This is a genomic window from Vibrio spartinae (assembly GCF_024347135.1).
Lineage (GTDB): Bacteria > Pseudomonadota > Gammaproteobacteria > Enterobacterales > Vibrionaceae > Vibrio > Vibrio spartinae.
Genome location: NZ_AP024907.1, coordinates 1,496,417 through 1,554,087 on the forward strand (window position 1 = coordinate 1,496,417; position 57,671 = coordinate 1,554,087).

Here is a 57,671-nt window from a genome sequence, read left to right on the forward strand (position 1 = left end):
TGTTTTTTGACGTCAGCCTCCGATCACCGAGCGTATGGTGTAAGATGACTATGACGATTTACGAACACGTAAATACCATTCGGATAACAATCTGACTTGTTTCTCGGTATAGCCTTTTTCCATCATCCGCGCGACGAAATCATCATGTTTTCTCTGTTCTTCAGAGGATGTTTTCGTATTGAAAGAAATAACCGGTAAGAGCTCCTCTGTATTGGAGAACATTTTTTTCTCAATGACAGTGCGTAGTTTTTCATAACTGGTCCATACAGGATTTTTACCACTGTTATTCGCTCTGGCACGTAAAACAAAGTTAACGATTTCATTCCGGAAATCTTTTGGATTACTGATACCGGCAGTTTTTTCTATTTTTTCCAGCTCACTATTGAGAGCGGAGCGATCAAACAGTTGACCGGTTTCCGGATCGCGATATTCCTGATCCTGAATCCAAAAGTCAGCATAAGTGACATAACGGTCAAAAATGTTTTGGCCATATTCAGAATAAGACTCCAGATAAGCGGTCTGGATCTCTTTGCCGATGAACTCAACGTATCTTGGTACCAGATAACCTTTGAGATACTCGAGATACCGTTCGGCAGTATCTTGAGGGAACTGCTCCCGCTCTATCTGCTGTTCGATGACATAAAACAGATGCACTGGGTTGGCCGCAACTTCTGTCTGATCAAAGTTGAACACCCGGGAAAGTATCTTGAAGGCAAAACGAGTGGATAATCCGTTCATCCCTTCATCAACCCCGGCATAGTCTCGATACTCCTGATAGCTCTTCGCTTTGGGGTCGGTATCTTTGAGTGTCTCGCCATCGTATACCCGCATTTTGGAGAAAATGGACGAGTTTTCCGGTACTTTGAGGCGAGATAAAACACTAAATTGTGCCAGTGTTTCTAAGGTGCTCGGTGAGCATGGCGCAAGAGAAAGTTCGCTGTGATCCAATAGTTTTTGATAGATTTTGACTTCTTCCGATACGCGTAAGCAGTAAGGCACTTTGACGATATAAACCCGGTCAAGGAATGCTTCGTTGTTTTTATTGTTCCGGAATGCTTGCCATTCTGACTCATTCGAGTGAGCGAGGATCATGCCTTCAAATGGCAAGGCGGATAAACCTTCCGTGCCGTTATAGTTGCCTTCCTGAGTCGCTGTCAGCAGGGGATGCAGCACTTTAATTGGTGCTTTAAACATCTCGACAAATTCCATCAAGCCCTGATTGGAGCGGCAAAGTGCGCCAGAATAGCTATACGCATCCGGATCATCTTGAGAGAAATGTTCCAGTTTACGAATATCAACCTTACCAACTAATGAAGAAATGTCTTGGTTGTTTTCATCTCCCGGTTCGGTTTTTGCAATAGCAACTTGATCCAGTATTGATGGGCGTAATTTGACGACTTTGAATTTAGTGATATCTCCTCCAAATTCATGCAGTCGTTTGGCTGCCCATGGGGACATAATGCTCCGGAGATAGCGTTGATCAATACCGTATTCGGTTTTGAGTAGTTCACCGTCTTCACTGATATCGAACAGGCTGAATGGATGATCATTCACCGGACTACGTTGCCCGTTTGCACTGAGTACATAGATGGGCATCTGTTGCATTAATGATTTTAGTTTTTCTGCAAGTGATGATTTACCCCCCCCGACAGGGCCGAGTAAATAGAGAATTTGTTTCCGTTCTTCAAGCCCTTGAGCAGCATGTTTCAGATAAGAAACGATCTGCTCAATAGATTCTTCCATCCCGTAAAAGTCTTTAAAGGTATCATAACGAGAAATCACCCGATTCGAGAAAATACGGCTCAAACGGGGATCTTTTGATGTATCGATAACTTTAGGCTCACCAATGGCTAATAGTAGACGCTCGGCAGCGTTGGCATAGGCACTTTTATCTTCTTTACATAATTGTAAGAAGTCTTGTAGTGATATCTCTTCTTCCTTCGCTGCTTCATAACGCGCTTGAAAATGGTCGAATATACTCATAGCTCATTCCCTCTAAAATGTCTTGACGACATGTCAACGCTTCAACACAAATCGCACACTCCTTAAGACTAGTCGCTAATTAGCAATTCTGCTTAAAAAATATGCGTTTAATCAAAAAAATTGGCCTGCGTCATACTGGGTGTTTAAATGATTTGTTAAATGAATGTTTTATCAATTTAACAAAAAATTGCGCACGGTGGAGGGCATCGAATGGCCTCGATAGAAAGGAGATGGTTTTCGTTTGAGTGATGAATTCGATTGATCGAGTTTTCGGGCGATCCCTAGGTTATCGCCCGGATTTGCATGATGAGTTAAGCGTTAAAAATCTGCTGAAATTCAGAGACAGAGAGGTGATATTGACGGGGACACGACTGCCATTTCGCTGCCATACGACGGTATTTATCCAGCATGGGCACCTGACTGTTAAACTGGTGCTCACCCTGTTCAAAGTGGGTATATAACCCTTCGGAGTTGACTAAAAAGCGAACATAGTGAACCAATTGCGTTTCTGTTGATAAATCAAAGCCTAAAAATAGCAGGCGTCTTGAATCAATCTTGTCTTGATCTCCTTCAGTCAACTGCTTATAGGACTCTTGCATCGCATGGTACATTTCCATGATATTGATGATTTCACTGCATTCATTCTCTGGCAAACAGCCGAATTCTTTATCCAGCTCCCGGATGTGCAATTCATAACCACGTTCAATAATTGTTCTGAAACGCTTATATTTTTCAGCATTTTCTGGGTCAAGCTGTGTCATCAATAAATATTGATTGGATAGGATAAGGCGTTGAGCATTGGTCATTTCCATATCAAATTCCTACTCGAATGATAAAAAATTGTTATCAGTAGAGTAACGTGAATTGTGTGCCTGAAACATGATCTCAATACAGATTTTATTGGATTTGTATGATTTGATTACCGAAATGTTGCATTTCTGAACATCTCGGTAAGTTTGGTTTTTCGTGGTTAATATTTCACATTGGCATGATATTGACTCAAAATTGAAACGATATTATCCATCGTCTCTTTTGACGGGGGCTGAACACCATCAAGGGGGTAGTCTATGCCCATGGCTTCCCATTTATGCGCCCCGAGTTTGTGATAGGGGAGAAGCTCTATTTTCTCAATATTATCCATGTCTTGAATAAATTGACCTAACTGATGAGCAGCATCTTCATCGTCAGTATATCCGGGCACAATCACATAGCGAATCCATGTTGTCTGACCGATTTTATGCAGGTAGCGGGCGAAGTCTAACGTTCGGTGATTGGATACACCGATGAGCTTTTGGTGAATCTCATCCTGCATGTGTTTGATATCCAGCATCACTAAATCGGTGACGTCAAGCAGTTCATCAATGACGGGTGTATGTTTGCGGACATAGCCATTGGTATCAAGGCAGGTATGCATTCCTTCTGCTTTGGCAGCCCTGAAAAAATCTCTGACAAATTCAGGTTGTAGAACTGCTTCCCCACCAGAACAGGTTACACCACCACCCGATGCATTCATAAAATGGCGGTAAGATTTGGCTTCTTGAATGATATCTTCGACAGAAATCAGTTTTCCTGCATGAACGTCCCAAGTATCTCTGTTATGGCAATACATGCAGCGCATCAAACACCCTTGCATGAACACAATGAAACGAATACCCGGGCCATCAACGGTGCCACATGTCTCAAAAGAATGGATACGACCTAGAGTTGACATGATGATTTCTCTTTGGAGGATTTACCCGTCATTTTATTACATTTCCATGCAATGATATAGATCTAAGTCACCAGACCATGCTGAATGCCTGCGTTTTTTGAGCACTGATTTTTGAATGAGTCAGACTCAAAAATCATGTTGTTTTGAATCCTTTTAATTCTGATTCTCATACCAGAAGAGTTGCGCGAATGGCGGCCTCTACAGCCCAAACGCTTAGCCTATTTTTCTGTATAAAGTTGTAGTAATTTTGTGACGCGTGTAATAAATTTGTTGATGACAAAAGGATTGATATTGGTCCAAAAAATTTGCTTTTTAAAACTCTGACTTGAGTGAAGGATATTGTGGTCATGGATGTACTGAAATTATCGCAAAAGCGGAAGATTGCTATTTTTATTGTTGTTTTATGTTTTGGTTTTTTAGCGATGGGGGGATTTATTGCACGGAAGTTATCAATGATGACATCTCAGTATGATCTGAGTGGGGGGATTTCTCAGGGGACAACCAAGTTATATGCCTCTCAGACAAAATTATTGTCTCTGGCTGCAGAAAGGAATGCGCTCCAGATCAAAGATGTTGCTCGCGTGACTGAATTACTGACAGAATTGAGTCACGATATCGATAAGGACGTGATTTTTCTTAAAAATGCCGGTTTTGAGCGTGAAGGTAAGATGCTCTTTGAAGCCATGAGCCGATTTGAAAACGCGATGCATCCTTGGCTGAAAACTAAATCTGAATTGGGTTTTAACTTCAGTGAGGGGAAAGAGGGTGAATTGACGGAGCTCGCAGCGCAGATCGAGGCAAAGATTGAAGAGACCGGGATGGTGACGATTCGTTCTGATTTTCGGGCGATGATCAAAGCTCAGCAAAATTATCTATTGTCACCCAATGATAAAAATCTCAAGTTATTCAACCGTGCGATGGCGACCTTTATCAACACCTCTAAACTTTACGCAGCGCTGTCGAGCTATCAATCGGAAGTTGACCGATTTAAACAGACCTTTGCACGGGTTGGTGAATTGTCTCAGCAAGTAGAAAATTATGAACTGGAACTCTCGGCATCAGAACAAGCCGTTCAGCAACTAATTCAGAATGCTTCAGAGCAATTAAAAACAGTCAGTCGTGATTATCAGCAGACCGCTCATCGGGAGGCGACACAAACATTATGGTCGGTGATGGCAGCTTGTGCAGCGCTTGCTGCGATTACCATTGCCATCTTTATTACCCTGAGATTATCTCTGACGCGCGCGCTGACGCAGACAAAAACCTTTCTGGATGCGTTGTCTCAAGGTGATTTATCAAAGCGGTTACCGATCTCGGCCAATCCTGAGGATGAGTTTAATCAACTGGCTATCGCTTTGAATGATAGTTGTGAACATCTAGGAGTGTTGGTGAATCAGGTACAGAAAAACAGTCAAGCACTGTCTGGTGACGCGGCTGATCTCAATGATGGTTTAGACCAGCTCATGTCCTCCCAGACCCAGATCGTCCGTCAAACTGATTTGCTTGCTTCTGCGACGGAGCAAGTCAGTGTTACGACTCAGGAAGTTAGTAACTCACTTGAGTTTGTGGCGGATGTGAGCCAAGCATCAACCACAGCAGCACTGTCAGGGGGCGAAATTATTGAGACGGCTATTCAGTCCATTCAGGATGTCGGCAATATTTTGAATTCAGCGGCCGGGCATATTCAGCAGCTTGAGTCGGCTTCAGAGAAAGTTGATGCCGTGATGGACATTATCAATGGGATTGCTGAACAGACCAATTTACTGGCTTTAAATGCTGCGATTGAAGCTGCCCGGGCTGGTGAACAGGGACGGGGTTTTGCTGTTGTTGCTGATGAAGTCCGCAACCTCGCTGTCAAAACTGTCGATGCTGTATCTGAGATAACCGAAACCATTGAGACGATGAAACGTGAAAGTGCAGAAGTGATTCAGTATATCTCTGAGTCTGAAGGTTCAATGAAACGTGGGCAAGAGCAGGGACAGGAAGCGATACAGGCGCTTTCTCATATCACTGAAAAAACCAGTGAAGCCGCCAATCAGACAGTCATGATTTTTGAATCAATTAAAGAATTAGCGGTCACCAGTCACTCGATGGCCGATAACATGGTACAGATTTCATCTTCGATGAAAAACTTAGAAGAGAATAATCAACGGCTCAGAAAAACCAGCAAGGTTGTGGCTCAGCGTTCAACTCATCTTTCTGAGGATTGTCAGCGTTTTGCGGTATAAGTTCAGTGTTTATTATTGAGTTTTCACATTAACTGAGATTGATAAAAAAGAAACCTCCGGCAAAACCGGAGGTTTCTCATATGCGCCTATAAGGCTCTCCTACCAGCAGCGCCCTAGCAGGCGTATATGATCTGACATTTGTATTCGACTATTTCTTGCCGCCCGTCAACGAGCTTCCTAGATATGGGAGCGATAGCTGCTCTCTCATTTTGTCCTCATACAACTGTAATCTTAGCGGTAAGCTTTACGGGCCCCCAACCTAGCTGAGGGTTTTCTTTGCACAATAAAAAAGCTCCCCGAAGGGAGCTTTTTTTATCAGGACTCGATTTTAATCAGGTCTCAATGCTTAAAGCGTTTCAGTGAAAGTACGTGCAATCACATCAGCTTGTTGTTCTGCTGTCAGAGAATTAAAGCGAACAGCATAACCTGATACACGGATGGTCAGCTGTGGGTACTTCTCAGGGTGTTTCACAGCGTCTTCCAGTGTTTCACGGTTCAAGACGTTGACGTTCAAGTGTTGACCACCTTCAAGGCCTGTATCGTGGTGGAAGTAACCATCCATTAGACCGGCAAGGTTAGAACGTTGCGCATCGGTATCTTTACCAAGTGCATTTGGCACGATAGAGAAGGTATAAGAGATACCGTCTTTTGCGTGAGCAAATGGCAGTTTACCGACGGAAGTCAGTGATGCGACCGCGCCTTTTTCATCACGACCATGCATTGGGTTTGCACCCGGTGCAAATGGTGCACCAGCACGACGTCCATCAGGTGTGTTCCCGGTTTTCTTACCATACACAACGTTTGATGTAATGGTCAGAATTGACTGTGTAGGAACAGCATCACGGTAAGTTTTCAGTGAACGGATTTTGTTCATGAAGACTTCAACCAATTGACATGCAATGTCATCAACACGTGGGTCATTGTTACCAAATTTAGGATAGTCACCTTCGATCTTGAAGTCGGTCGCAATACCATCTTCATCACGGATAGGTGTAACTTTCGCATATTTGATAGCTGACAGAGAATCGGCTGCAACAGACAGACCCGCAATACCACAAGCCATGGTGCGTTTGACATTCAGGTCATGCAATGCCATCAGAGAAGCTTCGTAGCTGTATTTGTCATGCATGAAGTGAATCGCATTCAGAGCGGTGACATAATTTTTTGCCAGCCAATCCATGAAGTGATCCATTTTTTCCCACAACTCATCATAGTCCAGAACTTCAGAGGTGATTCTTTCTAGTTTTGGACCAACTTGAATTTTCAGTTTTTCGTCAATACCACCGTTAATGGTATAGAGCATAGTTTTTGCCAGGTTGGCACGAGCACCGAAGAACTGCATTTGTTTACCAACAACCATTGGTGACACACAACATGCAATTGCATAATCATCAGACTCAAAGTCAGGGCGCATCAAATCATCATTTTCATATTGGATTGATGATGTGTCGATAGAGACTTTCGCACAGAAACGTTTGAAGCCTTCTGGTAGCTGTTCTGACCAAAGTACAGTAATGTTTGGCTCTGGTGATGGGCCCATTGTGTACAGGCTGTTCAGGAAGCGGAAGTTGGTCCGAGTGACCAGAGTCCGTCCGTCAAGTCCCATACCACCGATAGACTCTGTTGCCCAGATTGGGTCGCCAGAGAATAATTCATCATATTCAGGCGTACGTAAGTAACGAACCATACGCAGTTTCATGACGAAGTGGTCAATCATTTCTTGAGCACTTTCTTCAGTCAATTTACCAGCGGCAATATCACGCTCTAGGAAAATATCGAGGAACGTTGATGTACGACCCAGAGACATCGCAGCGCCGTTTTGAGATTTTACAGCAGCCAGATAACCGAAGTAAGTCCATTGAATTGCTTCTTGAGCTGTTTCAGCAGGGCGTGAGATATCACAGCCATATTTAGCCGCCATTTCTTTGATTTGGCCAAGAGCTCGGTGTTGTTCCACAATTTCTTCACGTAACTGCATTGTCATATGCAGATCTTCACCCGATTCAAATTTCTCTTGTAGAGAAGTGAACTGAGCGAATTTATCTTTCATCAGGAAGTCAATACCGTACAGTGCAATACGACGGTAGTCACCAATAATACGACCACGACCATAAGCATCTGGCAAACCAGTTAAGACACCTGATTTACGGCATTTAATAATTTCAGGTGTATAGATATCGAATACACCTTGGTTGTGTGTTTTACGGTACTCGGTAAAGATTTTTTTCACTTGAGGGTCAAGTTCACGGCCATAAGCCTGGCATGAACCTTCAACCATACGGATACCACCGTTTGGAATGATGGCACGTTTTAATGGTGCATCAGTTTGCAAACCAACGATTGTTTCTAAATCTTTATTGATGTATCCCGCATCGTGTGCAGTGATGGTAGAAATAACGGAAGTGTCAAAATCAACAGGAGCGTGAGTTGAGTTTTCTTGTTTGATACCTTTCATGACTGCGGCCCATAGAGAATTGGTCGCTTCGGTACCTTCAGAAACTAGGAAAGATTCGTCACCTTCATAAGGTGTGTAGTTCTTTTGAATAAAGTCACGAACGTTAACTTCGTTTTGCCAATCGCCTGCGACAAAACCTTCCCAAGTTTTAGCAAATTGCTCTGCCATGATATACCTACCTTTATATAGTAGAGAAAAACACGTACTGATTTAGCTGTTGAGCCAGCTTGTCTTTTTTGTTGAAAAAGGCATCAGTACACTCTTCGAATAACAATATGATTGAACACCTGAATGTATACATCAGTCTGACCAATCATATTGCGACTCTTACCACGAACCTCATCGTATGGATCGTAGCTTAGGATAAAAAAAACATACAAACCTTAAACTAAATCAATAAAACTTAAAAAATAGGAATAAATTTTGGGGTCATATTGACTTGCACAATCGATTAATGTTTCAGAATAGACGGTGCAAAATCCGTCTTCTCAGTATAGATGCTATTAGTAAAAGTCCCAGTCCTACGGGGGCGACCATAATCCGATACTATTTTGGCGATGTTTAGTTCCTTAGACCTGTGCAACATTGATTCTATCCCACCAATTTTATTTTATCGGTAGGTTGTGATAATGAGATGAAGAATTGGTTCATGGATCCAAAACAAAAGGCCTCACAAATGAGGCCGGTCAGGTCAGTCGGTAGCATGATGCCTGCGGTAGGGTTACTGAAGATTAAATGTGCTCCAGATTGGCGCATGGTCTGACGGTTTTTCAATCCCTCTCAATTCATAATCGATCCCTGCTTCCTGACATTGTTGAGAGAGCGCTGCTGTGGCGAGGATGACATCAATTCTGAGCCCTCGATTATCATCAAATCCGCGTGAGCGATAATCAAACCATGAATATTGTTCTGTTGCATCAGGGTGGCGATAGCGGAAGGTATCAACCAATCCCCAGTTGAGCAGTGTTGCAAACCATTCCCGCTCTTCGGGTTGGAACGAACATTTGCCGGTTTTTAGCCAGCGTTTTCGGTTCACCTCCCCGATACCGATATCCAAATCGATCGGACTAATGTTGACATCTCCCATGACCACAAGGTGATCATCCGGCTGGTGATTCGCAGACAGATAACCCATCAGATCCTGATAGAATTGGCGTTTGTAGGGGAATTTCGTTTCGTGAGTAATATTTTCCCCCTGAGGGAAATAACCATTGAGAACGGTAAACGGTTTACCACTCGGCGTTTGGAATGTCGCCATGATCATGCGTTTTTGATGCTCAGGGGTATCGCCGGGGAATCCATATTGTACGGAGACGGGTGTTTGCTTGCAGAGTAAAGCAACGCCATAGTGTGCTTTTTGACCATAATAGAAAACCTGATATCCCATGCTTTCCAGATCAGCCAGCGGAAAGACTTCATCGTGAACTTTTGTCTCCTGAAGTCCGATAATATCAGGCTGGTGCTTGTCGATAAGAGCCTGCAACTGATGAAGACGAGCTCTGAGTCCATTGATATTAAAACTAACCAATTTCATGATAAATATCCTTGAATTCTATTGAACAAGCAATGTTAACAGTCTGTTGTTTATCTGCAACTGTTCGCTATCTGCAAACTTTGCGCGGAGAGTCTGAATGAAATCACCAAGCATTCAGCAATGTTATACTTCGGTTGCAGGATTTAATTTGTTTTTGAGGTCGGCTGCCACCATCTGGATCGCTTCCAGAGCAACGACTGGGTCGATGGCATTGGATTCAAGCAGGTAAATCAAATCGACTGCAAGCTGTACGGGTTCAGGTGCCTGTTCTAAAGGGGGGTGTTGGTCATTCATTTGAAGCCTTTTCTCTCTCTGGCGGTAATTTTATTCTCAATGCGATTTTTGGATTGTTGGCAGCGGATCAGACGTTGTTCCAGTGTCAGAATGGCCTGCTGACAAGACTTTTTCTCTGCCAGACTCATGGGGTTGATTTCAAGCTGCTGTTCTTTCTCAAAGATCATTTCCTGCAAACGCCTTTCCCAGTCCTGATGTTGCGCTAATTCTTGATAAAGAGAACTGATTGATGTTTGACGAGGCAAACCATGACTCTCTTTTTTCCTCAACTCAGCGGTAGCAAGCTCTCTCTTAATTGCATTCAACTGATTCAGGAGCCGTTCTGTCAGGTAAGTGGCTTGGGTTGTTGTCAGACGTTGATGTTCCTGACTCTGCACAATTTCATGATATGTATTTTTAAGTTCGGTAATACAAGGTACCAGCAAAAGAGACTTGCAGCGGAACAGCTGTGGGTCAAACAGCGGATTATGTTGTTCTCCACGCTGTTCATCGAGTTTGATGGCTTGCTGTTCTAAAGAAAAAATCAAGTCATGTAAACGAGACAGATCAATCATAATGTATCAAACCATGCATGATATCCCAGCCGAATTGCGAGGATACTGACGACCAGAATAAAAACCGGCCGAATCAATGATGTTCCGAAACGAATCGCGGAATGGGCACCGACATAAGCACCAATCATCAGACAGACCCCCATGGTCAGCCCAAGTACCCAATTAATATGACCTAAAATTGCAAATGTCACCAGCGATGTCACGTTACTGGTTAAGTTCATGGCTTTGGCGAGACCGGAGGCAAATAAAATATTGAGTCGGTAAAGTGCCATCGAAGAGACTACCCAGAATGCACCGACGCCGGGGCCTGCGATGCCATCATAGAAACCGAGACTTAAGCCCTGTGGGATCTGCTTGAGTTTACTCTGTGGCGGTATATTTGGATCCGTATGTAACTTACCGTGCTGCGGGTGATAAAAAATCGTATACAGAGCTGTCGCCAGAATAATGATGGGGAGCACTTTATCCAGTAATGCGGTGCTGATGAAATCAACGATGAGTGTCCCGATAATGGCACCGACGAATGTTGAAACGAAAACATGTTTCCAGGCTGCGGGGTGAAACATTTTTTTGCGGTAATAGGTAAAGGCTGCTGTTGATGTTGCGAAAGTTGCGGCGACCTTATTGGTCCCTAAGGCCACATGAGGCGGAAGCCCGAGAGATAATAACGCCGGGACGGTTAACATACCCCCACCACCGGCAATGCCATCAATAAACCCGGCGACAAAAGCAACAACTGCCAAGACAATTAAAAGCGTCGGCTCCAGAAAATCCATTAATTTGATTGGCCTTCTTATTTTCTCATCAACGTTTTACGACTCGATGATGCGTTTAAACGGAGGGAGAGCATCCAGTAATGCTTTACCGTACTTTTTGGTAACAACACGGCGATCAAGGATGACAACTCTACCAGAATCTTCCTCGTTACGCAGTAGTCTTCCCACACATTGAATTAATTTTCGGCTAGCCTCCGGGACGGTGATTTGCATGAAAGGGTTCCCGCCTTTGGAAAGGATGTATTCCGCATGAGCTTGCTCAATCGGTGATGTCGGGACTGAGAACGGGATTTTGGTAATAATGACGTTTTCCAGCAGTCGACCGGGTAAGTCTAACCCCTCTGAAAAGCTGCCGGTGCCAAAAATGATCGACGTTCCCTGATGTTCTACGGTAAAGCGGTGCGTTTTTAGAATTTCTGTTCGTGATTTCTTACCTTGAATTTGGAGCAGCCAGCCACGCTTTTTAAAGTCGGATTTGAGTGCTTCAGTCACCTGATTCATTTGCCAGTAGGAGGAAAACAGGACCAGTGTCGCTTGTTTTTCACGAATCAACGTGGGTAACTGTTCAATCAGTGCCAGAGTATAATGGGGGGACTGGGGTTCCTGATGAACCTGCGGAATATATAATTCTCCCTGACTCGGGTAGTCAAACGGTGACGCCAGTGCAATGAACTGGGTTCCCTCATCCGGCTGGGCACTGATGCCGCTCTGATGACAAAAGAAAGCAAATGAATTTAAGGCTCGCAAGGTTGCAGAGACCATAATCGCGCCATAACAGCGGCTCCAGAACTGTTGATCCAGCTTCCAACCGATTTCTATCGGGGAGACATGGATCGTGTAATCTCCGGGGAGAGATTCTGATGCCGTGATCCAACGCGCCATCGGTGCGCCATAGTCTCTCGGTGGCTCGGCCATTAAGGTCCATACTTGCGCCATACTGTCCAGACGTTGCAAGGATATCCCTAACTCGGCTAAGGCAGGGCTCGCGATGCGATTACTGATTTGACCTTCCTGAAGTCGTTCGGTGAGTAAATCTGCGACTTTAGCCGTTGCCTGACAGATTTTGATTGATGCCTGTTTTAAGGCTTTGGACTCTGCAAATAACCATTCCGGGAGTTCGCCATGCTCAAAGCGGAGTACACCATCCTGACATTGTTCTGGTGTGAACTGTCGGGCCAGTTGAGATAATGCGGGAATTAAAATTTGAATCGCACTGGCAATTTCATCTTTAAAGCGCGATGCTCGGCTTTCATCCGTCAGTTGTACCCACTGTGCTAATGACTGATGAAATTTTTCCAGCCAAGACGCAGTGTTTTTCAAAGTGGATGATGCCGCTGCATGATCGCGGGCAACCTGCGGTAAATGGTGAGCTTCGTCAAAAATGTAAATGCTATTTTCCGGCTCCGGAAGAATAATACCGCCTCCCAAATCCGCATCGGCCATCACCAGACTATGATTGGCAATAATGACATCGGCTTGTTCTAAGGTTGCGCGTGCTTTTTGAAACGGACAATGATGATGAATAGCAAACGTCGGATTGCAACTATGCTTGTCGCTGACGATTTGTAGCCACATCGAGTCTTCAATCGGGGTTGGCCAACTATCCCGATCACCATCCCATTTGCCTGTAGACCACTGTGAATAGAGTTCTTTATAGAGAGAAATATCTTGCTCTGTCGGTGGACTTTCAAACAGCGCAACTTGCCCTGACGACGTTTCCGGTTCACAAATCGCAGCCAGTTTTTCTGCACAGCAGTAACGCTGTCGGCCTTTGGCGATTCGAAACTGAAAATCTAAATCGGTCAGACGACGATAAAGGGGCAGGTCTTTATGGAGTAATTGCTCCTGTAATGCCACGGTTGCTGTCGCAATAATCAGTTTTTTATTGTTCAGCACGGCAACCGGTACCGCGCCCATCAGATAAGAAAGTGATTTGCCAATCCCTGTCCCCGCTTCAGCAACCAATAGCCGATTTTTTGCATGGTAGGTACCGCATAATGTTTTGGTAATTTCAGCAACCAGGTAATTTTGTCCGCGCCGGGGCGTAAAATTTTCCATCTGAGCCTGCAGGTTTTGGTAACTCTGACGGATCGATTTTTGAATTCTGGGTGTAATCATAATGTAACCTGATGGGCTCGGGCGGACATACTAACACATACAGAAAACAGGAGAAGTTCCTTTAGATATGATTGTTTTGTTCTAAATAGGGATCTTGTTCACAAAAAATTTGCATCGTTAGGAACTTAAAATAAATTCAGAACCTGAAAAATATAAAGCCTTTAAGTTCATTAGAAATTTTTATAAATGACCAAAATTTATGTTTTTTTGGTTGATTTGTGGTTTTTTATGCTGATTTTTTGGTAAAAAATAGAATCGACCTTAATTTATAAAAACGGTTACAAAGCATGCACCATTGAGAATAATATTACTTAATTAACTGTTTTATAAAGATTTATTTAATTTTATTTTGTTGCTTTAGAATATTTGACACTTAAGCTATTCTTTTGCAATCTAATCTCGTAATTGAAATGGCGGTGACGAGGGCTTGATGTTTGAGTCACCATCAAAAAACAAAAGGAATCCAAATAAGGAATTCCTAATCTAAGAAAAGGCAGTGGATTAATTATGAAAAAGACTCTAATCGCTCTTGCGGTTCTGGCAGCAGGTTCTGCTAGCGCGGCTGAAATCTACAACCAAGATGGTGTTGCAGTAACAGTGTCTGGTGCAGGTGAAGTTCAATTATATCAAACATACGAAGCTGATGGTACTGACGTATCAACCAAGCTACGTATTGATGACATGCAGTTGAACACTCACGGTACAATCGAAGTAGCTGAAGGTCTGAATGCAATTGTTGGCTTGGACTTCACTTTCGAAGATAACGACTCTGGCGCAAAAGGAACTGTTAAAACTGACGGTTCTTATGTTGGTTTTGCCTATGCTGATTACGGTACAATCACTTATGGTCGTCAATATCTGATTGCTGATGATTCTGGTATCGGTGCAGATTTTGAAGTCGGTAAGGGGCAGTACGGTCAGAATGAAACTAGTGCAACTGATGTGATCAAGTATGTTTACGACAATGGCACTTTCTACTTCGGTCTATCTCATGATCTTGATGAGTCTCAGACGAATAGTGCAACATCTGGTGTTGCTAATAACCCAACAGATGAAACATCTACAGATGGCCGTGTCGGTTTCCGTATGAACGGTTTTGATGCTCGCCTTTATGTCTATTCCGGCGATGATGTTAATGTTGACTCAGCAAATAAAGATAAGACTGTTGGTGGCGTTGCTTACAAGGACGGTGATTCTATCGTTGGTAACGAAGATTCATACAACTTAGAAGTTGTTTACTCAGCTGATATGTATGAAGTTGGCGCATCATATGGTAACCGTGATGTCGATTCTGGCTCTTCGAAGTATATGGACATAGATATTTTCGAAATCTACGGCTCATATACTATGGACAATACCACTTTCTCTTTAGGTTATGTTCATAACGATGATGATGCATCCAATGTAGATGGCGATAACATCTATGGTGTTGTTGTTTACAAAATGAATGCTAACGTCCGTACTTATGCGGAAATTGGCTTCTACGACGACAGCACTTCTACTGACTACGATCCAGCTTACACACTGGGTATGGAAGTTAAATTCTAATCATTGTTGATTCGAATACTTGCTAGTAAAAACCGTCTCAATTGAGGCGGTTTTTTCATAGATGATAGGTAATTATGTCGAGCTAATCATCATTCGGTTTATCGCCCGTATTCATCTGGTGACCGATACATTAGAATGTATTTTTCAGAGTTCAGTGAAAGGAAACAATCAACCATGTTGTTATGGAAAAAACTACTGGGGCCGGTTGCCCTGATGAGTCTCTCAATGCTTGGTTTTTCGGTGCAGAGTTATGCTGCAACCATTTCCAGCCAAAGTGATGTTGAAATTCTTGCGTTAGATGGGGTCGAAGTGAATGATGAGAATTTCGCTAACCCAGAGATGCTGGAAGTGCCGGCTGGCCACCATCAGGTGGTGTTCCGCTATTATGGTGATGTCAGAAAAGGGCAGCGTGATGTGATTTATTCGACAGCCCCGGATGTGTTTGCTATTGATCTTAAGCAAGATGACAGCATTAAGATTTTAGCCCCGCATCTGAACAGTTATACGCAGGCCGAAAGTTATTTCCGTCGTGGTGCAGAATGGCAGATTCAGGATCAGCATGGCGATGTAAAATCGGTGCGTTATGAAGCGTTGACTGGCCATGGTATTATGCCATTTAATAATATTGAGGGAGCGGTGGCGAGACATAATGCCGAGCAAGGCAATGAGTTTGCGCCTCAGGTGCAACAATCCGTCGCGACACCCAATATTGCCGCACAAAAAATTATGCCCCCAAAAGGGGATGATACACTGATTCAGACCATTCAATTGCTGTATAACAATGCATCGCCTGCCCAAAAGCAGAAAATTAAGGCGTGGGTTGCCGGGCAGTAATCACTCACAATCGGATTGATTGACATAAAAAACCACCGTATTTGCGGTGGTTTCCTTTATAAGGTCTGTTAGAGGTTATGAGGTTATTCGTTTTCAGCAAATTCGCCGTCGATGTAATACCATCGGCCGTTTTCCCGGATAAACCGAGAACGCTCTTGCAGTGAGTAAGGCTCACCATTTTGCTCAAAATAAGCCTTAAAACTGACAAATCCTTCATCTGCATGATGACCATTTTCTGCTTCAAGCACCACGAGTTTGGTCCACTGGGTTTGAGTCCCTTGCTCAATCTCTTGGCGATCATTTTCCGCCTGACAGCTCGGGTGGTAGGTTGCCACAATAAAGTCAACGAATCCGAGTGTATAAGCACTATAACGTGCTCGCATCAGCTGAGCAGGAAATTTAGCCGTATCGGGAGAACGATGTATCGGTTGACAGCAGTTTTTATAGTGGCGCTGAGAGCCACACGGACATTTTTTCATGGTGTTATCAATTGAGACTAAGTTGGGTGAATTAGTGATTCAAATCACGGGTTATTAAATAGATCAATGTGATCACTTGTCAGTTTATCAATATGAGTCGTCTCATGTTGAAACCGGCTGATGGAGAAGGCGGTAACTCGCATCCTGATAGTATTCAAGCACCGATATTTCGTGATCCCAATCCCCTAACACAATGCGTGTTTTTTCAGTCCCATCAATATGAAAATGGTGAATGTTGGGGCGATGTGTATGACCGTGAATCATCATGTCAACTTGATATTCAGCCATCACGCGTTCCACTTCTGCTTGAGTGACATCCATGATTTCAATTGTTTTTGACTGCTTATCCATGCGGGCATCCTGCTTCACTTTGCTCACGATTCGTTGCTTGAATGGAAAAGGCAATCGGTAATAAATCCATTGCAACCAAGGCTGATGAACTTTCTTTCTAAACTGGAGATAACGGGTATCCTCCAGACATAATGTGTCACCATGCATGATGACAATAGGCTTTCCATAGAGCTCAATTCGGGTTTTCTCGGCAAGCAATTGGACACCGGTTTCCCGGGCAAAGCGTTTTCCAAGCAAAAAATCCCGGTTTCCCTGAACGAAATAACAAGGCGTTCCTGAAGCGGTCAGATTTTTGAATGTCGCTTTGATGGTTTGTGCAAAAGTGTCGGGGTCATCATCGCCAATCCAAAAATCAAATAAGTCGCCAAGAATATAGAGTGCATCTGCTTGCGGTGCTCGATGTTGCATCAAGTGTTGAAAAGCAGCGGTTAAGTCTGGGCGGGTTGGGGTCAAATGGAGATCAGAAATAAAAAGTGTATGCATAAATTCGCTTGTCGGGCAAAGTGATTGGTGCAGAATATCAGTCTCTGCACCAATCAGATCAGTGATTGATTACGCTTCGATAGTTGTTCCGGTAATCAGAACTTCTTCCAGAGGAACATCTTGATGCATACCGTATGAACCAGTATCCACGCCTTTAATTTGATCGACAACATCCATACCATCAACGACTTCAGCGAATACACAGTATCCCCATCCGTCGAGACTTTCTGAGCGGAAATCAAGGAAAGTGTTGTCATTCACGTTAATGAAGAATTGAGAACTCGCTGAATGGGGTTCCATCGTTCTGGCCATGGCGAGTGTACCGACTTTATTACTCTGCCCATTGTTGGCTTCATTTTTAATCGGAGCTTTGGTTGCTTTCTCTTTCATGCCTGAAGCCATACCACCGCCCTGAATCATGAAATTGCCAATCACACGGTGGAACAGGGTATTGTCATAGAAATTTTCACGACAATATTGTAGAAAATTGGCACAGGTTTCAGGAGCTTTGTCCTCATGAAGTTTAATTTTAATATCGCCGAAGTTTGTATGCAGGGTGATCATCACGATTACCTTTTCTATTTTTGTACAAGAAGCCGTGATTCTAACTTAGTTTTGGTGACATTCAAATGTTCTTAAAAGAATAGGATGACCTATAGACAAGAGCATTGTTATAATCGGATTATTCAGTAAATTACCACAACTTAGATAGAGATCATGTTACAAATATATAACACACTTACCAGACAAAAAGAGCAATTCAAGCCCATCACCGCCGGAAAAATTGGCATGTATGTCTGTGGCGTCACTATATATGATCTCTGTCATATTGGTCACGGAAGGACGTTTGTGTCCTTTGATGTCGTTGCCCGCTATTTACGCTATTTGGGATATGATTTGACCTTGGTCAGAAATATTACCGACATCGATGACAAAATTATTCATCGTGCTGCGGAAAATGACGAGTCATGCGATGTGCTGACGGAACGTTTGATTCAGGATATGTATGCCGATTTCGATGCATTGAATATACTCCGCCCGGATGTTGAGCCGCGTGCCACCGCGTATATCGAGGAAATCATCGCGCTGGTACAACGACTGATTGATAGAGGCTTTGCCTATATCGCAGAGAATGGCGATGTGATGTTTGAGGTGAGTCGTTTCGATGACTATGGCAAGCTTTCCCGACAAGATTTGGAACAGCTTCAGGCCGGGGCCCGGGTTGATGTCGAATTGGCGAAGCGTAGCCCGCTTGATTTCGTATTATGGAAAATGTCTAAGCCGGGTGAACCCAAGTGGCAATCACCATGGGGAGAGGGGCGCCCGGGCTGGCATATTGAGTGTTCAGCGATGAATTCTTCAATCTTAGGCACACATTTTGATATCCATGGTGGCGGTTCTGATTTGCAATTCCCACATCATGAAAATGAAATTGCTCAGTCCTGCTGTGCGTATGACACCGCGTATGTGAATACATGGATGCATAGCGGGATGGTCATGGTGGATAAAGAGAAAATGTCTAAATCACTGGGGAATTTTTTTACCATCCGAGATGTACTGTCTCACTATGATCCAGAAACGGTGCGCTATTTTCTGATGTCTGGTCATTATCGCAGTCAACTGAATTACAGTGAAGAGAACCTCAATCAGGCGCGGGCAGCTTTGGAGCGCCTTTATACAGCGTTACGAGGAATGGACTTCAGCGTAGAAGCGTCTGGCGGAGAGGCGTTCGTGGCTCGTTTTGAAGCTGCCATGAACGATGACTTCAATACACCGGAAGCTTATTCGGTATTGTTTGATATGACGCGAGAGATTAATCGACTCAAACAAGAAGATCAGTTACAGCAAGCCAGTCAACTTGCAGTTCGTATGCGGGATTTAGCCAGCGTGATCGGGATTTTGTCTCAAGAGCCGGAGAGCTTCTTGCAAGGCGAGAGTGGCTCAGAAGAGGAAGTGGCAGAAATCGAGTCACTGATAAAAATGCGTAATGATGCGCGAGCTGCGAAAGACTGGGCGAATGCTGATCTCGCCCGGGACAGGCTAACGGCAATAGGCATCATTCTCGAAGACGGGTCTGGTGGTACAACTTGGCGGCGTAAATAATTGCGGCACGGTTTCGAAAGGGCTTATGACATGAATAAGCCCTTTTTGTTCATCCGATTGAAGGCAATAAAATAGATATGTCGATCATTTTAGGAATTGATCCGGGTTCACGGGTGACGGGTTACGGTGTCATTCGCCAGCAGGGAAGGATACTGACTTACCTTGGCAGTGGTTGTATTAAAACGACAGAAAAAGCATTACCGGGACGGTTGAAACAAATATATGCCGGAGTTTCAGAAGTGATAATGCAATTTCAACCGGATGACTTCGCAATCGAGCAGGTTTTTATGGCGAAGAACGCGGATTCAGCATTGAAACTCGGGCAAGCCCGGGGATGTGCGATTGTTGCGGCTGTGAATGCTGATCTGCCAGTTTATGAATATGCCGCACGTTTAATCAAGCAGGCTGTTGTCGGAACAGGCGGCGCAGATAAAATACAGGTTCAGCACATGGTTCAGCAAATGTTGAAGTTACCATCTAAACCGCAAGCCGATGCTGCCGATGCGCTTGGTGTTGCTATCTGCCACGCGAACACCAATAAAACATTGATTGCACTTGCAGGGCAGGCGAGAGGCGCCCGGGGAGGGCGATATCGGTGAAATTCGCTACCACCGAATACTGGCTATTTATCCAGTTATTGATTATGATCAATCAGACTCAACACATAGATGAAAAGGAAAAATCGTGATTGGACGTCTTAGAGGCATTCTGCTGGAAAAGCAGCCACCAGAAGTGTTAATTGAAGTTGGTGGGGTTGGCTACGAAGTTCAGATGCCCATGAGTTGCTTTTATGAATTACCCGAAGTAGCACAAGAAGCTGTCATCTATACACATTTTGTGGTTCGGGAAGATGCTCAACTTTTATATGGATTCAACAGCAAAGCGGAACGTGCATTGTTCCGGGCAGTGATCAAAGCGAACGGTGTTGGTCCAAAACTTGGCTTAGCAATTCTATCCGGAATGACAGCCAGTCAATTTGTTGAATGTGTCAAACGTGAAGATGTTTCGATGCTGGTTAAATTACCGGGCGTCGGTAAAAAAACTGCAGAACGTTTAGTGGTTGAAATGAAAGATCGTCTCGCATCTTTCCCGACTTCTGAAATTGATGCGTTTGAATTAGTTCAAGACTCCGCACCAATTCGTCCACAAAATACAGCCAGCCATGCAGAAGAGGAAGCCGTGAGCGCACTGTTAACGCTTGGCTATAAACCTCAGCAAGCTTCGAAAGTTGTCGCTCAGATTGCCCAACCGGGTATGAGTAGTGAAACGCTGATTAAAGAAGCATTGAGAACGATGGTATGATTGAAGCGGATCGTTTTGTAACACCGGTGAGCACACCGTTTAAAGATGATGAATTGATTGATCGTGCGATACGGCCGAAGCTTTTGGCCGATTATCAGGGGCAAGATCATGTGCGCAACCAGATGGAAATTTTTATTGAGGCTGCTCAACGTCGTCAGGAAGCTTTAGATCATCTCCTCATCTTTGGTCCGCCCGGTCTGGGGAAAACCACCTTAGCCAATATTGTCGCCAATGAAATGGGTGTGAATATCAGAACCACATCAGGGCCTGTGTTAGAAAAAGCTGGCGATTTGGCAGCTTTGCTAACGAATCTTGAAGAGAATGATGTGCTGTTTATTGATGAGATTCATCGTCTGAGCCCTGTGGTTGAAGAAGTGCTTTATCCGGCTATGGAAGATTATCAGCTCGATATTATGATTGGAGAGGGGCCCGCTGCCCGTTCAATTAAAATTGATTTACCACCGTTTACCCTCATCGGTGCAACCACGCGAGCCGGTTCTTTGACGTCACCACTTCGTGACCGTTTCGGCATTGTACAGCGGCTTGAATATTATCAGGTTGGTGATTTGCAAAACATCGTCCAAAGAAGTGCAGAATGTTTATCTTTATCTATTGAGCCTGAAGGGGCTCTGGAAATTGCCCGGCGCGCCCGGGGAACCCCCCGAATAGCCAATCGTCTGTTGCGGCGAGTCAGGGACTACGCCGAAGTCAAAGGGGACGGTAATATATGTGCTGATACGGCAGATAATGCCTTAAATATGCTTGATGTCGATGTTCAGGGCTTTGATTTTATGGATCGTAAGTTACTGCTCACAATTATTGAAAAATTCTCCGGTGGCCCTGTCGGTTTAGATAATCTTGCGGCTGCAATTGGTGAAGAAAAAGATACAATCGAAGATGTTTTAGAGCCTTATCTGATTCAGCAAGGGTATTTGCAACGAACACCCAGAGGACGGATTGCATCAGAAAGAGCTTATTTGCATTTCGGATTTGAAAAATAATTTTTCGTGTACGATTGGTTTAATATGCCGACTTCCTTGTGTGATAAGTATCGCATTTATGAAAATTCATTAGGTAGCAAATAGATTGCAAACTTAATATTAATGTTAATTGTTTGTGTGTTTATTGAGTGAGCAAAATCTATTTGTTACAAAAAAATATCAATTAACTCCCTCTTATTTTGATCTTAATCATTTTGTTGTTTTTTTGCTGTCTCACTGCGTGTGAAACTTGATCTGGATCAAGACAAGCCTTGTCGATAAACCCTTTGAAAGCTTACGCGTTTGAAAGTAGTATTTCGGCAATATGTATTTTACTTGATTAATATTTATTCAAATAAAAATACACGTTGATGTAACAAATGTTCTGCTTTTCTAGCATTTTTTGACAGGTATGAATTGATAAAATTTGGTTGCTTTAATCTGAGTGGTGTCTTTCAGCCGACACAAAGGAGTTATCATGATTGACATAGTTGATCTATCGCGGTTGCAGTTCGCGCTTACTGCGATGTATCACTTCCTGTTTGTTCCTTTGACTCTAGGGATGACGTTTTTACTCGCTATTATGGAGTCACTTTATGTGATGACCGATAAGCAAATCTATAAGGATATGACAAAATTCTGGGGTAAGCTGTTCGGAATTAACTTTGCTCTGGGCGTTGCTACAGGGCTAACAATGGAATTTCAGTTTGGTACAAACTGGTCGTATTACTCGCATTACGTTGGCGACATTTTTGGGGCTCCTCTTGCCATCGAAGCGTTAGTTGCTTTCTTCCTTGAATCTACATTCGTCGGTTTGTTCTTCTTCGGATGGGATCGACTTTCAAAACGTCAACACTTAGTGACAACATGGCTTGTTGCATTAGGTTCTAACTTCTCTGCTCTTTGGATTCTTGTCGCCAATGGCTGGATGCAAAATCCAGTTGGTTCCGACTTTAACTTCGAAACCATGCGTATGGAAATGGTGAGCTTTGCTGAGGTCGTGCTAAACCCTGTCGCTCAGGTGAAATTTGTTCACACTGTCGCATCGGGTTACGTGACTGGTGCCATGTTTGTTTTAGGGGTGAGTGCTTATTATCTGCTGAAAGGGCGTGATATTGCTTTTGCTCGTCGTTCATTTACCGTTGCCGCATCATTTGGCATGGCTGCAATTCTTTCTGTTATCGTCTTAGGTGATGAGTCTGGTTACGAATTGGGTGATGTTCAAAAAGTAAAATTGGCTGCAATTGAAGGTGAATGGCATACAGAAGAAGCACCGGCATCGTTTACCCTGTTTGGTTTCCCGAATCAGGAAACGATGCATACAGATTTTGCGATTAAGATCCCTTATGTAATGGGTATTATTGCAACTCGCTCGCTGGATACGCCTGTAAAAGGCTTAAGTGATCTACGTGAAGAACACCTTGAACGGATTCGTAATGGGATGTATGCGTATGAGCTGCTCCAAAAATTACGTGCCGGTGATACTTCAGAAATGAATCGCGATGCCTTCAATGAAGTGAAATCTGATCTGGGCTATGGCATGTTGCTGAGACGTTATACGGATGATGTAGCAAATGCGTCAGAAGAACAGATTCAGGCCGCTGCTGATGATTCACTGCCAACAGTCTGGCCATTATTCTGGTCGTTCCGGATCATGGTTGCTTGTGGTGTTATCATGTTGCTCGTCTTCGCCGCTGCATTTGTTCAGACATGTCGTCAGAAAATTGAGCAGAAAAACTGGGTACTCAAAGCTGCACTTTACAGTATTCCTCTGCCGTGGATTGGTGTTGAAGCTGGTTGGTTTGTCGCGGAATATGGTCGTCAACCATGGGCTGTTGGTGAAATTCTCCCTGTACATATCGCGAATTCTGCATTGAGTGTCAGTGAGTTAGTTATCTCTCTGCTGGCGATCCTTGCACTATATACCGCGTTCCTTGTTGCCGAAGTTTACCTGATGTTGAAATTTGCTCGCAAAGGTCCAAGTAGTCTAAAAACTGGGCGTTATCATTTTGAGCAAAATGCGACTTCAGCAACAGATCAAGTTAATCGTCAGGTAGAAGCTTAAGGCGAGGAGAAGAATATTATGGATTACGAAATCTTACGATTTATATGGTGGATCCTGATTGGTGTGCTGTTTGTCGGCTTCGCTATTGCAGATGGATTCGATATGGGGGTCGGTGCCTTGGTACCGATCATCGGGAAAAATGACACAGAACGTCGTGTCATGATTAACTCGATTGCGCCTCACTGGGATGGTAACCAAGTTTGGTTAATTACTGCTGGTGGTGCTTTATTTGCTGCGTGGCCTTTAGTCTATGCAACATCATTCTCTGGTTTCTACCTTGCAATGATTGTTACTTTGGCGGCTTTATGGCTTCGTCCTTTAGCGCTAGATTATCGTTCAAAAATTGAAGACACCAAATGGCGTAATACTTGGGATATCTGTATCTCTATCAGTGGCTTTGTACCACCATTGATCATTGGTGTGGCATTCGGTAATTTATTACAGGGTGTCCCTTTTGAACTGAATGAGTTCTTGATGCCAAGTTATCACGGTTCGTTCTTCGGACTACTGAATCCATTTGGTATCGTGTGTGGTTTGGTCAGCGTCCTGATGTTTGTGCTTCAAGGTGCGTCTTGGTTACAAATGAAGACCTCTGATGCCGTCCATACTCGAGCTCGTAGCGTCGCCCAGCTTTGTGGTGTGCTTATCGCTGCTCTTTTTGTGGCTGCTGGTTTTTGGGTGCAACACATTGATGGTTATGTGATCACGAGTACAATGGATCATCTTGCATCATCAAATCCGTTGAATAAAGAAGTGGCTCGTGAGTCTGGTGCGTGGATGGCAAACTTCAATCAATATCCATTGCTATGGTTGGCACCAATTCTAGGCACAGCGATGCCATTGATTGCTGTTATTGCATCTCGAATGGAAAAAGGCGGTATCGCATTTATTGCTTCGAGTTTGACCAATGCTGGCATTATATTTACGGCTGGATTTGCAATGTTCCCGTTTATCATGCCTTCAAGTCTGGCACCAAGTAGTAGTCTGACCATATGGGATTCAACATCCAGTGAGCTGACGTTGCAACTGATGACGGGCATTGCCTTTGTGATGGTACCAATTATTCTTGGGTATACTTGTTGGTCGTACTATAAAATGTTTGGTCGTATCAATAATAAGTATGTCGAAGACAACAAAAATTCACTTTATTAACGAGGAGCTAAGTTATGTGGTATTTTGCATGGATTCTAGGCGTCTTACTGGCTTGTTCTTTCGGCATCATCAATGCACTGTGGTTAGAACATGCAGAGATGATGGATAAAGATAGTGAATGATTTTTCTGCCTTAATTGCGCAGTGGCATCGTCCCATTGATCGTATCTTTTATCGAATACTATTAATGGGCCTTGCTTTCTACCATGTTGCATTGCTGATGTGGAATCCACACACTTATGCAGCAGCAATTGGTGGTTTTAATCTGGGAGTTGTCGCTCTGTTGATCTTGGCTATCTGTGCCAGCATGATCTTCGGTGTTGGCTTTAAACCGAGACGATGGTTTTGGCAGATTATATTTTCACCTTATCTTGCCGGATGCATATTGGTTTACTTCAGTTTGATTCGAATGAGCTGAATAAATAAGCGGCCAGTATCCTATCTATAAAGAAAACGCAGCCTTTTGGCTGCGTTTTTTGTTCAAAAATTAAAATTCATCCCGTCTCACTCATGCGAAAGTGTTTGAGTTGCGTTATAGTAAACGATTGTTGTAAATCCGTTGAGGGGCGTTAAGTGCATCATTCTAAATCAGCTTTTTTTCGATTTCCTGTGACGATCTATTATGAAGATACCGATGCTGGCGGTGTGGTATACCACTCAAACTATCTTAAATTTTTTGAACGAGCACGAACGGAAATGCTCCGAGAGCAAGGGGTATGTCAGCGAGAGTTATTGGAACAAAAAATTGGCTTTGTGGTCCGAAGCATGGAGATTGATTTTCTGAAAGCTGCGCGTTTGGATGACAATTTAGTTGTCTTAACTCAGTTAACCGAGAAAAGAAAGGCTTCTTTAATATACTGTCAGGAGCTGGTTAATCCTCATGAAGAGGTATTGTGTCGAGCAATAGTTAAGGTAGCATGTATTGACATGCAAAAAATGAAACCCCAATGTATTCCCGACGCGGTATTTTCGGAGAAGTAACAGTGAGTGCTGAAATTTCAATTCTTGATCTTTTTTTACAGGCTAGTTTTCTAGTCAAAGTGGTGATGATGATTCTCTTAGGCATGTCAATCATGTCATGGGCGATGATTTTTAAAAGAACCAAAGCATTATCGGCGGCTGAAAAGCAAGCGGCTTCATTTGAGGACCGTTTCTGGTCCGGCACGGATTTGGCTGTTTTATACCAAGACGTGAAAAGTAGAAAAGACCAGTTGAGTGGCAGTGAAGAGATTTTCTATTCCGGTTTTACTGAGTTCGCTCGGTTAAGAAAAAACCATGCCGGCGAAGCTAATTTTGTCATGGATGGGACATCGAGAGCCATGCGAGTTGCTGTCTCCCGAGAAGTTGAATCATTGGAAACTCATCTCCCGTTTCTGGCGACAGTCGGTTCAATTAGCCCTTACATTGGGTTGTTTGGTACGGTATGGGGGATTATGCACGCATTTATTGCGTTAGGTGCGGTAAAACAAGCAACATTAGCGATGGTTGCCCCCGGTATTGCAGAAGCGCTTGTTGCAACGGCAATGGGGCTTTTTGCTGCCATTCCTGCGGTGATGGCTTACAACCGACTGACGACTGTTGTCAGTAAACTCGAAATGAATTACGCGACATTCTCTGAGGAGTTTCATAGTATTCTTCATCGTCAGGCAATGACTGGTAGGGAGTAAGCTTTATGGCGGGTTACCAACCAAAGAAGCGTAAAATGACCGCAGAAATTAATGTGGTACCCTATATCGATGTGATGTTGGTTTTGTTAATCATTTTTATGGTGACTTCTCCGTTTATCACTCAGGGCGTGGATGTTGAACTACCAAAAACTGAAACAGCGAAACCAGCATCCGATTTGGTCGGTGATGATGGTAGCTTCATTATTGTAGAAATTAATAAGGAAGGCAGCTTGGGGGTCAGTATCAATAATGAACCTTTCAAACGGGGACTATCCTTACAGGATGCAATTGTTCTGGTAAAAGCTGAGCTGAGTTTACATCCGGATTCACCTGTTGCAGTCGGTGGTGAGGCGACAAGCCCCTATGCGGAGATTGTGCATGTGCTGGATGAGCTGAGTAAAGCTGGTATTCCAAAGGTTGGTTTGTTAACAGAGATCAGGGAATAAGCAGTATAACCTTCATGAAAAAGAGAGAAGACAAGCGCTCAGGTTTTACAAAGCCACTGATAATTTCTATCGTGTTGCACGTGATTTTAATTGGTTTATTGCTTTGGGGCGGACAGTTTTATCAGGAAAAGCCGCATCCGACCGGTAATATGGTTCAGGCGGTCGTGATTGATCCGGCATTGGTGCATCAACAGGCACAACAGATTAAAGCGACTCGAGAAGCGGCTGCCCGCAAGGAAAAAGATCGGCTTGATCGTCTGCGACGTGAAAGTGAACGCCTTGAAAAGAATCGTAGAGCTGAAGAAGAGCGAATCCGGCAGTTAAAACAACAGCAAGCCCGTGAGGCGAAAGCAGCCAGGAAAGCGGAGCAGCAGCGTAAGCAGAAAGAGCAAGAGCGACAAGCTGAAGAGCAGCGTGCAGCGAAAGCTGAGGCTGCAAGAAAAGCCAAAGAGGCTGCCATTGCAAAAGCGGAACAGCAACGAATTGAACGCGAGAAAGCGGCTAAGCTAGCAGCAGACAAAGCACGTAGAGAGCGTGAAGCAGCGGAGAAAGCAGAGCAGGAACGTTTAGCAAAAGAAAAAGCAGCAAAGGCTGCTGCCGAGAAGGCTCGACAGGAAAAAGAGCGCCTGAAAAAGCTGGAAAAGGAAAGAAAGCAGCGAGAAGCGGCCTTAGATGATATTTTTTCCGGTCTACAGGCTGAAGAGCAACAAAATTCTAGTGCTCGGAGTCAATATATTGCTAACGAAGTTGGACGTTACGGAGAAATCTACAAACAGCTTATCCGGCAAAATTTACGCGTAGAAGATACGTTTAAAGGCAAAAATTGTCGGGTTAATCTGCACCTGATTCCTACAGGCAGCGGTGCAATTGTTGGCAGTTTGAAAGTGTTAGGGGGGAACTCGGCTGTTTGTGCTGCGACGCAGCGAGCGGTGGCGCAGGTCCCGTCTTTTCCTCTGCCAAAAGATGACCCGGATGTTATCAATAAGCTAAAAGACATTAATATAACAGTTGAACCGAATATATAATTTTGACTGAAGTATCAGAGAAAAGGAAAAGCTTGTGTTACAGCGATTGATTTTGAGTTGTATGTTCCTCGTAATATCAGGCATACACACCGCAAATGCAGCATTAGAGCTCGTCATTACTGATGGGATTAACTCAGCGAGGCCGATCGCGATCGTTCCGTTTCAATGGGAGGGGAAGCGTCAATTACCAGAAGATGTTTCAGGTGTGGTTGCTTCGGATTTACAGCGAAGTGGCAAGTTTAGTCCTGTTGCGACCAGCAATATGCCCCAGACGCCTTATGACGAATCCGCTGTTGATGTGGATGCATGGACTCGGCTCGGGGTCGATTCATTATTGACCGGAACCATCAAGCAAAATGCAGCGGGTAATTATGTGATCCATTACCAGTTGGTTGATATTGTCCAGGCGCAATTACTGAAGGGTAAAAGACAGTCCCTCACAGAAGATGGTCAACTTGTTGAGTCCAAAGATTATGTTTTACTCAATAATATTGCGACGGTTTCCCCGAAACGTCTCCGTGAATACGCGCATCGCATTTCCGATTTAGTCTATGAGAAACTAACAGGGGATAAAGGGGCGTTTTTAACGCGGATTGCCTATGTCGTTGTACATGACGGTGAAAAGTATCCTTATCAGCTGAGAATCTCAGACTATGATGGCTACAATGAACGGCTGGTTCTCAGCTCTAAACAGCCATTAATGTCTCCCGCTTGGTCTCCGGACGGTAAGAAACTGGCTTATGTCAGTTTCCAAAATGGACATGCTGAAATCTATGTCATGAACATTTATACGGGTAAACGTGAAAAAATATCGTCATTTCCTCGTCACAATGGTGCGCCAGTATTCTCACCGGATGGTAAGTCACTAGCCATAGTCTTGTCGAAATCGGGGAGTTTACAGGTCTACATCATGGATTTAGCGACGAAGAAAATTCGTCAAATAACGCGGGGTAGATCAAATAATACAGAGCCTTTTTGGTATCCAGATGGAAAATCTCTGATATTTACCTCAGATCGGGGTGGTAAACCACAGATATATAAAGTAGATTTGTCTTCTGGCGTGATAAATCGTCTTACTTGGCAGGGCTCACAAAATTTAGGTGGGCAGATTACGCCTGATGGAAAATTCTTGATCATGGTGAATAAAAACCAGTCAGGATTTAACTTGGCAAAGCAAGATTTGGAAACCGGTAGTGTGCAAATTTTGACAAGAACTTTGCTCGATGAGTCTCCAAGTATTGCGCCTAACGGTGGTATGGTTATTTATAGTTCGATTTATAATAAAACCAATGTATTATCTATGGTTTCTATTGACGGGCGATTTAAAGCCAGGTTACCAGAAACAAACGGACGTGTAAGAGCGCCGGCGTGGTCACCGTTTTTGTAATGAGTCATGATTAAAAAATAAGGAAAAGAAGATGCAACTGAATAAAGTTCTTAAAGGGCTATTGATTGCACTACCAGTACTCGCGGTTACTGCGTGTAGTTCGAGTGATGATGCAGTGAGTGCCTCAGGAAATGAGACGACGACGAACCAACCTACATCCGGCTCCGCAAATAGCACAGATACAACTGTTGTATCTCCCATGACTGATGATGGTAAGCTTTCTGAGCAGGAACTAAAAGATAAGGTTATGCAAGAGCAAACAGTATTTTTTGCTTTTGATAACTCAGCAATTGCATCAGATTATGAAGATATGCTGTCAACTCATGCCTCTTATCTGAGTAAGCATCCAAGAGTTCACGTTACGATTGAAGGTCATGCCGATGAGCGTGGTACGCCTGAGTATAATATTGCTCTGGGTGAGCGTCGTGCAGAAGCCGTATATAAATATCTTCAGGCTCTTGGTGTGCAAACCAGCCAAATGTCAATTGTCAGCTATGGTGAAGAGAAACCATTAGTACGCGGACATAACGCAGCTGCATACGCAAAAAATCGTCGTGCAGTGATTGTTTACTAATCTAAAGAGTTTGATTAAACATGCTCGGTAACCTAAAGCGATCCATTGTGCTTACGTTACTGGTCAGTGCAGCAAGTCCAGTGCTTGCTGCACCCGCTCCAGTATCTGACTTAAGTGAAGGCATGGAACAACATGCGACTTCGGTGAGTCCTGAGACAAGAGTTGATCGTCTGGAACGTCTACTTCAAAACAGTAGTAAGCTGCGAGTACAAATGCAGCAGCAGATTGATGAAATGGCGACCGAGATTCAACACCTACGTGGTCAGGTAGAGAAAAATTCTCACGATATGGGGAAGATGCTCGATCGGCAGAGAGAGTTATTTGTTGAAATCGATAATCTTAGAGAAAAGCTCAATTCAAAGCGCAGTCATGGGGCACAATCAGGTTCAACAACCAATGATCACTCTGCATCCTCTGGCACGTACAGCGAAAATGTTGATGAGCAAACGGCTTATCAAAATGCTGTTGATTTGATCCTGAAGAAAAAAGATTATGCTGGCGCGATTAACGCCTTCACTAAATTTCAGCGTGACTTCCCCAAATCTAATTTCGCGCCCAATGCACATTATTGGTTAGGTCAACTTTACTATGCCAAACGGCAGGATGATAAAGCGGTTGAAAGCTTTAAAGCTGTTTTAGACTTCCCTAAATCAAATAAACGTGCAGACGCGTTAGTCAAATTAGGTGATGTTGAGAAACGTCGCAAAAACACAAAGTTAGCGAATCAGTATTATCAACAGGTGATTGATGAATATCCTGATACCGCTTCTGCTGAATCTGCAAAACGGTCTATGGCAAAATAGCATTGATAGACTGTAATGCTTTGCTAGCGCTAGTATCTGTATCTTGAATGAACACAAAAGGAGAACCTCGGTTCTCCTTTATGTTATCTGTCTTCTATTACCAATCCTGCTATCAATGAATTGTCCGGCTGGCTTTTGACACGTTGTAAAGAGCGTGTAAAATGCGCTAATGACTGGAAATTGCGTAGAGCAAAAGCAATGAGCCATATTACAGAACAGATTGAAACCGTGTATCCGTTTCCACCGAAGCCGGAACCACTCTCAAAAGAACAGAAAGACTTTTATATAGGCGAGATAAAACGTCTCCTGATTGAGAAAGACGCCGTCTTAATTGCCCATTACTATACAGATCCTGAAATTCAGGCGTTGGCTGAAGCAACCGGCGGATTTGTCGGTGATTCATTGGAAATGGCAAAATTTGGCAATCGACATCCAGCCAAGACACTGCTGATTTGCGGTGTGCGTTTTATGGGGGAGTCAGCGAAGATCCTGACACCGGAGAAACGAATCCTCATGCCGACACTAGAAGCCGAATGCTCTTTAGACTTAGGTTGTCCTGTAGATGAATTCTCCGCTTTCTGTGACGCTCACCCAGAGCATACCGTTGTGGTGTATGCGAATACTTCTGCAGCGGTAAAAGCCAGAGCAGATTGGGTGGTGACGTCTAGCATCGCATTAGAAGTTGTTGAACATCTGGACTCGGAAGATCAGAAAATTATCTGGGGACCCGATCGCCATCTGGGTGGATACATTGCGAACCAAACCGGTGCTGATATGTTGCTTTGGCATGGTGAATGTATTGTTCATGATGAGTTTTCAGCCGATGCGCTGAAGAAAATGAAAGCGTTATATCCGGAAGCGGCTGTTTTGGTTCACCCGGAATCCCCCGCCAGTGTTGTTGAGTTGGCTGATGCCGTCGGCTCAACAAGCCAATTAATCAAAGCTGCGAAAGCTTTACCGCATCCACAAATGATTGTGGCAACGGATAAAGGTATTTTCTTTAAAATGCAGCAGCTTGTACCTGAAAAAGAGCTGATAGAAGCGCCTACAGCCGGTGCTGGCGCGACATGCCGAAGCTGTGCGCATTGCCCTTGGATGGCGATGAACGGGCTTCAGGCAATCGAGAAAGCCCTCAGAGACGGGGGAGATGAACACGAAATCTTTGTTGATGAGTCGATTCGGGTTAAGTCTCTGATCCCACTGAACCGCATGTTGGATTTCGCTGAGCAGTTGAATGTTTCTGTCAAAGGCAATGCATAAACGATGTTTATTGGATTTTTTAATGCACATCTTCCAAGGGAGATGTGCATTAACGAATGGTGACCGAATCAAATTGATACTTTATAGAATCTACTCTCTGTTTGTTATGTGATTTATGAAATTAAAAGAATTTCTAACACTGCCGTTTTTTAGCGTTTGATAGCTGGTCCCTCTGCTTTAATCGAAATATAGTCATGTCTATGATGGAAAAGCAACTATATTTATATTCATGACTCCAAAATATAATCTCAGCCGTTACGGCAGATCATAGATCAGGTCGGTACCTACTGAGCGTTATCGGGGATGGGCCAAGGCATAATTAAGATAGAGATAATTATGATAGATGATGTGAAATACACTGTAGTGCTGAATGATGAAGCACAATATTCGATTTGGTTTGAAGAGCGAGAGTTGCCTGCTGGATGGCAGCGCGCCGATTATCAGGGGAGCAAGCAAGAATGTCTGGCATATATTCAGCAGGTCTGGACGGACATGAGACCATTGAGTCTGAGAAAATCGATGGATTAAATCTAGTGTTGGTGGCATCGAAGCCCACTAATTTTTCTTCTCTCCAGTAATCTGTTACGGGGTTGCACTGTTCGATTATTTTCGGTGAATGCCGAAAATAATCGGTTGTTTGGAACAACGGCATGTCTGCTCATTTCTGAAGTGTCAACATCATACCTCAACTAGTAAACATCATACCTCAACTAGTAAACATCATACCTCAACTAGTAAAAGACAACGCCTGATTGCTCTTATACCGAGTCTCGCCAGAAAATATCTCGATCTACAAATTATATAGCAACCGCACCAACCTAATTTTTTACTTGGGATATCACGTACCTTCCGTCAGGTGTGCAGATAAACCAATCAAATCTCCCTACTTTACCCCAGAAAATAAGCCGCTTAATCATTCAGCAAGTCATGATATCTGTTTTGAAAGATATCTGTATCGTGATGTTTTTCGAAGCACAGAGCAAAGCCGTATGACTGTTTGTGATTCTAAAATAGTTATTATGATTCATTTTGAGAAACTTGCTTCATAATTCAAAGTAAAATTTATTTCATATTGACTAGATGCATATTTTTGCAAATAGTTTCACATGTGGGTGAAATGAGTGCCTGCATAATTTTTTCAATCAACCTGAAATATAAAGGGGAAAACAATGTCATCGACCTATGTTTATCAGCTTGAATTTGATGTCAAAACAGAAATGGGAGCTCAATGGGCAGAAGGATTAAAAATAGTTTTGGATGCTCACAAGCAGGCAGGGCAGGCAGAGCCAGAGATCTACACAACTTATATCGGTAATGGTGAGCGTGCTTTTGTCCGTGTTCCTCTCGATAAAATCGGTGATATGGATGATTGGGTTCATACACCAGATTTGGTTCATAAAATGCTAGGCGAGCAAGCAGGTTCTGACGCGTTGGCTAAATGGGCCGCAACATTTACGCACTGGGAAAGTCGATTACTGCGTCTGTCGAAAGATGGCCATTAGATCGCCATGCATTGAGTCCGATGAAAACAAGCGAACGGATGTACGCTTGTTTTCCAGTCTTTGTCTTCTCATCAGCGGAAGGGATGCGTACTAATTTGTGGGAGTGGTATGGGTATATCATCTGGAACCAGAAAGACAATTATCGATATTCTGTATGAGCGTGCGAATAAGAAAGATAGCAATCACTTCGGCTTCGAATATGAAGCAAATGACCGTCAGTCCGTTACCCGCTTAAGCTTTGCAGCATTGCATGGGCAGGCTTGTTCTATTGCCCGACATCTGAAACACGGCGCGATTTCAGGGCGTGTTCTCCTCTGGTTTCCTCCGGGACTATCTTTTCATCGTGCCTTTTATGGTTGTCTGTACGCTGGTATAACAGCGGTCCCGATGTCCGTCCCTCCGATTCATCCGGAAAACCATCAACGTTCGGTGCGCCGTACCCAGCGTACCAGACATATTATTCAGGCTGCTGATGCTTGTGGAATACTGACGACATCGGCATTACGAGGGCAGCTCGCTTATCTACAACAGCTCATTCCAGAGATAGCAGCCCTCCCGATTTTTTTCGAAGAAGAGCTTACCGACGACATCACTGCCGCTGCAAACTGGCAACCGGAGCGAATTCATCCGGACCACCTGGCTTACATTCAGTTTACCTCCGGCTCAACGGGAGAGCCGAAAGGAGCAATGATCACTCACGAGAATATCGTGCAGCAAGGGATCGGACACGCGGAAGTTTTTCCTGTGCCACAAGGCGCATCCAGCGTTGTCTGGTTACCTTTTACTCATGACTGGGGGCTGATTGACGGTGTCATCATGCCGGTGATCAACGGTCATCAATGCTATGCTATTTCTCCTGCTTCATTTCTACAAAGACCCTATCGCTGGTTACAGGCAATCTCTGACAAACGGGCATATATTTCAGGTGGACCTAACTTTGCTTATGATCTTTGTATTGAGCGTATCCGGATAGAACAGCTTCAGTCCCTTGATTTATCAGAATGGCGTATTGCGCAGAGCGGGGCGGAAACCGTTCGTCCCGCGACATTGTCGGATTTTGCACGAAAATTTGCCGAAGCCGGTTTCTGCTATGAAAGTTTCAGGCCAGCTTACGGTATGGCGGAATCTGTTCTGGTTGCCACCGGATATCATCAGAACAATGTGTCTCCGGTGGCACTTAATTTTGAACGGGATGCGCTCAATCAGAACCGGGCTGAAGTGACAGGACAAAGTTCGGATACTGTTCCGCTTACCAGTTGTGGGATGCCAATCTCATCACTCTCGCTGAAGATTGTCGATCCGGAGACGAAAATATCACTGGGATCTGGGCAGATTGGAGAGGTCTGGATGGCAGGACCTTCTCTGGCGAAGGGATACTATAACCAACCGGATGCGACAGACGAGACGTTTAATGCCTATCTGGCGTCGGGCGAAGGGCCGATGATGAGAACTGGTGATCTGGGATTTTTGCACCAAGGCCATTTTTATATGACAGGACGCTGTAAAGAGCTCATTATTATTGCCGGGCAGAATCACTATCCTCAGGACATTGAAACAACCGTTTTTGAAGCTGTGAGTGGCCTTCGAAAGAACGGAGGCGCAGCCTTTGTCCACCACATCGACTCTCAAGGAGAGGTTCTGATTATTGTTCAGGAAATTCAGTCTATTCGCGCTGTGCCTGATCTGGAAACAGTTGTGTCGGCAGTAACGGCTGCGGTCGCTGAAGTTCATGGGATTAAGCTTGAGGCTCTGATACTTGTCCGGCCGCGGACACTCCCAGTGACAACCAGTGGCAAAATCGAGCGCAGAACCTGTTGTCAGTTATATCTGAATGATGAATTACAGGAAGTTGCCCGTTGGTCGAGATGTGATGCCTCCGACCTTGATCCCGATGGTCGGGCTGCCGAGCAGCATCATCGTGTTGATGCTGCTCGTTTACGGCGATGGCTGGCTCAGGCCATTTCACAACAGACGGGTGTTGTGCAGAATACGATCAGCGACAGACAAGCATTTTCAGATTTTGGTCTGGACTCTCGTGATTTGGGGAGTTTGTCCGGAGCGCTGGAACAGTGGCTTGGACGTGAACTGTCAGCGACAATTTTTTATGAATACCCGACCGTAGGGGCGCTGGTCTCTGCAATGACAAGCTCGGGAACATCATTGGCACAAAAAAACATCTCGGGCACGGTCGGACAACACGTTGCGGAGCCTGTTGCAGCCCGTGATGGCATTGCTGTGGTCGGAATGTCGTGTCGTTTCCCCGGGGCAACGACACCGGAAGCATTTTGGACGCAATGTCTGCAAAGCGGTAATCAGTTTGAGACGATCCCTGTTTCCCGCTTCGATGCAGGACAATACTTGCAGGTGGTAAGTCAGAAAGAGGCGCTTTCACCGCAGACCATCTACATGGACAAAGGTGCATTTATCCGTGATGTTGAGCAATTTGATGCAGGATTGTTCGGGATTTCCGGCCGGGAAGCCGTGAGTATGGACCCACAACAGCGGTTATTACTGGAATTGTCCTGGCAGGCGCTGGAGGATGCGGGGATCGCTCCGGATTCATTAAGTGACAGTAATACGGGTGTCTATATCGGATTAAGCAACAACGATTACCAGAAAATCCTGGCGGACAGCGAGCGGGTCGGTCCGTGGGGAGCAACAGGCAATGCGACCAGTGTGGCAGCCGGACGTCTCTCTTATACCCTCGGATTGCGTGGCCCTGCGATGGTGGTAGATACCGCATGTTCATCAGCGTTGGTTGCTGTTCATCTTGCTTGTCAGGCCCTGCGGAACGGAGAAGCTGATGTGGCCTTGGTGGGAGCGGCAAATCTATTGTTAACGCCAGATCTTTTCCAGAGTTTCTGTGCGGCACAGATGCTGAGTTTGAGTGGAAAAAATCGCTCGTTCGTCGCGGGTGCCGACGGGTATATTCGGGGAGAAGGTGGTGCTGTTCTAGTGCTGAAACCTCTGGCTCAAGCTAAAGTGGACGGGGATCGGGTTTTGGGCGTACTTCGGGGAAGTGCCGTCAATCATGACGGTCATTCCAACGGATTGACGGCACCGTCACAACAGGCTCAAATTGAATTGATTCGGCGGGCTCAGAATGATGCTGGTGTGTCTCCGCAGGCGATCAGTTATATCGAGGCTCACGGTACTGGAACAGCATTGGGCGATCCGATCGAATTGGAAGCATTGGAGACGGTGTTCCATGGCCGTAAACAGAGACTTGCTGTGGGATCGGTCAAATCTCAGATCGGACATCTGGAAGCTGCCGCTGGTATGGCCGGTTTGCTCAAAGCGTTGATGGTTGCCCGGCATGGGATCATTCCACCTCATCCGGAAGCCGGACAACCGACTCCTATTTTTCCCTGGGATACGGCCTCATTGATGTTACCTGAGACCGAGCAGCAGATCGAGGCCGAGCAACGTTTCGTCGGGGTCAGCGCATTCGGTCTGAGTGGGACCAACGCGCACATTATTGTTGAAAACATAGGGATTGAAAATGCTGTTGCGGCTGAGTCATTGCCAGCAGAAGTACCTACAGAGGAGCGAACTGGAAATGGCCCTTATCTGCTGCCGATTTCTGCGGCAGATCCACGGGCACTCGACCAGTTAAAAGCACATTATCTGTCATGGATGGAAAGCGCTTCGGATACGGTGTTGCCTGACCTCTGTTTCAGTGCGATGACTACTCGATCCCAGTTTCCGTACCGATTGTCAGCGTTCGGGAGCGATCTTGCCGGGATGTGCCACTCTCTGGAAAGGGCATCTCTGCCGGAAAGTGCCGTCGCGAACGAACCCGAGGTCATCTTTCTATTCTCGGGACAGGGCAGTTCGGCGTTTGCCGGTGTTCGTGAGCTTTATACACAGTTTAGTGGGATCCGACAAATATTCGATACCGGTGAGCAGCTGGCGAAGCGACATGGCATTCCTTCATTGCTGACCATTCTGTTCGGCGAAGATGAACAACGTTCTGTACAGGAAACGCAGTGGATGCAACCAGCGCTGTTTCTGATTGAATATGCGGTTGCGAAACAGTGGCAATACTGGGGTGTTGAGCCGTCTCTTTGTATCGGACATAGTCTGGGAGAACTGGTTGCTGCCTGTATCTGCGGTGCAATGTCATTTGCCGATGGTTTAGCACTGGTGATTGCTCGGGGACAATTAATGCAAACCCATGCCCCGATCGGAGAAATGACAGTTTTCTTCGCGGATTCAGATACCGTAACGACGTTGATCCGCGATATTGACGACCTACAGATTGCTGCTCGGAATGCCCCGCAGAATACAGTGGTTTCCGGTACACCAATGGCACTGGAATCTGTACGGAACCGGGCAGACGAACAACAAATTGCCTATCGGAAATTGCCAGTCACCCGGGCATTTCACACGGAGCAGATGCAACAGGCAGCCGACGAGTTGGCTGCTTATGTCACCGATCTGACTTTCCGGCCACTCCAGACGGCAATGATGACCGTCTCCGACGGTCGGCATGTGGCAGTCGGCGAGCTGATATCTGCCGATTATTGGCATCAACAATTACTCGCCCCGGTCGATTTTTATCCATCTGTACAACAGCTTGTAGAAGATGAGTCACGTTGGTTTATTGAAGTCGGATCGGGAGCGGCACTGCTCTCTTTTATCAGCGGTATGTCTTCCTCTGCCGGGAAGCGCTGTATTGCGTCCGTGTCCGGTAACCGTGGATGTGCGACATCGCTGATGAAAGGGCTCGGTCAGATTTGGCAGACTGGCGTGGCGATCGACTGGACGGCTGTTCTCCCCGAGGGAAAGAAAGTTGCCTTGCCGGGTTATCCTTTCCAACGTCAACGCTACTGGCCGATATCAACAGATCTGGCACAACCGACTGAAACGATACGAGAGACTGACGGTTTAACATCTCAGAGCGACGGTGATACTGAGTCTTTGACCACTTCGCAGCAGACTCTTGACTGGCTTCGTCATACCGTTGCCGATATTTTGCTGATTGATGTACAGCGAGTGGAAACGCAGCGTGCTCTGGTACCTCAGGGACTCGATTCATTGATGGCTATCCGTTTGATCGACCGGGTAAAAGCGCAATGCGGTTATATCCTGCCGATAGCGGATGTCTTAGGCGGCGGAACGCTGGCGGGTCTGACTGAAAAAATTCAGAGCCATATCAGTCTGACGGAAAGCACCGTGAGCGAAGACGTTTCGGTCACGGGGGAATCTGAAAGTGGTTCGCTCTCTTCCTCTCAATTGCGTCTTTGGATGCTGGACCAGCTATCTCCGGGGAACCCCGCTTATAACTTACCTACCTCGATTCGTTTGAGCGGTCCGCTTTCAGTCAGGATTTTGGAACAGTGCCTCACTACTATTCAGCAGCGCCATGCGGTCCTTAGAACCAGCTTCCTGTCCGGACTCGATAGTGAACCGAAAGCGGTCGTAAATCCGGTAGAGCCATTGTCGCTGCCTGTGACCACTCTGGCAGCAGAAAACCAGGAAGAAGCACTGGCCCGGTTTGCTGCCGAAGAAGCAGCATTTCCTTTTGATTTGTTCCGGGCGCCGTTGTTCCGTGCATCACTGGTTCACTTGTCCGACACGGAGCATGTGCTGTTTTTAACATTTCATCACATTATTGCTGATGGCTGGTCGTTAGGCGGGATTCTGATGCCCGAACTTGGGGAGCTTTACCGAGTGATGTCGGCAGGACAAACCGGTTCGTTGGAACAGACAATTACACCGGGAATGAAAATAACTTATCTGGCTCATGCAGAACGTCAACAGCAGATGATGGGAGATGAATCCTTTGCGGCACAGAGGGAGTACTGGCAGATGCAATTGGCCGATTTGCCGCCGGTCGTAACTTTACCACCGTCCCGGCGGCGTCCGCTGACCCGAGGTTACCAAGGATGCCGGCGTCATTGGGTGATGCCGGAGGAGCTCGCCGCTGGGTTAAAAGTGTTATCCCATCATCACGGAGTCACTTTATTTATGACCATGTTGGCAGGGCTGAATGTCGTGTTGCAACGCTGGACTGATCAGCATGATATCGTGATAGGTACCACTTTCTCCGAGCGAGATTCCACATCGGTCGCTGTGTTTGGCGATTTCACCAATTTCCTGCCGTTACGGATCCAGCTTGACGCACAACAGACAGTGGCGTCTCTACTTGCTTCAGTACATCAGACTTGTCTCGACGCATTTACCAACGGGCATTTCCCGTTTGATAAAATTGTGGCGGCTGTCAATCCACTCCGCCAGTCTGAGCAGCATCCGCTTTTTGCAGTTTCGTTTGTCTTGCATAGTTTTGATGCCCGGACGCGTCCAGTGGAAATGACAGATGAACTGACGGCCCGTTTTATTCCCCCGCTCATCCAGATTGACAATAACACTTCTGAAGCCGATTTAATTATCGAAGCAGCTCATGGTCCGGATGGTCTGATTCTCGAATGTGAATATGACACCGAGCTGTATGATGCCGCACTGATCGATTGTTTCTTACAGCAATATCAGACTCTGTTGGGATTTCTGGTTGAGTCATCGCAAACTACACCAGTCGCTCAATTACCAGTGGTTGAAGCCGGAACGCTACCCGGACTGATTGGAGCGCGGTTGCAAGCGTCACGGGGTGAGTCCCATCAAACTATTATCGAACGATTTGATGAGATCACCCGACATGCCCCTGATCACATTGCGATTCGGGATCTTGCCGGCGCGGACTCTTGGAGTTATCAGGCGGTTGCCAAAGCATCGGAACGGCTTGCCCGACATCTGGTTCTGCATGGTATCGGACCGGAGAGCCGGGTCGGCCTGGCGCTGAATCCGTCCGCTCGTTTAATTATATGTATGCTCGCAGTGATGCGGGTCGGGGGCACTTATGTGCCATTCGATACACGCTGGCCTGAGCGCAGACAGCAGTTTGTTACGCAAGATGCAGGTCTGGATCTGATCCTTCATGATCTGGCTCAGGCCAGAGACGCTGATTGTCCTGTTTTGGCTGTGGGGCCTGAACTGCTGCAAGGCCCAGCTGGACCTTCGGTGGTGTTGCCGACCGTGAATGGAAAGTCTGCGGCCTACGTCATTTACACCTCTGGTTCGACGGGGATGCCGAAAGGGGTCCTGATCTCGCATGAAAATGTGCTGCGTCTATTGGATTGTTCGGTGGCTCTGTTCGATTTCAATAACCGGGATATCTGGTTGATGGCCCATTCAGCGGCATTTGATTTCTCGGTTTGGGAAATCTGGGGAGCTCTGTTAAATGGCGGTACGCTGGTGACGGCCGATCCTGAAACTATTCGTGATCCGGCGGCTGTCCATCGTTTGCTTCATGAAGAGAAGGTGACCGTATTTAACCAGACGCCTTCGGCATTCCGTGCCTTTTCCCGTGAACATCTGTCTCGGCAGTCACACCTGAGTGATCTTCGTCTGATTATTTTTGGTGGAGAAGCGCTGGACTTACAGATGCTTGAACCTTGGATCGAAATTTATGGTGATCAGCAGCCACGTTTGTGCAATATGTACGGTATTACGGAGACGACGGTACACAATACCTTCCACTTTATCGGGCGTGATGAGCTGAATACACTCGGTGTGATCGGGATGCCCTTGGCTGACCGGGAATTGTATTTGCTTGATGAGTCCCTGTACCCGGTTCCTCACGGGATCGTCGGGGAAATTTATATCGGAGGGGGAGGCCTTGCTCAAGGGTATCTGGGCCGACCTGCGTTGACCGCCGAGCGATTTGTTCCGCATCCTTTTAGTCCAGAGCCGGGAGAGCGGCTGTACCGGAGCGGTGATTTAGGCCGTTACTTGCCTGACGGAAAACTGATCTACGTTGGGCGGGCAGATCATCAGGTCAAAATTCGCGGATTCCGGATTGAAATCGATGAAATCCGGATGGTGCTCAATCAGTATCCTCAGGTGATCGACAGTGTGGTGTTAGCCGAACAGGACCATGATGACACAGCGTTGATCGCTTATGTGGTCCCAGAACCAACGTCATCGGGGCAAAGCGAAGCGATAGACGGATGGCGGCATGTTTTTGATGAAACTTATGCATCACAGCATGATCTCGGGCCCGAAATGTTGAATATTTCGGGATGGCACAGCAGTTATGATGGTCATCCAATTCCTGCCGAAGAGATGAAAGAGTGGGTCGATCAGACAGTGCTACGGATTCAGGCGCTGAAACCGAAGCGTGTCCTTGAAATGGGATGTGGAACTGGCATGATCCTATTGCGTTTGGCACCGGATTGTCACGACTACACTGGTATGGATATTTCTGCGACGGCACTGGAATATATTGCCGGTGTTTTAAGCAGGAATCGGTTCGACCATGAACAGATTACCTTGCAACAGGGCGCGGCTGACGATTTTTCCTCTATTGCGCCCAGTAGCGTTGATACCGTAATTCTTAATTCCGTTGTGCAACTGTTTCCCAGTATCGATTATTTGGAGCAGGTTATTGCCGGCGCCCTCTCACGTTTGTCTCCTCAAGGAACGCTGTTTATCGGTGATGTCCGTCACTATGGATTGCATGCCCTGTTTCATTTGTCCGTGCTCGATTTTCAGAATAAAGCGGTGGGAAGTGATCTCGCGGAGCGGTTGGTCAGCCGCTGTCAGGAAGATAAAGAATTACTGGTTGCTCCGGATTATTTTTACCAACTGAAACAACGTTATCCGCAGATCCGGCAGGTTGAGGTTCGGCTGAAAACGACATGGGGTGAAAACGAAATGAGCCGGTTCCGCTTTGATGTGGTGATCCAGTGTGGCCCGGCGTTGTCGGCACCGGTCAAATGTGACTGGTTGCCGTGTCCTGAGGATCAACATGCGCTTCGCACTATGCTGAGTCAGAGTCAGAAGACGTTGTTCGGTGTTCGAAATATTCCCAACCAACGCTTGCATCGTTGGGTTCGGATGATGGCCCGGGCTGAACTGAACGGGTCGGGTGAAGCGGACCTATACTGTGATCAGCAAGCGTTCCATCCGGCTGAAATTGTTGAGATGGCAGCATCGCTGAACTGGACTGCCCAGATTTTCTGGACCGGAAACAATGCTGACGGCTGTTTTGATGCAGTCTTTATTCAGCGTGACAGAACGTCCGATCCTGAGCAGGTTGTCATTCAAAATCTGGTTGCGGATCATGGCGGGACCGCCGCATGGCAGACTCAGGCCAATGTTCCGGATCTCGGTCTGGTCAGTCAGCAGCAGATTGCAGAGATGCGTCGGCATCTGGAGGCGCACCTGCCATCGTACATGATTCCAGAACTCGTTCCGGTGGCCGGATTACCGCTCTCGGGCAACGGCAAGATCGATACCGCTCGGTTAAAACAACTTCGCCGACAACGGGTCGTTTCATCTGAAACGTTTGTCGCCCCGCAGGATGCTCTGCAAGAAGCTATAGCTGAGGAATGGCGCGAGGTTCTCGATCTGACAAAAATCGGTGTGAAAGACAACTTCTTTGAGCTGGGCGGGCATTCACTCAAAGCCACACAACTGGTGGCTCGACTTCAAGAGCGCTTCAGTATCGACGTTCCGCTCAGTGCTATTTTTACTGCGCCAACCATTGAGGAACAACATTCGATTATCCTTGAACAACTGACCCGACTGGCGCAGGAAACCGAATATGACAGCGACGATATTTCCTTACGTGATGTATCGATGCGATAAAATCAGGGAGATTCGCTATGACACAGGACCGCTCTTTTCTTCAGGAAGCCGTTTCGCCGGAAAGACTGGCGCAATTGGTTAGTCAGGCTTCCTCTGGGCGCCACAAAAAAAAGACTGACACGAAGCTCATCTCCCGGCCAGTACAGTTAGATACTCCGCTCGAACTTTCATTTGCTCAGCAACGGTTATGGTTTCTCGAACGCTTACATGGGCAGACTGGTGCTTATACGGTGCCTCTGGCTCTCAATATTAAGGGAAGAGCGGATGTTTCCCGGATCCGGACCGTGTTGGAAACGATCGTCGTACGGCACCAGTCGCTTCGGACCTGTTTTCCTGCGCTTGATGGTCGGCCGGTGCAGATCATACGGGAACGAATCAAACTACCATTCGATTGTGAAGCGATTCCAGAAAATGCCGATGAGACATGGGTTGAAAAGCGAATTCAAACGATACTGTCTGAGCCTTTCGATTTAAGCAACGGACCGCTGATCCGGGGTGTGTTTTTGTCGCGTTCTTCACAAGAGCATCTCTTACTAGTGGTCATGCATCACATCATTGCCGATGGCTGGTCACTGGGCGTTCTGATGCAGGAATTTTCCCGACTCTACTGCGGAGAGTCTCTGGCTGAACTTCCCATTCAATATACGGATTTTGCCAACTGGCAGAAATCATGGTTGCAGGGGGAACCGTTGCAACAGTTGATCGATAACTGGCAGAGCATGCTTCCCCAAGAACTTGAGCCGCTGGCGTTGCCGCTTGATCGACCCCGTCCGGACAGCCAGAGTTTTAATGGTGCACAGATGCGCCGTAAACTCTCCCCACAACTGCTGGCCAGACTGATGACATTTTGTGCGCAGGGGACGGAAAGCGGGAGCCGGATGACTCCGTTCTCCGTATTGCTGGCGATCGATGCGCTGGTACTGTCATATTACAGTGGTCAGCAATACAGTGATCAACAACCGATCGTGATCGGCTGTCCGGTTGCTAACCGACAGCACAAAGAGAATGAATCGCTGATCGGTTTTTTTATCAATACGCTGCCTATTGCGATCGAGGTGGACACGAATAAAAGTTTCCGAGAACTGATGGGGGTGGTTAGTCAGAGGGTTTTGAAGGCACTGGACAATCAAGCGCTGCCTTTCGAGCAGATCGTCGAGTTTTTGCATCCGGAGCGGAGTCTGGATCGCAATCCGGTCTTTCAGACGGCCTTCGTGATGCAGAATATGCCGTTACCTGCGCTGCAATTCGGTGGATTGTCGATGCATCCTTACTTGGTTGACAGCGGAAAAGCAAAATTTGATCTGACACTGGAAGTTATCGAACTGGCATCGGAGTGGATCCTGACGTTTGAATATGCCACGGATCTGTTCGACCATGACACAATCGCGGGATTTGCTGACGACTGGTTGCATCTGGCCGAGCGGGTACTGACATCACCGGATGTTCCGTTACGACAGCTTTCTCTGGTTAGTGAAGCCACCGTCAAGCAGTATTGTCTCTGGAATCAGACCACGACCATCTGGCCGCAACCGCACGACAACATTGTTGCAATGTTTGAGCGTCAGGCCCAGCAACATCCGGGTATCCCGGCTATCCGGACCGGGCACGATTCACTTTCTTATCAAACGTTGAACCAGCGTGCCAATCGACTGGCACACGAACTCATTGGACAGGGAATTGCTCCGGATGAAATCGTTGCGATCGCCATTCCCCGTCATCCGGATTTTATCGTTGCCGTTTTGGCGGTTCTGAAGGCTGGTGCGGCATTTTTGCCTCTTGATCCGACGCTTCCGCAGAAACGTACCTTGCTGATGATGCAAAAGACCAATGCACGTCTGCTGCTGTCCCTCCGGGATCGGGATTTGGTAGCGGATGACACGATCCCTCGGTTTTTTATTGATCGGTTTGACGTGGAACAAAGTGGTTCTGCCGATGATTCAGACCCGACTGGTCGCCTGAAACCGGATATGGGCGCATATGTCATCTTTACCAGCGGCTCGACCGGGACGCCGAAAGGCGTCATCAATCGGCATGGCGGTTTGCTCAACCGAATTTTGTGGATGCAGCAAACTTACAACTTAAAGCCGGGAGAACGAGTGTTGCATAAAACCCCGATGACGTTTGATGTGTCTATCTGGGAATACTTGTGGCCGTTGTCGTGTGGTGGGACAGTCGTACTGGCACCATTGCAGGCCCAAACAGACAGTGCTTGTCTGATTGAAACCATTCGTCAACAGCAAATCGCAGTGATGCACTTTGTGCCTTCACTGCTTAGTCTGTTCCTGCAGGACAATGATACTGACATTGACGAAGAGATACCGGACAGTCTACGTCTGCTGATTCTCAGTGGCGAAGCTCTCTCTCCTCAGTTGCGGGATGATTTCTGTCGCCGTTTTCCACAGATCCAGCTTGAGAACCTTTATGGTCCGACTGAAGCGGCTATCGACGTGTCATGCAAGTCGTGTCAGGGAGAGAAAAACCCGCGGGTGACGATTGGCCGGCCGATTGCGAATACTCGGTTATATGTGTTGGATGCACAGTTACGGCCGGTCAATCTCGGTGCCGTCGGTGAGCTGTTTATCGCCGGGGACAACCTAGCACGTGGCTATGTCGGCCAGGGCGATCTGACAGCGGAGAAATTTCTTCCGGATCCGTTTTCTGAAACAGGGGGAGAACGAATGTATGCTACGGGCGATCTGGCGCGTTACACCCGAGAGGGAGAGCTTGAATTTCTCGGGCGCCGGGACAGTCAGTTAAAGCTGCGAGGGGTGCGTATCGAACCTGACGAAATTGAAGTTATTTTGTGTCAGTTACCCGAAATTCGCGCTGCAATGGTGACCGTGACCCGACAGCAACTGGTGGCTGTTGTCACATTGCAGGCCGGGGCTGTGCCCTGTCATGAGGTATGGCTGGAGCAACTTGCTGAACAATTGCCGTACAGTATGGTACCCGGGCAGATCCTGATTGTCGATGATATTCCCCGGACTTCAACTGGTAAGCTGGATCGTCGTCTGTCCCCATCACTGGAACAGCAGTTGACGGACGATGGGAATCAGGCGCTTGTTGTGGCTCGAACGGTTACCGAAGCACGCCTGTTGCGAATCTGGCAGGAGCTTTTGGAAATCAAGAGCATTGGGATTGAGAATGACTTCTTTACTTTGGGCGGACATTCATTGCTGGCGATTCGGCTCTGCAGCCGGATTCAGGCCGTTTTTTGTGTTGATCTGTCGCTGCGGGAGCTGTTCCGTCAAAGAACGGTGGCAGCTCAGGCTGCTTTGATCGATGCCAGCGATACCTTGGTGGCTTCCGCAACCCCAATGCCCAAGGCTGTACCTGATCGATTACACCGCTATGACGCATTCTTATTGAATCCGGTCCAACAGGCTTACTGGATCGGGCGAGGGCAGGACTTTCAACTGGGGAATACCTCAGCACACCTTTATGTGGAAATCGAGACGACCGGTTTGTCTTTACATGTTTTACAGCAGGCTCTGAACCAATTGATCCGGCGTCACGACATGTTGCGGTGCGTGATTCATGAAGATGGTACTCAGCAGATATTGGCGGAAGTGGAGGATTATTCGATTCACAGCCATGATTTGCGTGATGTGGATGCGGCCCAGATTGCATCCGCAGCGTCAGTGTTACGCTACCAGATGTCACATCAAGTTATTGAGGTCCACTCGTGGCCGCTATTCGATATTCGTGCGCTGCTTCTGCCGCAGGAAAAGATCCGGCTGCATATCAGTTTTGATCTGTTGGTCGGTGATGCAATGAGCTGGTTACTTTTTTGCCGGGAGCTGGGGCAACTGAGTCGTTTCCCGGAACGTGAACTGCCGGAACTGACACTCTCGTTCCGGGATTATCTGCTGAGTGAGCAGATGTTAATACAGAGTGATGAGTACCAACGGGCCAGAGATTACTGGCAGCAGCGGTTAGATACGCTGCCGCCGGCACCAGCGTTACCGCTCAGTTCGTCATCGTCTCCGATGCCGGAGGTGATACATTTCGAACGTCGTAGCGGACAATTGTCGAAGACACAGTGGGATTCGCTGAAATCTTACGCCGCTGCCGTCGGGGTCACGCCTTCGGTCTTGCTGATCACCGCCTTTAGTCAGGTTCTGGGCCTGTGGGCGAAATCCCCGGCATTTACCCTGAATCTGACCCTGTTCAATCGTCAGCCCGTTCATCCGGATGTAAATTCGATTCTCGGCGATTTCACTTCTCTGACATTACTTGAAATCGATACCCGCAGCGGACAAAGTTTTGCTGCCCTGGCACGAACCGTACAAGAACGTTTGCTCGATGATTTGGATCATCGTCAGTACGGTGGTGTGGACGTCTTACGGGATCTGTCCCGCCGGCGTGGACAGGAAGGACAGGCGATCATGCCGGTGGTTTTCAGCAGCATCCTACCGCAGTTCGGTCAGGGACAGGATACCGCGATTCTGCGCGAGTTGGGGGAACTGGTCTACGGTATTACTCAGACACCACAGATTTATTGCGATCATCAGGTCTATGAACAGGATGGTGCGCTGCATTTCAACTGGGACATTGTTGAAACCATGTTCCCGGATGGTCTGTGGAACGATATGTTCCAGACCTATTGCGCACTACTGGAGCAACTGCTCGATCCTGATGTCTGGGAAATGGCGGAACCAGTGCCGTTACCACTCTGGCAACAGCAGCAACTGGAACGGGCTCACGATACGCAACGTCACTTCCGTGATGCTGACATGTCGATCAGTGAGTTGGTGAGCCGGCAGGCCGAGAAGTTCCCCAACTCGGTCGCGATCGCTTCCCCGATGCGTTCGTTGACTTATGCCGAACTGAATCGTGAGGCTAACGGTGTGGCCGGATGGTTGCTTTCACAGCGTGTCAGTGCGGACTGCCTGATTGCGGTCGTGATGCAAAAGGGCTGGGAACAGGCAGTGGCCACGCTTAGCATTTTCAAAGCCGGAGCTGCTTATTTGCCGATCGATGCCGATTTGCCCCGGGCACGAATCGAAATGTTGTTGGCACAGGGGGAAGTGACGTTGGTACTGACCCAATCGTGGATCGATGCCCGTATCGACTGGCCGGAACATCTGATGGTTATGGCTGTCGACGAAGCACCGGAGTTGTTGGAAGACTTTTCGTCGCCAGCAGTGACTGTTTCACCGGACCATTTGGCTTACGTTATTTTTACTTCAGGATCCACCGGGCAGCCGAAAGGGGTGGAAATGACTCACCGAGCGGTGGTGAATACGCTGCTGGATATTAATGAACGTTTGGGTGTGTGGTCGGGAGACCGGATTTTCGCCTTATCATCACTCAGTTTTGATCTGTCGGTTTATGACCTGTTCGGTAGCCTGATTGCCGGAGCAACTGCTGTGCTGCCGGATTGCCATCGGTTGAGAGAACCGGCGCACTGGCTGGCACGGATAAAGCAGGAGCAGGTCACTCTGTGGAACTCTGTTCCGGCTCTGATGGATTTGTTGATCGATGCGCTGGATGGCAGTAATGAACGATTGCCTGCAACTTTGCGGGCGGTGTTGTTGAGCGGAGACTGGATCCCTCTGACGCTCCCCAGACGTCTCCGGAGCCGGACCATGAATCCGGGGTTACAACTAATGAGTCTAGGCGGTGCAACAGAGGCGGCGATCTGGTCGATTGCCTATCCGATCGGGCCAATTGATCCGGCATGGCGGAGTATCCCTTATGGATTAGAACTGAGTAACCAGCAGTTTCACGTGTTGGATCAGCAGGGACGAGAGCGTCCGGTTTGGGCTGTCGGGGAACTGCATATTTCCGGAGCCGGTCTGATGCGAGGTTACTGGCGTAATCAGCAAGAGACGACACACCGTTTGTCGGTACACCCTGTGACGGGACAACGGCTCTACGCGACCGGCGATCTGGGGCGTCGTCTGCCGGATGGTACGATTGAGTTTCTGGGGCGGGATGATACACAGGTCAAAGTGGCCGGACACCGTATTGAGTTGGGCGAAATTGAAACCGTACTCCGGCGTCACCCGAGTGTTCGTGAAGCGGTCGTCAGTGTGTCTGATGCGACGGGAACAGGAAAGCGGCTGGCTGCTTATGTCATTCGTGCAGAAGACTGCGATGTCGGAACTGGCGCGCTGAAAGCCTATCTTCAGGCACAATTACCGGTCTATATGATCCCGACAAGTATTGATATATTGGAAACCTTTCCACTGACCGGAAATGGAAAAGTTGATCGCCGGGCGTTGTGTCCGCAGTTTTCGACGGGCGTTGCTGAGGCTGCGATCGCGACTGTCCGGCCGAAGGATATTGTGACTGCGCCGTCAGCGGAAATCAGTAAGTTGGAAAGGGTTGGCCGGATCGTGTCCGATACACTGGGCATTGCCGATATCGGAGCACAGACCAACCTACTGGAGCTCGGGGTATCGTCTGTGGATATCGTCCGGATGGCAAATGCCTTTGAGCAGGCCTGGTCGGTGCGCCTCTCTTTCCGTGAGTTTTATCGGCAGCCTACAATTGCCGCACTGGCGGAAATGTGTGGCGGAGACGATGAGATCCACGCGGACACAACAACCGGGGGCAGTCAAGCGATTGCTCCGGTTGAGGTAATTCTTGACCCTATGGCCCGACGTCGCTTCAAAGCCGAACACCCCGGTTATCCGGAATTTCCGGATGAGCTTGTCCGCTTCCCGCTTGGTGCTATCCCTGAAACGGAGACGATTGTACTGACAGAGCGGCAGACGCATCGACAGTTCAGCACAGAAGTGTTGGCGGCACAGCCGCTCTGCGGGTTATTTGCTTGTCTGTCACGTTTGCCTGAAAGCGACCGCTATCTTTACCCTTCGACCGGCGGAGTGTATGCACTCAGAACTTATATTTGTCTGCATGAGGGAAAAGTATCGGGGATGCCAGCCGGACTGTATTGTCTCGAGCCCCGCGAAAATGCGCTGGTGCTGATCGACACCGATTTTCAGGTACCGCCTGAAATTCACGATCCTTTTGTCAATCGACCGATTTTTGAGCAAGCTGCATTTTCTGTTCTCATCTTTGCTCACCTGCCGGCACTGTTGCCGCTTTATGGTGAGATGGCTCCAGATCTCAGCCGGGTTGAAGCTGGATATCTGGGGCAACTTCTGATGATGAGGGCAGCGCAATACCAGATTGGTTTATGTCCGATTGGTACGATCGATGTGAATCTCATCCGAGAGCGGTTCGGGGTTGAAGACGGAGAGATGTTTGTCCACGGATTTTTGGGAGGAGGATTAGATGAATCCACTATTTCACAAGATTTAACGAGGACGAGACTATGACGCATCCGATTTCTCCCGAACATCTGTTACAGACGGCACTGTCGTCGGCACAGCAGCAATTATGGTTTTTGCAATGTCTTGCTCCCCAAAGTCCGTTTTACCATATCCCGGCGGCTCTCCGCCTGCGGGGACAACTGGATCTCAATGTATTGGAACTGGCGCTCAATGAAGTCATCGCTCTTCAGGAATCGTTGCGTACCGCCTTTCACACCGAACTTGGCGTTCCGGTCCGGCAGGTAGTACCGGAACTGAGGTTGACGATCCCAATGACCGATTTGAGCGGCGTGCCCAAATCCGAGCAAGAGGCTACGCTGAATGCAGCACTCCGGGAAGAAGCTCAGCAACTGTTTGACTTGTCTCAGGCGCCATTGCTCAGAGTCAGACTTTATCGGCTGAGCCACAGCCATCACCTGTTACAACTGACTTCTCACCATTTGGTGATGGATGGCTGGTCAGTGGGGATTTTCACTCACATGTTGTTAAATGCTTATGAACGAGAGTTGAGTGGGACAACACCAATACAGCAGACCATTGCCCCATACGCTGAATTTGTTCGATGGCAGCAGGAGCAGGCCGGGACCCCGGATCGGGTTGCTGAAGATATTCGTTACTGGCAGGCACAGTTACGGGATGCACCGACGAAGTTACGCTTACCGTTTGATAAAGTACGCTCTCATCCGCCGACGTATCATGGAAAGACGGAAACGTTTATGCTGCCGTCCGGGTTACCGGCCCGTCTGAGCGAGATCGCGCATCGTTTCGGGGCCACGTTGTTTTCTTCCCTGTTGGCCGCTTTTCATTTAACACTTGCCCGGATGACGGGTCAGCAGGATTTAGTGATCGCGTCAGCCGTGTCGAACCGGACTCTGGCCCAGTTTGAACCGATGATCGGTTGTTGTGCTAACACACTGCCTCTCCGGGCCCGGATTGAGTCGGATAGCTGTTTTCGTGAGTTGCTTGAGGCGGTCAGTGAGAGCGTGGTCGGGGCTCTTGATCATCAGACATTACCGTTTGAGAAACTTATCGGTGCTTTGGCGCTGGAGCGGGATCCGATTGTTCCCCCATTTACTCAGGTAATGTTTCTATTTGAACCCGGTGGTAAAAAACATTGGGACCTCCCTTATCTGACTGTCACACCGGTGCCGGTTTTTTGTGACAGTGCCAAGTTTGCACTCGGGCTTTATGTGCAGGAAGTCGAAGGAACCTATCAGGCAAGTCTGGAATATTCGACGGAACTGTTTGCAGCACAAACGATTCAGGACTTGATCCACAATTTTATCGATACCCTGACCCGGGTGGTTGAGGCGCCGGAGCTGCCGTTTAACCATCTGTTCTCGGGCAAAACTATACCGGAGGCTGCGACGCTGCCGGAGCCTCAGACGACCTTGCATGAACGAATTTTCCGTCAGGCACTGGTATCGCCACAGTCCTCGGCGTTAGCTTGGCAGGGGGGGGAGATGAGCTATCGCGAACTGCTGCAACGGGCCAATGATATGACCCGGAAACTGCAACAGGCTGGTGTGGCTGCCGGTGATCGGGTCGGGATTGCGATGAGAAAATCGCCACAGGCCATCGTTGCCATTCTCGGAGTACTGGCGAGCGGGGCCGCTTATGTACCTCTCGATACACGCCAGCCGAAAAAGCGGCTGCAGCAAATGATCGTTCAGGCAGACCTGAGTCTGGTTCTGGATGAGCGACACGCCTTCCATCAGTTTGACGCCGCAGCATTTCAGCCCTTCGAAGTCGCGGCATGCGACAGCGGTAGCTTGGCCTATATCATGTTTACCTCCGGGACGGCAGGGGTTCCGAAAGGGGTGATGGTTCGTCACGAATCGTTGGTTCATCTGGCCGATGCTCTGCACGATACCGTTTATCGGGAGTTCGTCAGTCGGGATGGTTGCAAGCAGAAATTACGGATCGGCCTCAATGGGCCGCTGCATTTTGATACTTCGGTCAAACAACTGCTCCAGCTTGCCTTCGGTCATTGTCTGTATTTGTTGCCGGAAGCGGAGCGGGGATTTGAACCGGCAGCAATCTGTCATGCACTGGAGAGCGGACAAGTCGATGTTTTTGACTGTACTCCATCGCAGATGGCCCTGCTGATGCAGCAGGGACTCGGTCGTAAAGAGCTGATAGGGCCGACGATGGCGTTACTCGGCGGTGAAGCGATTCCACTCCGGTTCTGGCAGCAGTTGGCTGCACTGGAAACGATGACGGTCTGGAATCTTTATGGTCCGACTGAGTGTACCGTGGATGTTACAGCGGCACGGGTGACCGGAGAGAAAGTAACAATCGGTACACCGTTGCCCGGTATGAGTATCATTATTCTGGATGAACGGCAGCGTCCGGTGATTGACGGGATGATCGGAGAGATTTGTGTGAGTGGTCGGGGGGTCGCGAGCGGATATATCGGTGACCCGCAACTGACGGCAGAACGGTTTATTCATTGTTGCGGTGATGATGACGAGGATGAATATAGTCTCGGATCGGATGATATGTGCTACCTGACCGGTGATCTCGGACGGTTGATGTCTGATGGTCAGATTGAATACTTGGGGCGGTGTGACAGCCAACTGAAAGTGAGAGGGGTCCGCATCGAAGCAACCGATGTTGAAACGGTGCTGAGTGAACATCCCGCCATTCATGCAGCTATAGCATGGCAGCCACCAGTGACCGAAGATTCGGTGACCTCGCCTTTTATTGCCGGTATTGTGGCAGAACGAATGCAGTCTCCGCTTGTCGGTGGATTGGTCCGGCAAGCACTGCCGAATGGATTGGCAGTGGTTGGTTTCAACCCGAACGAAACTGATTTCCTCTATCACGAAGTGTTTGTCAACAACGCTTATTTTCGTCACGGTATCCGGATTGATGACGGTGCCTGTGTGATTGATGTAGGGGCTAATATTGGCCTGTTCGGAGTGGCGGTCAGCTGTCTGGCTGACCGGGTCAAATTGTACAGTCTGGAACCCAATCCTTATTTGACGGAAGTTCTTCGTACCAATCTGTCGCTTTATGCGCCGGACGCTGATGTGCAGGTTCTCGGTGCCGGGGAAGTGGCCGGTCGATATCCGTTTACCTTTTATCCGCATCTCTCTTTTCTTTCGGGGTTATATGCGGATCCGGCACAGGAAAAATCGCTGGTTCGTTCCTATTTGGAGCGTCATCACGCTGCAGCGCTGGAAGGGCTCAGGGAAAATCGTGAATCGGCGATTGAATTGCTGCTTGAGCGGGAACTGACGGCTCGGCAACTGGAGGTGGAGATTCAGCCGTTGTCACAATTGATTGATCAGGCTGGACTAAGCCGGATTGATCTGCTGAAAATCAATGCAGAAAAAAGTGAAGAAGCTGTGCTGGCAGGTATCCGGTCGGAGCACTGGGCGCGTCTTGCCCAGATTGTCATGGAGGTACACGATCAGGACGGGCGTCTTGATCGGCTGGTACGACGACTGCAAGAGCAGGGGTTTGATGTAACGGTCGATGAAGACTGGTCCGTCGATAGAAAAGAGGGGATTTACTATCTGTATGCCCGGCGGCCGTCCGAGGATGGGAAGAGCCGACCATCCCCGGATGTCGGCAGCATTCAAGGGGAAGGGGTATTGACCCGCCAGACAGTACAAGAACACCTGCAAAAGTACTTCCCGGAACATCTGTTACCGAACCGAATTATATTTTTGGAACAGCTACCAATGACTTCCCGGGGGAAATTAGATCGCCGGGCTGTAATGCCGGAATCCGTCGATGAATCAGTGATGGCTGCGGATGACATGACGCTGACAGAGACAGAGCAGAGGGTGATTGCTTTGTGGCAATCGGTGATCCCCGGTGCACCGCTAATCGGACGACATAGCCGTTTTTTTGATGTCGGTGGCGATTCGTTGTTGCTGGCTCAGGTCTATATGCGTTTGCATGAGCTGGGTGAATACCACCTGACCCTGACGGAGCTGTTTGAATACGGTACACCGGCAGCGCTGGCATCGCGTTTGGCGTGTGACGATCAATCGGCTGCTCAGGCTACCGGTCAACAGTCGCAGCAACACGTGGAAGTGAATGAGCCGATTGCGATTGTCGGTATGGCTGGACGTTTCCCCGGTGCAAAAGATATTCATGCCCTCTGGAAAAAGCTCTGTGGCGGAGAAGTCACTGTCAGCCGGTTTTCCGCTCAGGAGTTGACACAGGCTGGGGTGTCGGAAGCGATGCAGCAGGATCCGGCGTTTGTCCCCGTTGGCGGTGTATTGGCGGATATCGACTGTTTTGATGCCGGATTTTTTGGTTTCTCTCCCCGGGAAGCAGATATCATGGACCCGCAGCAGCGACTGTTCATGGAAACCGTCTGGCATGCTCTGGAAGATGCTGGTTGTATTTGTGAAACCAGAACCGGTGTTTTTGCCGGTTCTGGAGTGAGCACTTATTTGCTCAACAATATCTGGCAGAATAAAGAGTTGGTAGAACAAATCGGTGCTCATCGTCTGCTGATTGCCAATGATAAAGATCATATCGTGACGCAGACGTCCTATCGTCTTGGTTTACGGGGACCGAGTCTGGCTGTACAGACATCCTGTTCTTCCTCGCTGGTGGCAGTACATATGGCCTGTCGTAGTTTGCATCAGGGCGAATGTGATGTGGCGGTTGCTGGCGGCGTTTCTGTCCGAGTTCCCCAGCGAACCGGTTATCGGTATCAGCAAGGGAGTATTGGTTCATGCGATGGTGTGTGTGCCCCTTTCGATGTTTCGGCAAACGGAACGGTCAGCGGTAACGGTGTGGCGGTTGTCACGCTGAAACGATTCTCCGATGCTCAAAAGGCCGGTGATCGCATCATGGCCGTGATCAAAGGCAGTGCAATCAATAACGATGGCAATCAGAAAATTGGTTATACCGCCCCCAGTGTCGAAGGACAGAGTGAAGTCATCAATGCAGCTTTGTTGGCTGCGCAGGTTAAACCAGCGGATATTGGCTATGTCGAAGCTCACGGAACCGGAACGTTGCTTGGTGATCCGATTGAAATCGAGTCGCTGAAACGTGCCTTCCGGTGTCAGGATGAGTCTGCTTCGGTGCGGCATTGCGCAGTGGGTTCGATCAAAGGCACGCTCGGTCATCTGGACAGTGCTGCCGGGGTTGCCGGTCTGATTAAAGCGACCCTGATGGTGCAAAAGGGTATGTTCGTACCCAGCGCCAATTTTTCCCAGCCTAATCCTAACATCGATTTTTCGGTAACACCGTTTACGGTATGTACGGAAACCGGGCCCTGGCAGGAAACCGATGGCCTGCGTCGAGCCGGTGTCAGTTCATTCGGTATCGGTGGAACGAATGCCCATGTGGTGCTGGAACAAGCGCCGTTGCCGCTGGAGGAAACGCAGCGCGCAACCATGCCCTACGCAGCGTTGCTGGTCTGGTCGGCTCACCATGAGCAGGCGCTGGAGCAATGGACCCAAATGTTGTCATCCGTACTGGATGAAAGCGAAGATTTGTGTGATATCGCATACAGCCTCCAGACCGGACGCCGACCAATGATGTATCGCCGGACACTGGTGGCGACCAATCTGGCTGATGCGGCTGATGCCCTGCGAAATGGCCGCTTTCAGACGACGGTCTGCAATGTCGGGGAGAGTGGTCACGATGCGGCTGAGATCTCTCGCCTGATCGCAGCGTTCCACGACAGTCAGGCGGATGACAACCCGGAAATACAGCGACAGAATATTCTGGAAAATCTGGCCACCATCTGGCGGCAGGGGGGGGAGATAGACTGGCTGCAACTTTATCCGCAGAGACGATGCAATCGTGTATCGCTACCACTGTATCCTTTCTCAGATCAGCATCACTGGATTGGCAGCGATGAGACGGAACCGTTGCCGGTGGTATCGCCATCTCCGGAATGGGTAAATCCGGCCCCGCTGACGCCTTTGAATGACTCGGGGGAAGAGGCGAAGAAGACGGTTCAGAACACCGATTCGGAGACGATTATGGCGGTCTTGACCTCGATTTGGCAGAACGCACTGGGCGTGACGGACATTCATCCCGACGATGACTTCTTCGACCTGGGTGGACACTCTTTACTGGCGATTGAAATCCTCGATGAAATTCGCTTGCACTGGTCGGTGGATCTGCCGCTGAAAGCCGTATTTGAGGCGACATCCATCGCGCTGTTGACTGGCGTGGTTCAGGAATGTTTGTCTGCTGAAACGGGGGATGTATGAAACAGCCGTCTCCTCTTTCATTTGCTCAACAGCGACTGTGGCTGCTGGAAACGCTAGCGCAGTCCGGTTCAGCATTACATGTGCCTTCGGCGATCCACTTGAGTGGCCCAATCGACGTCGCAATACTGGAGCAGGCTCTGCTGGATATACTCTGGCGTCATGAAACCTGGCGAAGCCGGTTTACAGTAATAGATGGTGTACCGCAACAACAGGTGATGCCGTTGCCAGATGTTTTTCTCTGTCAGGAGCCGTCGAGCTCTGCCACCCTGCAGTCACAAATGCAGGCAGAGATTGATCGGCCGTTTGATTTGGGAACGGGATTGCCGGTCCGGGCAGTGTTATTTCTTCTGGGTGAGCAAGAATTCGTACTTTGTGTGACGGCCCACCATCTGGTAGCCGACGGTTGGTCTTTGGGACTGTTCTGGGAGGAACTTTCTCGACGTTACTGTGCGGCTCTAAGTGGAGAAGTTCAGCAACAACCGGAACCGAATGACGTGTTTACCGCGTTGGTCGCACAGGAAGCACGCCACCTCGATGATAAGCGAAAGATGCACCTGATCGACTGGTGGCGGGATTATCTGGGAGATGAGCCGAGTGGTGTTTCACTGCCACCCGATAAGATCTTGGATGATGGGCCAAACCGATGCAGCGGACGCTATGTGTCTGTCATTGACAGTGCGTTGGCAGATAATTTCCGGCAGTTGGGGAAACAGCTGCGGGCCACGCCTTTTATGATGATGATTGCGGCATTTTCTGCGGTTCTTTCCCGCTATAGCGACGGTCGTCAAGTCTTGCTCGGTTGCCCAATTGCACAACGTACTAGTGCCGAAAGTCGTCAGGTTCTGGGGTTATTGCTTGATACATTGATCGTCCGGGCCGATTTTTCCGGTCGTCCCAGTTTTGCACAACTGGTCGAACGGGTAC

Annotated in this window: 37 protein-coding genes (1 of these 37 cut by a window edge); 25 read left to right on the forward strand and 12 right to left on the reverse strand. The window is 47.5% G+C overall.

Going from position 1 to position 57,671, the window contains the following annotated elements:
• Positions 1-48: 48 nt before the first annotated feature.
• The 3 genes from OCU60_RS06755 to pflA all read right to left on the reverse strand — a co-directional run bounded on the left by OCU60_RS06755 (position 49) and on the right by pflA (position 3,694).
• The gene (locus OCU60_RS06755; protein WP_074373841.1) at positions 49-1,983 is read right to left on the reverse strand and encodes a PrkA family serine protein kinase; all 1,935 of its coding nucleotides are present in this window, start codon (positions 1,981-1,983) and stop codon (positions 49-51) included.
• A 311-nt stretch (positions 1,984-2,294) separates the two neighbouring features.
• Positions 2,295-2,795 (reverse strand): YfbU family protein, encoded by a 501-nt coding sequence (locus tag OCU60_RS06760; protein ID WP_074373842.1) that lies wholly within the window; start codon positions 2,793-2,795, stop codon positions 2,295-2,297.
• A gap of 158 nt (positions 2,796-2,953) precedes the next feature.
• Positions 2,954-3,694 carry a pyruvate formate lyase 1-activating protein gene (gene pflA / locus OCU60_RS06765; RefSeq protein ID WP_074373843.1) on the reverse strand — a complete coding sequence of 247 codons (741 nt, stop codon included), beginning with the start codon at positions 3,692-3,694 and terminating at the stop codon, positions 2,954-2,956.
• Between the two features lie 347 nt (positions 3,695-4,041).
• Here pflA and OCU60_RS06770 point away from each other — a divergent pair, with 347 nt between their 5' ends.
• Positions 4,042-5,922 carry a methyl-accepting chemotaxis protein gene (locus OCU60_RS06770; protein ID WP_074373844.1) on the forward strand — a complete coding sequence of 627 codons (1,881 nt, stop codon included), beginning with the start codon at positions 4,042-4,044 and terminating at the stop codon, positions 5,920-5,922.
• A 346-nt stretch (positions 5,923-6,268) separates the two neighbouring features.
• On the opposite strand, the gene pflB is transcribed toward OCU60_RS06770, so the two are convergent.
• From pflB to dinG, 6 genes are all read right to left on the reverse strand, one after another.
• The gene (gene pflB / locus OCU60_RS06775; protein ID WP_074373845.1) at positions 6,269-8,545 is read right to left on the reverse strand and encodes a formate C-acetyltransferase; all 2,277 of its coding nucleotides are present in this window, start codon (positions 8,543-8,545) and stop codon (positions 6,269-6,271) included.
• 553 nt (positions 8,546-9,098) lie between these two features.
• A complete protein-coding gene (xthA, locus tag OCU60_RS06780) occupies positions 9,099-9,911 on the reverse strand; it encodes an exodeoxyribonuclease III (RefSeq protein ID WP_074373846.1) in 813 nt (270 codons plus the stop codon).
• Positions 9,912-10,034: 123 nt separating this feature from the next.
• On the reverse strand, positions 10,035-10,205 hold the full coding sequence (locus OCU60_RS06785) for a DUF2496 domain-containing protein (protein ID WP_074373847.1): 171 nt from the start codon (positions 10,203-10,205) through the stop codon (positions 10,035-10,037).
• A complete protein-coding gene (gene priC, locus OCU60_RS06790; protein ID WP_074373848.1) occupies positions 10,202-10,759 on the reverse strand; it encodes a primosomal replication protein PriC in 558 nt (185 codons plus the stop codon). The genes OCU60_RS06785 and priC overlap by 4 nt, the downstream gene beginning before the upstream one ends.
• Positions 10,756-11,535 carry a sulfite exporter TauE/SafE family protein gene (locus tag OCU60_RS06795; protein WP_074373849.1) on the reverse strand — a complete coding sequence of 260 codons (780 nt, stop codon included), beginning with the start codon at positions 11,533-11,535 and terminating at the stop codon, positions 10,756-10,758. The genes priC and OCU60_RS06795 overlap by 4 nt, the downstream gene beginning before the upstream one ends.
• A 36-nt stretch (positions 11,536-11,571) precedes the next feature.
• Positions 11,572-13,653, reverse strand: a complete 2,082-nt coding sequence (gene dinG, locus OCU60_RS06800) for an ATP-dependent DNA helicase DinG (protein ID WP_074373850.1) — start codon at positions 13,651-13,653, stop codon at positions 11,572-11,574.
• Between the two features lie 507 nt (positions 13,654-14,160).
• Between dinG and OCU60_RS06805 the strand changes: the two genes are divergently transcribed.
• Together OCU60_RS06805 and OCU60_RS06810 are read left to right on the forward strand one after the other, a co-directional pair.
• Entirely contained in the window at positions 14,161-15,201 is a 1,041-nt protein-coding gene (locus OCU60_RS06805) for a porin (protein WP_074373851.1), read from the forward strand.
• Positions 15,202-15,375: 174 nt separating this feature from the next.
• Entirely contained in the window at positions 15,376-16,035 is a 660-nt protein-coding gene (locus OCU60_RS06810; RefSeq protein WP_074373852.1) for a YccT family protein, read from the forward strand.
• Positions 16,036-16,118: 83 nt separating this feature from the next.
• Here OCU60_RS06810 and OCU60_RS06815 read toward each other — a convergent pair whose 3' ends face one another.
• From OCU60_RS06815 to OCU60_RS06825, 3 genes are all read right to left on the reverse strand, one after another.
• Positions 16,119-16,514, reverse strand: coding sequence for a YchJ family protein (locus OCU60_RS06815; RefSeq protein ID WP_074373853.1), 396 nt, complete (start codon positions 16,512-16,514; stop codon positions 16,119-16,121).
• 102 nt (positions 16,515-16,616) lie between these two features.
• On the reverse strand, positions 16,617-17,348 hold the full coding sequence (lpxH, locus tag OCU60_RS06820; protein WP_074373854.1) for a UDP-2,3-diacylglucosamine diphosphatase: 732 nt from the start codon (positions 17,346-17,348) through the stop codon (positions 16,617-16,619).
• Between the two features lie 69 nt (positions 17,349-17,417).
• Positions 17,418-17,912 carry a peptidylprolyl isomerase gene (locus OCU60_RS06825; RefSeq protein WP_074373855.1) on the reverse strand — a complete coding sequence of 165 codons (495 nt, stop codon included), beginning with the start codon at positions 17,910-17,912 and terminating at the stop codon, positions 17,418-17,420.
• Between the two features lie 153 nt (positions 17,913-18,065).
• On the opposite strand from OCU60_RS06825, the gene cysS reads away from it, so the two are divergent.
• From cysS to OCU60_RS06935, 22 genes are all read left to right on the forward strand, one after another.
• Positions 18,066-19,451: a cysteine--tRNA ligase gene (cysS, locus tag OCU60_RS06830; protein ID WP_074373856.1), complete on the forward strand. Its 1,386-nt coding sequence runs from the start codon at positions 18,066-18,068 to the stop codon at positions 19,449-19,451.
• Positions 19,452-19,528: 77 nt separating this feature from the next.
• Positions 19,529-20,050, forward strand: a complete 522-nt coding sequence (gene ruvC, locus OCU60_RS06835; RefSeq protein WP_074373857.1) for a crossover junction endodeoxyribonuclease RuvC — start codon at positions 19,529-19,531, stop codon at positions 20,048-20,050.
• A gap of 85 nt (positions 20,051-20,135) precedes the next feature.
• A complete protein-coding gene (ruvA, locus tag OCU60_RS06840; RefSeq protein ID WP_074373858.1) occupies positions 20,136-20,753 on the forward strand; it encodes a Holliday junction branch migration protein RuvA in 618 nt (205 codons plus the stop codon).
• Positions 20,750-21,754 carry a Holliday junction branch migration DNA helicase RuvB gene (gene ruvB / locus OCU60_RS06845; RefSeq protein ID WP_074373859.1) on the forward strand — a complete coding sequence of 335 codons (1,005 nt, stop codon included), beginning with the start codon at positions 20,750-20,752 and terminating at the stop codon, positions 21,752-21,754. Before ruvA ends, ruvB begins: the two co-directional genes overlap by 4 nt.
• A gap of 457 nt (positions 21,755-22,211) precedes the next feature.
• Positions 22,212-23,798, forward strand: coding sequence for a cytochrome ubiquinol oxidase subunit I (cydA, locus tag OCU60_RS06850; RefSeq protein WP_074373860.1), 1,587 nt, complete (start codon positions 22,212-22,214; stop codon positions 23,796-23,798).
• Between the two features lie 15 nt (positions 23,799-23,813).
• A complete protein-coding gene (gene cydB / locus OCU60_RS06855; RefSeq protein ID WP_074373861.1) occupies positions 23,814-24,950 on the forward strand; it encodes a cytochrome d ubiquinol oxidase subunit II in 1,137 nt (378 codons plus the stop codon).
• Positions 24,951-24,964: 14 nt separating this feature from the next.
• Positions 24,965-25,072, forward strand: a complete 108-nt coding sequence (gene cydX, locus OCU60_RS06860) for a cytochrome bd-I oxidase subunit CydX (protein ID WP_021020147.1) — start codon at positions 24,965-24,967, stop codon at positions 25,070-25,072.
• Positions 25,065-25,367, forward strand: a complete 303-nt coding sequence (locus tag OCU60_RS06865; protein WP_074373862.1) for a cyd operon YbgE family protein — start codon at positions 25,065-25,067, stop codon at positions 25,365-25,367. The genes cydX and OCU60_RS06865 overlap by 8 nt, the downstream gene beginning before the upstream one ends.
• 155 nt (positions 25,368-25,522) lie before the next feature.
• Positions 25,523-25,930 (forward strand): tol-pal system-associated acyl-CoA thioesterase, encoded by a 408-nt coding sequence (gene ybgC, locus OCU60_RS06870; protein ID WP_074373863.1) that lies wholly within the window; start codon positions 25,523-25,525, stop codon positions 25,928-25,930.
• A 2-nt stretch (positions 25,931-25,932) separates the two neighbouring features.
• Complete coding sequence (gene tolQ, locus OCU60_RS06875) at positions 25,933-26,616, forward strand: protein TolQ (RefSeq protein WP_074373864.1); 684 nt, start codon at positions 25,933-25,935, stop codon at positions 26,614-26,616.
• A gap of 5 nt (positions 26,617-26,621) precedes the next feature.
• Positions 26,622-27,062, forward strand: coding sequence for an ExbD/TolR family protein (locus OCU60_RS06880; RefSeq protein ID WP_074373865.1), 441 nt, complete (start codon positions 26,622-26,624; stop codon positions 27,060-27,062).
• Between the two features lie 14 nt (positions 27,063-27,076).
• Positions 27,077-28,087, forward strand: a complete 1,011-nt coding sequence (gene tolA / locus OCU60_RS06885) for a cell envelope integrity protein TolA (RefSeq protein WP_074373866.1) — start codon at positions 27,077-27,079, stop codon at positions 28,085-28,087.
• A gap of 34 nt (positions 28,088-28,121) precedes the next feature.
• Positions 28,122-29,474, forward strand: a complete 1,353-nt coding sequence (tolB, locus tag OCU60_RS06890) for a Tol-Pal system beta propeller repeat protein TolB (protein ID WP_074373867.1) — start codon at positions 28,122-28,124, stop codon at positions 29,472-29,474.
• Positions 29,475-29,505: 31 nt separating this feature from the next.
• Complete coding sequence (gene pal / locus OCU60_RS06895) at positions 29,506-30,048, forward strand: peptidoglycan-associated lipoprotein Pal (RefSeq protein WP_074373868.1); 543 nt, start codon at positions 29,506-29,508, stop codon at positions 30,046-30,048.
• A gap of 20 nt (positions 30,049-30,068) precedes the next feature.
• A complete protein-coding gene (gene ybgF / locus OCU60_RS06900; RefSeq protein WP_074373869.1) occupies positions 30,069-30,851 on the forward strand; it encodes a tol-pal system protein YbgF in 783 nt (260 codons plus the stop codon).
• Positions 30,852-31,049: 198 nt separating this feature from the next.
• The gene (gene nadA, locus OCU60_RS06905; RefSeq protein WP_074373870.1) at positions 31,050-32,111 is read left to right on the forward strand and encodes a quinolinate synthase NadA; all 1,062 of its coding nucleotides are present in this window, start codon (positions 31,050-31,052) and stop codon (positions 32,109-32,111) included.
• A 336-nt stretch (positions 32,112-32,447) separates the two neighbouring features.
• Positions 32,448-32,639 carry an MbtH family protein gene (locus OCU60_RS06910; RefSeq protein ID WP_074373964.1) on the forward strand — a complete coding sequence of 64 codons (192 nt, stop codon included), beginning with the start codon at positions 32,448-32,450 and terminating at the stop codon, positions 32,637-32,639.
• A 641-nt stretch (positions 32,640-33,280) separates the two neighbouring features.
• The gene (locus OCU60_RS06915; RefSeq protein WP_074373871.1) at positions 33,281-33,613 is read left to right on the forward strand and encodes a hypothetical protein; all 333 of its coding nucleotides are present in this window, start codon (positions 33,281-33,283) and stop codon (positions 33,611-33,613) included.
• A 108-nt stretch (positions 33,614-33,721) separates the two neighbouring features.
• Positions 33,722-43,264, forward strand: coding sequence for a hybrid non-ribosomal peptide synthetase/type I polyketide synthase (locus OCU60_RS06920; RefSeq protein ID WP_074373872.1), 9,543 nt, complete (start codon positions 33,722-33,724; stop codon positions 43,262-43,264).
• 17 nt (positions 43,265-43,281) lie between these two features.
• Positions 43,282-50,556: a non-ribosomal peptide synthetase gene (locus tag OCU60_RS06925; RefSeq protein WP_074373873.1), complete on the forward strand. Its 7,275-nt coding sequence runs from the start codon at positions 43,282-43,284 to the stop codon at positions 50,554-50,556.
• A complete protein-coding gene (locus OCU60_RS06930) occupies positions 50,553-56,747 on the forward strand; it encodes a non-ribosomal peptide synthetase (RefSeq protein WP_074373874.1) in 6,195 nt (2,064 codons plus the stop codon). The genes OCU60_RS06925 and OCU60_RS06930 overlap by 4 nt, the downstream gene beginning before the upstream one ends.
• Positions 56,744-57,671, forward strand: the 5' end (the start) of a protein-coding gene (locus OCU60_RS06935) for a non-ribosomal peptide synthetase (protein ID WP_074373875.1). Its footprint extends 2,345 nt past the window's final position; the window shows 928 of its 3,273 coding nt (coding positions 1-928); it begins with the start codon at positions 56,744-56,746; its stop codon lies off the right edge, out of view. Before OCU60_RS06930 ends, OCU60_RS06935 begins: the two co-directional genes overlap by 4 nt.

Coding starts and splice junctions, on each gene's coding strand:
- OCU60_RS06755 (WP_074373841.1), bottom strand. CDS start 1,983: ATGAGTATATTCGACCATTTTCAAGCGCGTTATGAAGCAGCGAAGGAA.
- OCU60_RS06760 (WP_074373842.1), bottom strand. CDS start 2,795: ATGGAAATGACCAATGCTCAACGCCTTATCCTATCCAATCAATATTTA.
- pflA (WP_074373843.1), bottom strand. CDS start 3,694: ATGTCAACTCTAGGTCGTATCCATTCTTTTGAGACATGTGGCACCGTT.
- OCU60_RS06770 (WP_074373844.1), top strand. CDS start 4,042: ATGGATGTACTGAAATTATCGCAAAAGCGGAAGATTGCTATTTTTATT.
- pflB (WP_074373845.1), bottom strand. CDS start 8,545: ATGGCAGAGCAATTTGCTAAAACTTGGGAAGGTTTTGTCGCAGGCGAT.
- xthA (WP_074373846.1), bottom strand. CDS start 9,911: ATGAAATTGGTTAGTTTTAATATCAATGGACTCAGAGCTCGTCTTCAT.
- OCU60_RS06785 (WP_074373847.1), bottom strand. CDS start 10,205: ATGAATGACCAACACCCCCCTTTAGAACAGGCACCTGAACCCGTACAG.
- priC (WP_074373848.1), bottom strand. CDS start 10,759: ATGATTGATCTGTCTCGTTTACATGACTTGATTTTTTCTTTAGAACAG.
- OCU60_RS06795 (WP_074373849.1), bottom strand. CDS start 11,535: ATGGATTTTCTGGAGCCGACGCTTTTAATTGTCTTGGCAGTTGTTGCT.
- dinG (WP_074373850.1), bottom strand. CDS start 13,653: ATGATTACACCCAGAATTCAAAAATCGATCCGTCAGAGTTACCAAAAC.
- OCU60_RS06805 (WP_074373851.1), top strand. CDS start 14,161: ATGAAAAAGACTCTAATCGCTCTTGCGGTTCTGGCAGCAGGTTCTGCT.
- OCU60_RS06810 (WP_074373852.1), top strand. CDS start 15,376: ATGTTGTTATGGAAAAAACTACTGGGGCCGGTTGCCCTGATGAGTCTC.
- OCU60_RS06815 (WP_074373853.1), bottom strand. CDS start 16,514: ATGAAAAAATGTCCGTGTGGCTCTCAGCGCCACTATAAAAACTGCTGT.
- lpxH (WP_074373854.1), bottom strand. CDS start 17,348: ATGCATACACTTTTTATTTCTGATCTCCATTTGACCCCAACCCGCCCA.
- OCU60_RS06825 (WP_074373855.1), bottom strand. CDS start 17,912: ATGATCACCCTGCATACAAACTTCGGCGATATTAAAATTAAACTTCAT.
- cysS (WP_074373856.1), top strand. CDS start 18,066: ATGTTACAAATATATAACACACTTACCAGACAAAAAGAGCAATTCAAG.
- ruvC (WP_074373857.1), top strand. CDS start 19,529: ATGTCGATCATTTTAGGAATTGATCCGGGTTCACGGGTGACGGGTTAC.
- ruvB (WP_074373859.1), top strand. CDS start 20,750: ATGATTGAAGCGGATCGTTTTGTAACACCGGTGAGCACACCGTTTAAA.
- cydA (WP_074373860.1), top strand. CDS start 22,212: ATGATTGACATAGTTGATCTATCGCGGTTGCAGTTCGCGCTTACTGCG.
- cydX (WP_021020147.1), top strand. CDS start 24,965: ATGTGGTATTTTGCATGGATTCTAGGCGTCTTACTGGCTTGTTCTTTC.
- OCU60_RS06880 (WP_074373865.1), top strand. CDS start 26,622: ATGGCGGGTTACCAACCAAAGAAGCGTAAAATGACCGCAGAAATTAAT.
- tolA (WP_074373866.1), top strand. CDS start 27,077: ATGAAAAAGAGAGAAGACAAGCGCTCAGGTTTTACAAAGCCACTGATA.
- pal (WP_074373868.1), top strand. CDS start 29,506: ATGCAACTGAATAAAGTTCTTAAAGGGCTATTGATTGCACTACCAGTA.
- ybgF (WP_074373869.1), top strand. CDS start 30,069: ATGCTCGGTAACCTAAAGCGATCCATTGTGCTTACGTTACTGGTCAGT.
- nadA (WP_074373870.1), top strand. CDS start 31,050: ATGAGCCATATTACAGAACAGATTGAAACCGTGTATCCGTTTCCACCG.
- OCU60_RS06910 (WP_074373964.1), top strand. CDS start 32,448: ATGATAGATGATGTGAAATACACTGTAGTGCTGAATGATGAAGCACAA.
- OCU60_RS06915 (WP_074373871.1), top strand. CDS start 33,281: ATGTCATCGACCTATGTTTATCAGCTTGAATTTGATGTCAAAACAGAA.
- OCU60_RS06920 (WP_074373872.1), top strand. CDS start 33,722: ATGGGTATATCATCTGGAACCAGAAAGACAATTATCGATATTCTGTAT.
- OCU60_RS06925 (WP_074373873.1), top strand. CDS start 43,282: ATGACACAGGACCGCTCTTTTCTTCAGGAAGCCGTTTCGCCGGAAAGA.
- OCU60_RS06930 (WP_074373874.1), top strand. CDS start 50,553: ATGACGCATCCGATTTCTCCCGAACATCTGTTACAGACGGCACTGTCG.